Source organism: Tatumella sp. JGM94, from assembly GCF_018257595.1.
Classification (GTDB): Bacteria; Pseudomonadota; Gammaproteobacteria; order Enterobacterales; family Enterobacteriaceae; genus Tatumella; species Tatumella punctata.
Genome location: NZ_JAERJN010000003.1, coordinates 252 through 57,922, shown reverse-complemented (window position 1 = coordinate 57,922; position 57,671 = coordinate 252). Strand labels below are relative to the sequence as shown.

Sequence of the window (57,671 nt, the reverse complement as noted above, 5' to 3'; positions counted from 1 at the left end):
CCGGGGTTTGATGAATGGTATTGGGTGATGGCCTACCCGGGAATTAAAGTTTCCACCGCAGAAGCCAGGGCTATTCTGCCTGCCACCTACAGTAAAGCAGACTGTATAACCCATGGCCGAATGCTGTCAGGATTTATTCATGCCTGCCATACCCGTCAGCCATTGCTGGCGGCCAGTCTGATGAAAGATGTTATTGCTGAACCGTACCGTACCGGACTGCTGCCGGGGTTTGCCGAAGCGCGACAGGCTGTGACCGGACTCGGGGCTCTGGCCTGTGGTATTTCCGGTTCCGGACCGACACTGTTTGCCGTCTGTGACACGCCGGAAGTGGCTGAGCAGACCCGGGCATGGTTACAGCAGCACTATCTGCAGAACGATGAAGGCTTCGTACATATTTGCCGTCTTGATACGACGGGCGCACGTAAACTGGGGTAAGCGATGAAATTATATAATCTGAAAGACCATAACGAGCAGGTCAGTTTTACTCAGGCGGTGACGCAGGGACTGGGTTCGCGGCAGGGACTTTTCTTCCCTAATGAATTGCCGGCTTTTGAACTGACAGAAATTGATCACCTGCTGGAGATGGATTTTGTCAGCCGCAGCAGCAAAATACTGTCGGCCTTTATCGGTGATGAGATCTCTGAGCAGGAAATGACAGCGCGTGTAAAAACGGCATTTACCTTTCCGGCCCCGGTACAACCCGTCTCTGAAGATGTTGCCTGTCTGGAATTATTCCACGGACCAACCCTGGCATTTAAAGACTTTGGCGGCCGTTTTATGGCTCAGATGCTGGCTCTGAGCAGCGACGACGATGAAAAGATTACTATTCTGACTGCGACATCCGGTGACACAGGCGCCGCCGTTGCCCACGCGTTTTATGGCATGGAAAATATCCGTGTGGTGATCCTTTATCCGCAGGGAAAAATCAGTTCGTTACAGGAAAAACTGTTCTGCACGCTGGGCGGAAATATCCAGACCATTGCGGTGGACGGCGATTTCGATGCCTGTCAGGCACTGGTGAAGCATGCATTTGATGATCAGGCACTGAAACAGGCGATTGGTCTGAATTCCGCTAACTCGATCAATATCAGCCGGTTACTGGCCCAGGTATGTTATTACTTTGAAGCGGTGGCACAGCTGCCTCAGGAAAAACGTAATCAGTTAGTCATTTCTGTCCCCAGTGGTAATTTCGGTGACCTGACGGCAGGATTACTGGCGAAAAGCCTGGGACTGCCGGTTAAACGTTTTATCGCTGCAACTAATGCCAACGACACGGTGCCGCGGTTTTTGCACAGCGGCGAATGGACTCCCCATAAGACGGTTGCTACCCTGTCTAATGCGATGGATGTCAGCCAGCCGAATAACTGGCCACGGGTTGAAGAGTTATTCCGCCGTAAGACCTGGCAGCTGAATGAACTTGGTTGCGGTGCACTGAGCGACGAACAAACCCGTGCAGCGATGCGTGAACTGGCGGCGGAAGGATATATTTCCGAACCTCATGCCGCAATTGCCTGGCGTGTGCTGCGTGATCAGTTACGTGACGGTGAGTATGGTCTGTTCCTTGGTACTGCACATCCGGCGAAATTTAAAGACAGCGTCGATGACATCCTGCAGACAGATCTGCCGTTACCTGCTGAACTGGCAGAACGTGCAGACCTGCCATTACTGTCGGAGACTCTGCCGGCAGATTTTGCTGAACTGAAACAGTACCTGCTGACAAAAACGGTCTGACAAACCGCTAATCTTTGCCGCCCTGCAGGGGACAACCTTTGCAGGGCCATAACTGATGACCGCTGTTTCAGGCCTGTTGCTGGTGGCGTTTAAACACCAGTTCCTGATCAGTACTGCTTTGTTCATCAAAAAAATAGCCGTCACTGTTGAAACCAGTGAGTTGTTGCGGGGTCGTCAGGCGATGCCGGATAATATAACGGCACATCATACCGCGGGCTTTTTTAGCATAAAAACTGATCACCTTGAATTTGCCATTTTTCTCATCAAGGAACACCGGTTTAATGATTTTTCCCGCCAGTAGTTTGGGTTTTACCCCTTTAAAATATTCATCAGACGCCAGATTGATCAGAACATCATCGCCCTGTCTGGCCAGCGCTTCATTCAGTACTGTTGTTAACTGATCTCCCCAGAAGCTGTAAAGATCTTTACCCTGTGGATTGGAAAGCTTTATGCCCATTTCCAGACGATAAGGCTGCATGAGATCCAGCGGGCGGAGAACACCATAAAGTCCGGACAGCATCCGCAGGTGTTGCTGGGCGAAGTCAAAATCATCGTCAGTCAGCGTTTCTGCGGCCAGGCCGGTATAAACATCCCCTTTAAACGCCAGAATGGCCTGTCTGGCATTCTCCGGGGTGAAATCCGGCTGCCAGTCATTAAACCGTTCTGCGTTAAGGTGTGCCAGTTTATCACTGATGCTCATCAGGGTCGCAATCTGTGCCGGTGTCAGCCGGCGGGCAATATCAATTAATTCCTGAGACTGATTTAACAGTGCAGGCAGGCTGTACTTCCGGGTCGCCAGCGGGCTTTCATAATCCAGGGTTTTGGCCGGAGATATCACCATTAACATTATTTAATTCCTCATTACAGGCCCGCAGGCGATCACTGATAGGGCGCAGTGTAGCAAAAAAGTGATACGGAATGATCAATCGTTGCTATACCCGGCAACGATGGTTAATGGTGTATTACCACGGATTACGCGGGCCCGCGACGTGACCAGCAATGCGATTTCGCGATTGTTTACCCGGCGCGGCCTTGCACCTCGTCAAGTGCGTGATATTATCCGGAGAGGCTTTTTTCCCCTGACAGTTCAACAGAAGAGAAGCAAACATGACGGACAAACTTAGCTCACTGCGCAAGTTAACAACAGTCGTTGCCGATACCGGTGATATTGAAGCAATGAAACTGTATCAGCCACAGGATGCAACCACTAACCCTTCACTGATCCTCAACGCGGCACAAATCCCTGAATACCGTAAGCTGATTGATGAAGCCATCGAATGGGCGCGTAAGCAGAGTAATGATAAGCAGCAGCAAATTGCTTTCGCCTCTGACAAACTGGCGGTAAATATCGGGCTGGAAATTCTGAAATTAGTCCCGGGCCGTATCTCTACCGAAGTTGATGCCAGACTTTCCTACGATACAGAAGCCAGTATCGCCAAAGCCCACAGCCTGATCAAACTGTATAACGATGCAGGTATCAGCAATGATCGTATTCTGATCAAGCTGGCCTCTACCTGGCAGGGGATCCGTGCGGCTGAGCGTCTGGAAAAAGAAGGTATCAACTGTAACCTGACACTGCTTTTCTCTTTTGCCCAGGCCCGTGCCTGTGCAGAAGCCGGTGTTTACCTGATTTCTCCGTTTGTTGGCCGTATTCTGGACTGGTACAAAGCGAATACCGATAAAAAAGAATATGCACCCCATGAAGATCCGGGTGTGGTTTCTGTGGCCGAAATTTATAACTATTACAAGCAGCATGGTTATGAAACCGTTGTCATGGGCGCGAGCTTCCGTAATACCGGCGAAATTCTGGAGCTGGCGGGCTGCGATCGCCTGACCATCTCTCCGGGCCTGCTGAAAGAGCTGAAAGAAACGGAAGGCAGTGTCGAGCGTAAGCTGAACTTTACCGGTGAAGTAAAAGCCCGTTCGGAAAAAATGTCAGAAGCCGAATTCCTGTGGGAACATAACCAGGATCCGATGGCGATTGATAAACTGGCTCAGGGTATCCGTAACTTTGCCATTGACCAGGGTAAACTGGAAAAAATGATTGCAGATTTACTGTAATCATCCCCGCCCGCGGTAGCCTGGCTGCTGCGGGACGTCAATTCACTGTTTGTGGTTCCCCGTCCCGGCTGTATCTACAGCACTCATCTGAAGTGAAATATCATGACTACTTTACGTATCGGACTGGTCTCAGTATCTGACCGGGCCTCGCAGGGGGTTTATCAGGATAAAGGTATCCCTGCACTGACCGAATGGTTATCACTGGCCCTGACCAGTCCTTTTACCCTCGAAAGCCGGGTTATCCCCGACGAACAATTGTTAATTGAGCAGACACTGACTGAACTGGTCGATGAACATCATTGCCATCTGGTGCTTACCACCGGCGGTACTGGCCCGGCATTACGTGATGTTACTCCGGATGCCACACTGGCGGTGGCTGACCGTGTAATGCCTGGTTTCGGCGAGCAGATGCGACAAATCAGCCTTAATTTTGTGCCTACGGCTATTCTGTCCCGGCAGACCGCAGTGATCCGTAAGCAATCGCTGATCCTGAATTTGCCGGGACAGCCGAAATCGATTAAAGAGACACTGGAAGGATTGAAAGCGCCATCAGGGCAGGTAAACGTCGCGGGTATCTTTGCAAGTGTACCTTATTGTTTACAGTTGCTTGACGGGCCCTATGTGGAGACTGATCCGCAAGTGGTAGCAGCTTTTCGTCCAAAAAGTGCAAGGCGTGAGATAAACGACTAAAGATAATATTTTTTAAGGATAAACTTCAGAGGTTCTGGTGTATCGGCTTATTGCCGATATAGTAATGAAATATTTACAGCTAACGCTGTTAACTGACCTCTGGGATAAAGACTTAATTTATGGATAACCATGCCGCGGAGCGCCTGAGTGCGCAGGACTATAAAACCCTGATACTGGCAGCGCTCGGCGGGGCGCTGGAATTCTACGATTTTATTATCTTTGTCTTTTTTGCGGCCGTGATTGGCGAACTGTTTTTCCCTGCCGATATTCCCGAATGGCTGCGGCAACTTCAGACTTTCGGGATTTTTGCTGCGGGGTATCTTGCACGGCCATTAGGCGGGCTGGTGATGGCTCATTTTGGCGATATTCTCGGGCGTAAGAAAATGTTTAGTCTGAGTATTCTGCTGATGGCTATCCCCACTCTGGCGATGGGACTATTGCCCTCTTATCAGAGTCTGGGACTGGCCGCTCCGCTATTATTATTGCTGATGCGATTATTACAGGGGGCGGCAATCGGTGGTGAAGTGCCGGGTGCCTGGGTATTTGTCGCTGAACATGTGCCGGATAACCGTACCGGAATTGCCTGTGGTACGCTGACAGCCGGACTGACGGTCGGCATCCTGCTGGGTTCTCTGGTGGCCGGTGCTATTAACCGGCATATGACCCCTGATGAAGTCGCTGCGGTTGGCTGGCGGGTGGCGTTTCTGCTGGGCGGTGTCTTTGGTTTTATTGCGTTATATCTGCGCCGCTGGCTGCAGGAAACGCCGGTATTCCGGAAAATGCAGCAGCAAAAAACATTGTCTGAAGCACTGCCCCTGAAAAATGTGGTGAATTTTCATCGTAAAAGCCTGCTGATTTCGGTGCTCCTGACCTGGCTGCTTTCTGCCGCTATCGTGGTGATTATCCTGATGGCACCGGCGCTGATGCAAAAAATGTATCAGATCCCGGCAGCGCTCAGCCTGCAGGCCAACAGTATTGCGACAGTTATGCTGCTGGCAGGCTGTATGCTGGCCGGGTGGCTGGTTGACCGCTTTGGCGCCGGACGTTGTCTGTCGGTGGGATGCCTGTTGCTGGCGGCCAGCAGCTGGCTGTTTTTTCATATCTTAGCCAGCCATCCGCAATACCTGATTGCTGCTTATGCCCTGACCGGTCTCTGTGTCGGGACCGTGGGGATTGTGCCTTTTATTATGGTCAGGGCATTTCCTCCGGCAGTTCGCTTTAGTGGTATTTCCCTGTCCTATAACCTTTCTTACGCTATTTTCGGCGGTCTGACACCCGTCTTTGTGACCCTGGCGTTACGTCTGACGCCACTGGCACCTTGCTGGTATATCACCGCGCTGTGTGTCACCGGGGCAATGATCGGCGGATATCTGCATTTACAGGCCCGCCTCCCGGGCCAGGCGGCCGGCTGAGACTGTCAGGGATTTCTGTGTTTTTTTTACTTTTTTTTACGCCGGCCCTTGATGGCCGGTAAACTGACCCCATCTTGTTTGCATAGCGAGTTGTGAATCAAAAAAATTTGTAATCCGGCACTTGAAATAATCACAAGCGACCGCATTTATGGTTCATATCCGAACGACAACAGAATTTACGTGGGAGATGTGTAGAGATGGGTAAAATTATTGGTATTGACCTGGGTACAACCAATTCATGCGTAGCAATTATGGACGGTGGTAAAGCACGCGTTCTGGAAAACGCTGAGGGTGATCGTACCACTCCTTCCATCATCGCTTACACTCAGGATGGTGAGACTCTGGTAGGCCAGCCTGCTAAACGCCAGGCCGTGACTAACCCGCAAAACACTTTATTTGCTATTAAGCGTCTGATTGGTCGTCGTTTTCAGGACGAAGAAGTACAGCGTGACCTGAAAATCATGCCATACAAAATCATCGGTTCTGATAACGGTGATGCATGGCTGGACGTGAAAGGCCAGAAAATGGCACCTCCGCAGATTTCTGCAGAAGTGCTGAAGAAAATGAAGAAGACTGCCGAAGATTACCTGGGTGAGCCGGTAACCGAAGCTGTGATCACCGTTCCTGCTTACTTTAACGATGCACAGCGTCAGGCGACTAAAGATGCTGGCCGTATCGCAGGTCTGGAAGTAAAACGTATCATCAACGAACCAACTGCCGCAGCACTGGCTTACGGTATGGATAAAGGCCAGGGTAACCGTACTATCGCGGTATACGACTTGGGTGGTGGTACTTTCGATATCTCAATTATCGAAATCGATGAAGTTGATGGTGAAAAAACCTTCGAAGTTCTGGCAACCAATGGTGATACTCACCTCGGTGGTGAAGACTTCGATAGCCGCCTGATTAACTATCTGGTTGACGAATTCAAGAAAGAGCAGGGTATTGACCTGCGTAACGACCCGCTGGCAATGCAGCGTCTGAAAGAAGCGGCAGAGAAAGCGAAAATTGAACTGTCTTCTGCCCAGCAGACTGACGTTAACCTGCCGTACGTGACTGCAGATGCGACTGGTCCTAAGCACCTGAACATCAAAGTAACCCGTGCGAAACTGGAAGCACTGGTTGAAGATCTGGTTGCACGCTCTATCGAGCCACTGAAAGTTGCTCTGAAAGATGCCGGTCTGTCAGTGTCTGATATCAATGATGTTATCCTGGTGGGTGGTCAGACCCGTATGCCACTGGTTCAGAGCAAAGTTAAAGATTTCTTTGGTAAAGAACCACGTAAAGACGTTAACCCGGACGAAGCTGTAGCTGTCGGTGCGGCAGTTCAGGGGGGTGTACTGGCGGGTGATGTGAAAGACGTATTGCTGCTGGATGTGACTCCGCTGTCACTGGGTATCGAAACGATGGGTGGTGTAATGACCAGCCTGATCAGCAAAAATACTACTATCCCGACCAAACACAGCCAGGTGTTCTCTACAGCAGAAGACAACCAGTCTGCGGTAACTATCCATGTACTGCAGGGTGAGCGTAAACGTTCTTCTGATAACAAGTCACTGGGTCAGTTTAACCTGGACGGTATTCAGGCTGCGCCACGGGGTATGCCACAGATTGAAGTCACTTTCGACATCGATGCGGATGGTATCCTGCATGTGTCTGCAAAAGACAAAAACAGTGGTAAAGAGCAGAAGATCACCATTAAAGCTTCTTCCGGTCTGAACGAAGAAGAAGTCGAAAAAATGGTCCGTGATGCTGAGCAAAATGCAGAATCTGACCGTAAATTCGAAGAGCTGGTTCAGGCACGTAACCAGGGTGACCAGGTTGTTCACAGCACCCGTAAGCAGTTAGAAGAAGCCGGTGATAAGTTATCTGCTGAAGATAAAGCGCCAATCGAATCTGCACTGACAGCACTGGAAACTGCGCTGAAATCAGAAGATAAAGCAGATATTGACGCTAAAATTCAGGCCCTGGTTGAAGTCTCCGGGAAACTGATGGAACTGGCACAGCAGAGTGCTCAGGCAAACGGTGCAGCCGGTGCAGGTGCTGATGCTTCAGCTCAGAAAGATGACGATGTTGTCGATGCTGAATTCGAAGAAGTTAAAGACAAAAAGTAATTGCCCATGACCGGGCTAAGCGGCAGCTAAGCTGTCGTTGCTAACCAGCACGGGCGTAGGAGAATATCCACGCCCGTGCGATCATGTTAAAGGCAATAAAAAATGGCGAAGAGTGATTACTACGAGGTTTTAGGCGTATCCAAAACAGCGGATGAGCGTGAAATCAAAAAGGCCTATAAACGGCTGGCAATGAAATATCACCCTGACCGTAACCCAGGCGATACCAAGGCTGAAGAGCAGTTTAAAGAAGTCAAAGAAGCCTATGAAATTCTGACCGATGATCAAAAGCGTGCCGCTTACGATCAGTACGGTCATGCAGCTTTTGAACAAGGCGGTATGGGCGGTGGCGGATTCGGCGGCGGCTTTGGCGGCGGTGCGGATTTCGGTGATATCTTCGGTGATGTTTTCGGTGATATTTTCGGTGGCGGTCGTCGCCAGCGTGCAGCCCGTGGTTCCGACCTGCGTTACAACATGGAGCTGACGCTGGAAGAAGCGGTCCGTGGTGTAAGCAAAGAAATTCGTATTCCTACCCTGCAGGAATGTGATACCTGCCATGGCAGCGGCGCTAAAGCCGGCTCAAAACCACAAACCTGTTCGACCTGCCATGGTGCAGGCCAGGTACAGATGCGACAGGGCTTCTTTACGGTTCAGCAACCCTGTCCGACCTGTCAGGGACGTGGTTCCGTGATTAAAGATCCATGTAACGCCTGTCACGGTCACGGGCGTGTCGAAACCACTAAAACACTGTCAGTGAAAATTCCTGCCGGTGTGGATACCGGTGACCGAATTCGCCTGAGTGGTGAAGGTGAAGCGGGTGAGCAGGGTGCTCCGGCCGGTGATCTTTATGTACAGGTCTCGGTGAAAAAACACCCTATCTTCGAGCGTGAAGAGAATAACCTGTATTGTGAAGTTCCGATTAACTTCACTCTGGCGGCCCTGGGGGGGGAGATTGAAGTACCTACCCTTGACGGACGGGTAAAACTGAAAGTCCCTGCCGGTACGCAAACTGATAAATTGTTCCGTGTGCGTGGCAAGGGCGTGAAATCAGTCCGTGGTGGCGCTATTGGTGACCTGTTGTGTCGCGTGGTGGTAGAAACCCCGGTGAATCTGAGTGATAAACAAAAAGCGTTACTCAGTGAACTGGGCGACACACTGGGCGGGCCATCAGGCGAGGATAACAGTCCCCGTTCAAAAACGTTCTTTGATGGTGTGAAGAAGTTTTTTGACGATCTGACCCGTTAGTTGCCCTGCTGAAGAAAAAACCAGTGCCTTGCGGTGCTGGTTTTTTTTTGCTCTTTCGCCGGCAATATTTGTTAAAACCAGCAATTACTGAGATCATCAGTCGGTAACCCTGTGACAAATTAAAAGGATATCCTCTGATGTCATTAGCGATAAAGATCTTCAGGAGTGAAGCAGCCGGAGGCGTAGTATTAATTGTTGCTGCTGGCCTGGCACTGATTCTGGCTAATATGGGCTGGAGTGCTGAGGGCTATCAGCAGTTTTTACAGTTTACGCCGCTGACTGGCGTCAGTATCGACGGGCACTCTCCGAATACCCTGTTCTGGATAAATGATGCCCTGATGGCACTATTTTTCCTGCTGGTCGGGCTGGAAGTTAAACAGGAGCTGGTCAGCGGGGCGCTTGCCACGCGTCAGCAGGCCGTATTTCCGCTGCTGGCAGCGATTGGCGGAATGATTGCCCCTGCGGCTATCTTCCTGTTATTTAACGGTGGCTTAGCTGAAATTCGTCAGGGCTGGGCGATACCTACTGCAACTGATATTGCTTTTGCATTAGGGATTCTGGCGCTGCTCGGTAACCGGGTGCCACCGGTACTTAAAGTCTTTCTGATGGCGCTGGCGGTGATTGATGATCTCGGGGCAATTATTATTATTGCCCTGTTCTACAGCGGACAGGTGTCATGGTTTGCTTTAGGGGGAGCGGCTATTGTGATGGCAGTACTGGCGCTGATGAACAGGGTCGGGCTGCGTTACCGGAGTCTGTACCTGCTGGCTGGTGTGGCACTCTGGTATGCGGTGCTCTCTTCCGGTGTTCATGCAACCATTGCCGGTGTGATACTGGGCCTGATGATGCCGGTTAAAGGGCAGGGGAAGCACTCTGCAGCCCTGAAACTGGCACACAGCCTGCATCCCTGGGTTCGCTGGCTGATCCTGCCGTTATTTGCTTTTGCTAATGCCGGCGTGGTGATGAATAACCTCAGCATGCAGGATGTGATCTCCTCCCTGCCACTGGGTATTATCGCCGGTTTACTGTTGGGCAAACCGCTGGGAATTACGCTGATATGCTGGATAAGCTCACGGCTGGGCATGACCAGGCTACCGGAAAATACCGGAATTAAAGACATTGCTGCTATTGGCATCCTCTGTGGTATCGGCTTTACGATGTCGATATTTATTGCATCACTGGCTTTTGGTCAGGACGGTACGCGGCTGATTAATGAGGCGAAGCTGGGGATCCTGTGTGGTTCGGTACTGTCTGCGGTGGCGGGATATGTACTGTTACGCCGGCGTTTTACGTATCAAAGATAAGGCCGTCAGCACCGCTGCGGGGAATGTCAGCACTCTGTCATCGGGGGGCTGGCATTTTTTTCAGAAGATCAGCGGACATAAAAAAACCGGCCTGAGCCGGTTCTTTTCAAAGCGACAACGCGCTGACGATTAAGCCAGTTTGTTGATCTGTGCAGTCAGGTTAGCTTTATGACGTGCAGCTTTGTTTTTGTGGATCAGACCTTTAGCAGCCTGACGGTCCACGATTGGTTGCATTTCGTTAAATGCGTTCTGCGCAGCTGTTTTATCGCCAGTAGCGATTGCAGCGTATACTTTTTTGATGAAAGTACGCAGCATTGAGCGACGGCTTGCGTTGTGCTTGCGACGTTTCTCAGATGTTACAGCGCGTTTCTTAGCTGATTTGATATTAGCCAAGGTCCAACTCCCAAATATGTTCTATATGGACAAATCAAAGGCCGAGGACTATGCCTTTTGCGCCTTCTTTTGTCAATGGATTTGTGCAAATAAGCGTCGTTTAAAAAACAACACCCGGTTACGTAATTGATGGCGCAAGATTCTACCAGCTTCCTGATTATGAATACAGCTTTTCACAACAAAATTGCAGGGAATTTACCCGGCCCTGAATAAACACGATGAAAAGCAGTAAAGAAGCGACGAAAGGCTTCACTGACGGGTTAAATTTGTACGCCGTAAAGGGTATAATCCGGCGATTTCCAGCGAGTTGAGTCGGCCATGAAGTTTATCCGCGGTTTACATAATCTCACAAAGCAGCATGGTGGCTGCGTTTTGACTATTGGTAATTTTGACGGTGTGCATCGCGGGCATCAGGCGCTGCTGAAGCAACTTTGTGAGGAAGGACGGCAACGTAATCTGCCGGTGGTGGTCATGCTGTTCGAGCCACAGCCTCAGGAGTTTTTTTGCCGCGGGCAGGTGCCTGCCAGACTGACACGGCTGCGTGAAAAAATAAAATATCTGGAACAGGCCGGGGTCGATACGGTTGTTTGTGTACGTTTCGACGGCGCATTTTCGGCCCTGACAGCGGATGATTTCATCCGCGATATTCTGGCGGAAAAGCTGGATGTCAGGTTCCTGACGGTCGGTGATGATTTCTGTTTCGGCGCTGGCCGGGAAGGGAATTTCCTGTTATTACAGGAGGCGGCGCGCCGCTATCATTTCGATGTGGTGAATACCCGGACATTCTGTCACCAGGGAGAGCGGGTCAGCAGTACTAAAGTGCGTGAAGCTCTGGCGGCCGATGACTTTCTGACGGCTGAACATCTGCTGGGGCGGCCTTATGCGATTAGCGGACGGGTTATCCACGGTGATGCCCTGGGAAGGACTCTGGGCTTTCCTACCGCGAACATACCGCTGCGACGGACCGTATCACCGGTAACAGGGGTTTATGCTGTAGAAGTTCAGGGAATATCTGAACAGTCTTTCTACGGGGTAGCAAATATTGGTACCCGGCCGACGGTAAAAGGGATGCGTCAGCAGCTGGAAGTTAATTTACTGGATGTAAATATCAATTTATATGGCCGCCATATCTCTGTGGTATTGCGGCATAAAATACGTAATGAGCAACGATTTGCATCGCTTGATCAACTGAAAGCGCAAATTGCCAAAGATGTGGTGACGGCCCGCGAATTTTTTGGGCTAAAAACAACGGCATAATGGCCGAAATATGGAACCGAGAATCTGATGAGTGACTATAAAGCTACCCTGAACTTACCTGAAACCGGGTTCCCGATGCGTGGCGATTTAGCCAAACGGGAACCTGCAATGTTGCAGCGATGGACCGACGATAATCTGTACAGTGCGATCCGTGCAGCAAAAAAAGGTAAAAAAACATTTATTCTGCACGATGGCCCTCCTTACGCTAACGGCAGCATTCATATCGGTCACTCAGTTAACAAGATTCTGAAAGATATTATTATTAAATCTAAAGGTCTGTCTGGCTTCGATGCGCCTTATGTGCCTGGCTGGGACTGCCACGGATTACCTATCGAACATAAAGTTGAACAAATGATTGGTAAACCGGGTGAGAAAGTCACTCCGGCGGAGTTTCGTGCTGCCTGTCGCAAATATGCTGCAGAGCAAATCGAAGGACAGAAAAAAGACTTTATCCGGCTGGGCGTGCTCGGCGACTGGGACCGTCCTTACCTGACGATGGATTTCAATACCGAAGCAAATATTATCCGTGCACTGGGACGGATCATCGGTAACGGACATCTGCACAAAGGAGCAAAGCCGGTACACTGGTGTACAGAGTGTCGTTCGGCACTGGCCGAAGCAGAAGTCGAATATTACGACAAGACCTCTCCGTCTATCGATGTCATGTTTAATGCGGTGGATAGCGCAGCGGTTGCTGCCGCATTTTCTGTCAGTGTGCCTGAGGCACCGGTGTCACTGGTTATCTGGACCACCACCCCGTGGACGATGCCTTCTAACCGTGCCATCTCCGTCAACCCTGAGTTTGAATATCAACTGGTGCAGGCCGAAGGGCATGTCCTGATTCTGGCTAAAGATTTAACGGAAAGTGTTCTGCAGCGTGCCGGTATTTCCGAATGGACAGTACTGGGTGAATGCCGTGGTGATGCGTTGGAGTTATTGCGTTTCCGTCATCCGTTCCTTGGTTTTGATGTCCCGGTATTACTGGGTGATCACGTCACGCTGGATGCCGGTACCGGAGCGGTACATACGGCGCCGGGTCATGGTCCTGAGGACTATGTTATTGGCCAGAAATACGGTATTGAGGTAGCGAACCCGGTAGGACCGGACGGCTGCTACCTCCCGGGAACCTATCCGGGGCTGGACGGGGTCAACGTATTTAAAGCTAACGACCTGATTGTTGAGTTGCTGCGTGACAAAGGTGCACTGCTGCACGTTGAAAAGCTGCATCACAGCTACCCGCACTGCTGGCGTCATAAAACGCCGATCATCTTCCGCGCGACCCCGCAGTGGTTTATCAGCATGGATCAAAAAGGACTGCGCGCCCAGTCGCTGAAAGAAATCAAAGACGTCCAGTGGATCCCCGACTGGGGCCAGGCACGTATTGAGTCAATGGTGGCTAACCGCCCTGACTGGTGTATTTCACGTCAGCGTACCTGGGGAGTGCCAATGGCTCTGTTTGTCCATAATCAGACGGAAGAGCTGCACCCTGACACACTGCAACTGATGGAACAGGTCGCGCTGCGTGTTGAACAGGATGGGATTCAGGCATGGTGGGATCTGGATAGCAAAGAGTTACTGGGTGCGGATGCAGAACACTACAGTAAAGTTCCTGATACTCTGGATGTATGGTTCGATTCCGGTTCTACCAGTTGCTCAGTAGTGGATGTTCGTCCTGAGTTTGGCGGACACAGTGCCGATATTTATCTGGAAGGTTCTGACCAGCACCGTGGCTGGTTTATGTCATCACTGATGATTTCCACCGCAATTAAAAGCAAAGCACCTTACCGTCAGGTACTGACCCATGGTTTCACCGTTGATGGTCAGGGCCGTAAGATGTCTAAGTCGATTGGTAACACGGTCAGCCCGCAGGATGTGATGAACAAACTGGGTGCTGATATTTTACGTCTGTGGGTCGCGTCAACCGACTACTCTGGTGAAATGGCGGTTTCCGACGAAATTCTGAAACGTTCTGCAGATGCATACCGTCGTATCCGTAACACCGCTCGTTTCCTGCTGGCTAACCTGAACGGTTTTAACCCGCAAACTGACCTGGTTGCTGCTGATGATATGGTGGTACTGGATCGCTGGGCCGTCAGCCGTGCGCTGGCTGCACAACAGGATATCCTGGCGTCATATGAAGGTTATGATTTCCATGAAGTTGTACAGCGTCTGATGCAGTTCTGCTCGGTGGAAATGGGCTCGTTCTATCTGGATATCATTAAAGACCGTCAGTATACGGCTAAACCTGACAGCATCGCACGCCGTAGCTGCCAGACGGCACTCTGGCATATTGCTGAAGCGCTGGTTCGCTGGATGGCACCGATCATGTCCTTCACGGCTGACGAAATCTGGGGACACCTGGCAGGGCAACGTGAACAGTATGTATTTACCGGTGAGTGGTATCAGGGACTGTTTGATCTGCCAGAAAGTGAAACGCTGAATGATGCTTACTGGGAGCAATTACTGAAAGTACGCGGTGAGGTAAATAAAGTGATTGAACAGGCCCGTGCTGACAAAAAAATCGGCGGCGCGCTGGAAGCATCGGTTGTGCTGTATGCTGATCACTCGCTGGCAGAAAAGCTGAATGCACTGGGTGACGAACTGCGTTTTGTGTTACTGACCTCAGAGGTACAGGTTCAGGATTATCAGTCTGCACCGGCAGAAGCGGTGCACAGTGAACAGCTTAAAGGGCTGAAAATCACCCTGCAAAAAGCGGCTGGCGAAAAATGTCCGCGCTGCTGGCACTACACGCAAGACATTGGCAAGAACCCGCAGCATGCTGAAATCTGTGGCCGTTGTTACAGCAATGTCTCCGGTGCCGGCGAAGAGCGTAAGTTTGCCTGATGAGTAAATCTCTGTGTTCTACCGGCTTACGCTGGATATGGGTAACGGTACTGGTGATGGTTGTCGACTTCGTCAGTAAACAGTGGGTCATGGCTGATATGCAATTGCATGAAAGCCGTGCACTTATGCCTTCCCTGAATCTGTTTTACGCCCGTAACTACGGTGCTGCATTCAGCTTCCTCGCTGACAAAGGGGGATGGCAACGGTGGTTCTTTGCCGGTATTGCGGTGGCCATAGTGATAGCGCTGCTGGTGATGATGTTCCGAAACCGTGCCAGCCAGAAAATGACCAATATCGCCTATGCCATGATCATCGGCGGTGCTGCGGGGAACTTACTGGACCGTATGTGGCACGGCTTTGTTGTCGATTTTATTGACTTCTATGTCGGAGACTGGCATTTCGCAACCTTTAATCTTGCAGACTGCGCCATTTGTATCGGAGCTGCACTGGTGATTCTGGAAGGGTTTCTGCCTTCTGCAGCGAAACAGGCGGATAAAGGGTAAGGCATGAGTAACTCGGTACAGCATGATAGTTCGTTACTGGTCCATTTCACTCTGACCCTGGAAGATGGAACCCTGGCCGAATCAACACGCGCTAATGGTAAACCGGCATTGTTTCGGCTGGGTGATGACAGTCTTTCACCGGCCTTTGGGACAGCCTTACACGGCCTGACGGCCGGGGAAACCCGGCAGTTTACTCTCGCACCTGAAGACGGGTTCGGGGTATCCAGTCCGGATCTTATCCGGTATTTCTCCCGCAGGGATTTTACTGAGGCCGGTGAGCCTGAACAGGGGGCGATTATGTTGTTTAGCGCGCCGGATGGCAGTGAAATGCCCGGCGTGATCCGTGATGTTTCCGGTGATTCTGTCACGGTAGACTTTAATCACCCTCTGGCGGGGCAAATGATTACCTTTAATGTTGAAGTGCTGGAAGTTAATCCACGACAGGAGGCCGAAAATGCAAATTCTGCTCGCTAACCCTCGTGGTTTTTGTGCCGGTGTTGACCGTGCCATCAGTATTGTTGAGCGGGCGCTGGAGATGTATGGTGCCCCGATTTATGTCCGCCATGAGGTGGTACATAACCGCTATGTAGTGGCGGGGTTACGTGACCGCGGGGCAGTGTTTATTGAACAGATCAGCGAAGTCCCGGATGGTGCTATTCTGATTTTCTCTGCCCACGGTGTGTCTCAGGCAGTGAGGGCTGAAGCCAGGGCACGCTCACTGACGATGTTATTTGATGCGACCTGTCCGTTAGTCACCAAAGTCCATATGGAAGTCGCCCGTGCCAGCCGTAAAGGTGTTGAAGCTATATTGATTGGTCATGCCGGCCACCCTGAGGTCGAAGGCACGATGGGCCAGTACAGTAACCCTGCCGGGGGAATGTACCTTGTCGAATCTCCTGAAGATGTTTTCAGACTCAATGTTAAAGATGAATCGAATCTGAGTTTTATGACCCAGACGACATTGTCGGTTGACGATACTTCAGAGATTATTGATGCGCTGCGTCAGCGTTTCCCGGCAATCATCGGTCCGAGGAAAGATGATATTTGCTATGCAACCACCAATCGCCAGGAAGCCGTCCGCCATCTGTCAGAGCGTGCTGATGTTATCCTGGTGGTAGGGTCAAAAAACTCGTCAAACTCTAATCGCCTGGCAGAACTGGCCCGGAGAGCCGGTAAGCATGCTCAGTTGATTGACTCTGCGGAGGATATTCGTGAAAGCTGGCTGCAGGGTGTGAGTTGTGTTGGCGTGACTGCCGGAGCATCGGCCCCTGATATTCTGGTACAGCAGGTGATTACCCGCCTGAGGGAGTTTGGTGGCGAAGCGGCAGTCGAGTTAATCGGCCGCGAAGAAAATATTGTTTTCGAAGTGCCTAAAGAGTTACGGGTAGATGTAAAAGAAGTCCGGTAATTCTCCGAAGCCCGCAGCATGCAATATACTGCGGGCTTTTTATGGTACAGGCTATTGCTTCCCTTGCGGACTTTTCCCGCGGATAACAATTTTTACCCCCCATTGATTTTACTGATAATATCTCAGATCAAACCTGAAATTTTAATGATGCTTTTATTTTACTGGTGACTGTTCTGGTGGCTGGTTAATCTGAGCTGGCAGGATATACACACCCACAGGAATGAATAGTTATGAAAAATATCCGAATAGGTATTGTCGGAGCCTCCGGGAGAATGGGGCGCCAGTTAATTGAGGCTGTATCACTGGCCGGAGATATGACTCTGGGTGCCGTCGTGGTGCGTCGCGGGTCTTCGCTGACGGGGTGTGATGCCGGTGAACTGGCGGGGATCCATAAGACCGGTGTGCAGATTACCGATAACCTGCTGACGGTAAAGGATAACTTTGATGTGCTCATCGACTTCACCCGTCCTGAAGCCAGCCTCGAGTACCTTAAATTTTGTGAAACTCATCAAAAAGCGATAGTGATTGGTACCACCGGCTTTGATGAGGCCGGTAAGCAGGCTATCCGCAGGGCAGGTATCAGTATACCGGTTGTTTTTGCCGCAAACTTTAGTGTCGGTGTTAACCTGGTGCTTAAACTGCTGGAAAAGGCAGCAAAAGTCATGGGTGAATACAGTGATATAGAGATCACGGAAGCGCATCACCGGTATAAAGTGGATGCACCTTCCGGTACGGCATTAGCGATGGGGGAATCCATTGCTGAAGCGATGAACTGGGACTTATCAGAACATGCGGTGTATAGCCGTGAAGGCCATACGGGAGAGCGCAAGCCACACGCTATCGGCTTTGCTACGGTACGTGCCGGCGATATTGTCGGTGAACATACAGCCATGTTTGCTGATATAGGCGAGCGGGTTGAAATCACCCATAAAGCTTCCAGCCGGATGACTTTTGCAAAGGGAGCAGTTAAGGCGGCAGGCTGGGTTTTTGAGCGTGAAAATGGTGTTTATGATATGCGTGATGTGCTTTATTTGAATGATTTATAATGTGTTGTGATGTGAATTTCAGTCGATAACTATTTGATTGTAAAAGAGGTTGTTTGTTTTACTTCCTCTTTATTTTTTTTATAATTGTTTTTGTTTGTTTTTATTGCGTAGCCTTTATTTTTATTTGTTTTCTATTATTTTTATATTGTCTCCAACTGATTTTTCGGACCATTTGGTCTGAAATTACCAGTTTTCCCGCTTTCTGCTATGCTTCTTATCAGGCAATCGTTTTAAACGGCCAGCAATCCCCTGTTTTTAACCCTGTCAGTATATTTTTGCCATCAGTGGGTTAAAAAAACTAATAATATTACCTTTCAGACTGGACATAAGCAGGGCTGGTCATTAGAATGCGCCCAATTTGCCAAAATTAGACCTTTCAGGTGTTTTTTGGATTGATTCAGGTATCAATAATGAATTAATATGCAGGTATAGTGACTATTTATTCCCCGGAGGAAGTTTTGATTAAGTCAGCAATCCTGGTTCTGGAAGACGGAACCGAGTTCCACGGTCGGGCCATTGGGGCCAGCGGATCGGCAGTGGGAGAGGTCGTTTTCAATACGTCAATGACCGGTTATCAAGAAATTCTTACTGATCCTTCCTATTCCCGCCAGATCGTCACTCTTACTTATCCCCATATCGGTAATGTTGGTACTAATCCCGCTGACGAAGAGTCATCCCGGGTACATGCGCAGGGATTAGTTATTCGCGACCTGCCCCTGATTGCCAGCAACTACCGCAGCACCGAAGACCTTTCAGCCTATCTTTCCCGTCATAACATTGTCGCTATTGCTGATATTGATACCCGTAAACTGACCCGTTTACTGCGGGAAAAGGGCGCACAGAATGGCTGCATTATTGCCGGTGATAACCCGGATGTCGCTGCGGCACTACAGCAGGCGAAAAACTTCCCGGGCCTGAAAGGCATGGATTTAGCGAAAGAAGTAACCACCGATAAAGCATATCCGTGGACACAGGGCAGCTGGACACTGAACGATGGACTACCGGCCCCTAAGGCTGACAGTGAACTGCCTTACCATGTAGTCGCCTACGATTTTGGTGCTAAGCGTAATATTCTGCGTATGCTGGCTGACCGCGGGGTGCGTCTGACGGTTGTTCCGGCGCAGACCCCGGCAGATGAAGTGCTGAAAATGAATCCGGATGGTATTTTCTTATCTAATGGTCCCGGTGACCCGGAACCTTGTGACTATGCTATCAGCGCGATTAAACAATTCCTCGAAACCGATATCCCGCTGTTTGGTATTTGCCTCGGACACCAGTTATTAGCCCTGGCCAGTGGTGCCGCGACCGTAAAAATGAAACTGGGTCACCATGGCGGTAACCACCCGGTCAAAGACCTGGATCGTGATGTGGTGATGATTACCGCACAGAACCACGGTTTTGCCGTTGATGAGCAGAATCTTCCGTCATGTTTACGGGTGACCCATAAATCCCTGTTTGACCACACGGTACAAGGTATCCATCGCACGGATAAGCCAGCTTTCAGTTTCCAGGGACACCCTGAAGCGAGCCCCGGACCGCATGATGCGGCACCGCTGTTCGATCACTTCATTGAATTAATTAATACTTTCCGTTCCGGTAACAGGTAATCCAGGAGCTAATAAATGCCAAAACGTACAGATATAAAATCGATCCTGATCCTTGGTGCCGGTCCTATTGTTATCGGACAAGCCTGTGAGTTCGACTATTCCGGAGCGCAGGCCTGTAAAGCCCTGCGTGAAGAAGGTTACCGTGTGGTGCTGGTGAACTCGAATCCGGCAACCATAATGACTGACCCGGAAATGGCGGATGCGACCTATATTGAGCCAATCCACTGGGAAGTGGTACGTAAAATCATAGAAAAAGAACGTCCTGATGCTGTGCTGCCGACCATGGGTGGCCAGACCGCACTGAATTGTGCGCTGGAGCTGGAAAGACAGGGGGTTCTGGAAGAATTTGGCGTTACCATGATTGGTGCAACCGCCGATGCGATTGATAAAGCAGAAGATCGCCGCCGTTTTGATAAAGCGATGAAAAGCATCGGACTGGATACTGCCCGTTCCGGGATTGCCCATACCATGGACGAAGCCTTAAAAGTGGCTGCTGAGGTTGGCTTTCCGTGCATTATTCGTCCTTCCTTTACGATGGGGGGCACCGGTGGCGGTATCGCGTATAACCGCGAAGAGTTTGAAGAAATCTGTGAACGCGGACTGGATCTGTCTCCGACCAATGAGCTGCTGATTGATGAGTCGCTGATTGGCTGGAAAGAGTATGAAATGGAAGTTGTTCGTGACAAAAATGATAACTGTATCATTGTCTGCTCGATTGAAAACTTCGATGCCATGGGGATCCATACGGGTGACTCAATCACCGTTGCGCCGGCTCAGACCCTGACCGATAAAGAGTATCAGATCATGCGTAATGCCTCGATGGCCGTACTGCGTGAGATTGGTGTGGAAACCGGTGGTTCTAACGTCCAGTTCTCGGTAAACCCGGAAAATGGTCGTTTGATTGTTATCGAAATGAACCCAAGGGTGTCACGTTCTTCGGCGCTGGCGTCAAAAGCCACCGGCTTCCCGATTGCTAAAATTGCCGCTAAGCTGGCGGTTGGCTATACCCTCGATGAACTGATGAATGATATTACCGGGGGGCTGACACCGGCGTCATTCGAACCTTCTATCGACTATGTCGTGACCAAAATCCCTCGCTTTAACTTCGAAAAATTTGCCGGCAGTAATGACCGTCTGACCACGCAAATGAAGTCAGTGGGTGAAGTCATGGCGATTGGCCGTACCTTCCAGGAATCCATGCAAAAGGCATTACGTGGCCTGGAAGTCGGTGCCTGTGGATTTGACCCGAAAGTGGATCCGGAAGAGGCTGATGCACTGACCCGCATTCGCCGTGAACTGAAAGATGCCGGCAGTGACCGTATCTGGTATATCGCTGATGCGTTCCGTCTGGGGATGTCAGTTGATGGTGTGTTTAATCTGACCAATATCGACCGCTGGTTCCTGGTGCAGATTGAAGAACTGGTTCGTCTGGAAGAGCAGGTTGCCCGTCAGGGACTGAATGGCCTGAACTACGACTTCCTGCGTCAGCTGAAGCGTAAAGGTTTTGCTGACCTCCGGCTGGCACAACTGGCGGGAGTAGCGGAACATGAAGTCCGTAAACTTCGTCAGCAATATAATCTGTATCCGGTCTATAAGCGGGTGGATACCTGTGCGGCAGAGTTCGCGACGGACACGGCTTACATGTACTCAACTTATGAAGAAGAGTGCGAAGCCAGCCCGAATACTGATCGTGAAAAAATCATGATCCTTGGCGGTGGCCCGAACCGTATTGGTCAGGGTATTGAATTCGACTATTGCTGCGTCCACGCTTCACTGGCATTACGTGAAGATGGTTACGAAACCATTATGGTTAACTGTAACCCTGAAACGGTCTCTACCGATTACGATACCTCTGACCGTCTGTACTTTGAGCCTGTGACCCTGGAAGATGTGCTGGAGATTGTTCGTATTGAACAGCCCAAAGGGGTGATTGTTCAGTACGGCGGCCAGACACCACTTAAACTGGCCCGTGCTCTGGAAGCCGCCGGTGTCCCGGTCATTGGCACCAGCCCTGATGCTATCGACCGTGCCGAAGACCGTGAACGTTTCCAGCATGCCGTTGAGCGTCTGGCATTAAAACAACCGGCAAATGCAACCGTCACAGCCCTGGAACAGGCCGTTGAGAAAGCCGTTTCGATTGGTTATCCGTTAGTGGTTCGCCCTTCTTATGTACTGGGCGGCCGGGCAATGGAAATTGTGTATGACGAAATCGACCTGAAACGCTATTTTATGACCGCCGTGTCTGTGTCAAATGATGCGCCTGTGTTACTGGATCGCTTCCTGGATGATGCTGTCGAAGTCGATGTCGATGCTATCTGCGATGGTGAACAGGTACTGATTGGCGGAATTATGGAACACATTGAGCAGGCCGGTGTTCACTCCGGTGACTCAGCCTGTTCACTGCCGGCGTATACCTTAAGCCAGCAGATTCAGGACGTAATGCGTGAGCAGGTAAAAAATCTGGCATTTGAACTGAATGTTCGCGGTCTGATGAATGTGCAGTTTGCCGTTAAAGATAACGAAGTCTATCTGATTGAAGTTAACCCGCGAGCAGCCCGTACAGTACCTTTTGTTTCTAAAGCCACCGGTGTGCCATTAGCCAAAGTTGCAGCACGTGTTATGGCCGGTAAAACACTGGCGGCGCAGGGTGTCACCAAAGAGATAATCCCTCCTTATTATTCGGTAAAAGAAGTGGTATTACCGTTTAACAAATTCCCGGGAGTTGACCCGATCCTCGGTCCGGAAATGCGTTCTACCGGTGAGGTTATGGGCGTCGGTCGTACCTTTGCAGAAGCTTTCTCTAAGGCTATGCTGGGTTCACAGTCGATGATGAAAAAGTCAGGACGTGCACTGTTATCCGTGCGTGAAGGCGACAAAAAGCGGGTTGTCGATCTGGCAGCCAAATTAATGAAATATGGTTATGAACTGGATGCGACACACGGTACGGCAGTGGTCCTGGGTGAAGCAGGGATTAACCCGCGGCTGGTGAATAAAGTACATGAAGGGCGACCGCATATTCAGGACCGTCTGAAAAATGGTGAATACAGCTATATTGTTAATACCACGGCCGGACGCCAGGCGATAGAAGATTCACGCCTGATCAGACGCAGTGCACTGCAGTATAAAGTGCATTACGACACGACCCTGAATGGTGGTTTTGCCACAGCAATGGCACTGAATGCCGATCCGACCGAACGGGTGATTTCTGTTCAGGAAATGCACGCCGAAATTAATGCCTGACCTGCCTTAAATAAGCGGCCCTGATTGCAGGGTCGCTTATCATTTCAGTAAAAATCATCAAAACGCACGTTATACCATTTAAAAAAATTTAACTTTCTGACAGGATCATCTGTCATTTTCTGCTTTCCTATTTTTTATATTCAATAAATAGCATTGAGTTATCTGGTATTTATCTTTACCCCGATAATCTCCGTGAGAACAATTCGTTTAAATTATTATTTATATTTATGGATAATCCAGATGAGAAAAAACTGGCTGAGTCAGTCTGTTCGCGGCGGCCTGGTACTTATTTCAATGATACCGGTTGCCGGTCAGGCAGATATTCATGTAATTCCACCGCTACCGGCAGATAATCCTTTGAGCCGGCTCGATTTAACCGTGGGCGGCAGTATCCGGCCACAGTTTAATCACTCGACAGGGGTGGATGATAAGTCATATAAGCGCAATGGTTTTGATGGCGGCAGCCGGTTCCGTTTCGGGGCCCGTTACCGTATTAACCCGGATCTGAGCTGGATTAACTATTACGAACCGGGCGTTAATATTCCGGCAGTATTAAAATGGGACCACCATTATCAGCCCGGCGCGCATAATACCACCCGCCGACAGATGTATACGGGGCTGGAAAGTAAAACATGGGGCCGTCTGACTTTCGGGCAGCAAAACAGCATTTACTACGATGTGGTCGGAGCAAAAACGGATATCTGGGATGACGATATGCTGGCCCAGGGACCGGGGGTTGGGATCAATGGTGACTATGATGGTACCCATCGGGCCCGTAAGCTGTTGAAATATGAAAAATCGGTTGGCCCTGTGGATGTTTATGCAGGTTATCTGTTTACCGACAATAATTATTATCCGGGCAACGGGCTGGCTTATAAGCGCCAGGGCGGCGGATCTTTAGGGGCTGACTATCATATTACCCCGCAGCTGAGCTGGGGGGTTGCCTGGAGTTATACCAAAGCGGCGATGCGCAATCCTGCCACCGGCCAAAGTCGCGACTACAATCAGAACCTGCTGGGCACCGCCTTAAGCTGGAAGCCTGATAACTGGATATTTGCGATGGGCGGAGGCTGGTATCAGAACTTTGCACCGACCAAAAAAGTGACTATCGAGAATTACTTTGCCGGTAGTAGCTGGGGCACTGAATATTTTGCCGGCTATAAATTCCATATCAAACAGTATGGGATAAAAACGATCCAGCCTTATGTGATGGGGGATCGTCTGCAATTTGTCAGCGGACGTCATTATCAGCGGATTGATAATGGCCTGGGAATTTCTTTCCAGATGGCTTATGGTTTCCGTATTGATGCAGAGCATATCTTTACTTCAAGTACTGATAATATCGGTGATCTGAACCTGGTGCGGCTGCGTTACGATTTCTGAGTATTATGGCCAGTCCGTAAAACAGATTTACTGTTGTCCTGCGGACAGGCCTTTCCCTCCGTCCCCTCCGAAACGTTACCCGCTATCACTTTTTTATCCTGCGGTCTGTGACAGATTTACTGTTTTTTATCCGGCGATTACCTTATTTAACGATGAAATATGCGTTTTATCTGCCTGATTACTCAAAATTTAACCATGCTAAATTCTGCCCGATAACTTATTAAAAACCGTCATTTTTATAATTAGAATATTTTATATTATCGGGATTAATTATGAATAACAGTTGGTATTTTATACTGCCGGGCACGCTGCTGGTACTGGCCTCTGCATTGCCTGTGACCAGTTATGCCGAAATCACGCTGTTAAAAGCGGATCCGCAGAAAGATGATTTACTCAGCCGGTTAAACTTTCAGGTCGGGGGGAGTATCCGTCCGCAATTAAACCATATGACCAGTGGTAAAGGAAAAAACTATAAACGTAATGTGTTTGATGGCGGTACCCGTTTTCGTTTTACCGCAGATTACCGGCTGACAAATGATCTGACCTGGACTAACTACTATGAGCTGGGAGTGAATATTCCGGCATTGCTTGACTGGAGTGGTCACTATGCCGAAAACGATAAAAACACTACCCGCAGAATGATGTACACAGGGATCCGCAGTAAAGAGTGGGGCGAACTGACTTTCGGCCAGCGCAACAGTATCTACTACGATGTTATTGGGTCAAAAACAGATATCTGGGATTACGATATGCTGGGTCAGGCGCCGGGTAATGGTATCAACGGTGACTATGATGGATCTTACCGGCCAAGGAAACAGCTACGCTATCAAAACCGTATCGGTAACGTTGAATTGTATGCAGCGTATCTTTTTGCAGACAGCAGTTACCTGCCCGGTAACGGACTGCGTTATAAACGGCGTGGCGGTGGGTCACTCGGATTTAACTATCAGTTAACCCCGGACCTGAGCTGGGCGATGGCCTGGAACTATACCAAAGCACAAATGCGTAATCCGCAGCCACATCAGAGTAAGAACTATAATCAGAATTTGCTGGGTACAGCGTTCAGCTGGCATCCCGGCCACTGGGTGCTGGCAGCGGGAGGTGGCTGGTATCAGAATTTTGAACCAAGCCAGAATATTGATGTTAAAAGGTATTTTGCCGGTGATGCCTGGGGCGTTGAATATTATGCCGGTTACAATATTCCGGTGCAGCGCTATGCCTTACAGTCGGTTCAGCCTTACTTTATGGGCGACCGGATGCAATTCGTCACCGGCCGCAACTATCAGCGCACAGATAATGGTTTAGGGGTCGCCTTTAACCTCGACTATGGATTCCGTGTCGATTATGAGTATGTATTAACCTCCAGTACCGATCATCTGGGTAATATGAACGTCGTCCGTATCTATTATAATTTCTGATCTGCTGCTGCCGCACAGTACAATGCGGCAGAGTATTTTCTCTTAATCTGCTGTTTAATCATTCTTTTTCGAAAAGTGACTCCGCGATTAATGGATAAGCTATCACGACTCCGCACCGCGCAGAGTGAAATAGTCTCAGATGCCTATCGACGAAGTGAATACCTTTCCGTATGATGGCGCCAATTTTTCCAGCGGGTTAACGTAATGATTAGTCTGATTGCTGCCATGGCGGCGGATCGTATTATCGGGATGGACAATACCATGCCATGGAGCCTGCCGGCAGATCTGGCCTGGTTCAAAAAACAGACCCTGAACAAGCCGGTAATTATGGGGCGGCGGACGTTTGAGTCAATCGGCCGCCCATTACCCGGACGACTGAATATTGTGATCAGCCGCTCAGCAGATGAGATACAGGGGGTCACCCTGGCAGCGTCTCCTGATGAAGCGCTACAACTGGCGGGGGATGTGCCAGAGATCATGATCATTGGTGGCGGAAATATTTATGCCCAGATGCTGGAAAAAGCCGACCGGTTGTATCTGACCCATATTGATGCAGAAGTTGAGGGAGATACCCAGTTTCCCGACTATGCCCCGGACGACTGGCAATCTGTGTTCAGTGAATTTCATGATGCTGACAGCAGTAATAGCCACAGTTTCTGTTTCGAAATCCTCGAGCGCCGTCGTTAGTCTGTGCACATCAGGCCGCCCGTGATAATCAGCGTCGCAGGCGGCCGGTTCAGTCCTGTGTTATCCCGTCGTTATTGTTTGCTGTTGTCTCCTCTGTAGCCTTTATATCTTGATCATCTTCACAAAAATTATTGCTGTTGAAAATAATAGTGGAATAAGTTTTAACCAGTGTTATTTTTCATTCCACAGAATATCATGCAATGATTAAGATTATTTCATTAAAAAAACTGAATTGTTTACTTCCCCTGCGGTTAAATTAGTCTTGTCATAAAAATTATGCAAGGTGTTCTTATTTTTCCTGCTGGTATTATTATTTATTATTTATTTTAATTTTTATGATTAACCTCCGGTTATTAATTCACTGGAAGCTCATAGTTAAAAAACAAAACTCAGGAGGGAAACATCGCCGGATACCCGATATGCAGTGATAAGAATATTACAGATTAAGGTGCTTTATAAGGGAATAACGGAGTAAATAAGGGAGAGCAGGATGGCGGTATATGTGAAATTAGCGGAACAGATAATTGAAGCTGTTGGCGGTGTGGGAAATATAAATACAGTGGTCCATTGTGCAACCCGGCTTCGGTTTAAACTGTATACTCCGCCTCAGGGGGCAGCGGAAAAAATTAAATCCCTTGAGCAGGTGATTGCCGTGGTGGAGAGCGGTGGTCAGTTTCAGGTAGTAATTGGCCAGCAGGTCGGTGATGTATTCCGGTGCATTGAAGAGTATCTCAGAGCAGAGCCCGTATTACAGGCACCATTAGCCACGGAAAAAACACCGCCTGCGGGTAATCTGCTGGCACGATTTATTGATCTGGTCTCGGGCATTTTTACTCCGGTATTAAGTGTTATGGCGGCTTCCGGCATTCTTAAAGGATTTCTGGCGCTGGCCGTGGCGACGGAAATATTATCACCTGCCAGCGGAACCTATCAGATATGGTTTGCTGCCAGTGATGCATTGTTTTATTTCTTCCCACTGGTATTAGGTTATACGGCAGGTAAAAAGTTTGGTGGTTCACCGTTTCTGACAATGGCAGCAGGCGGAACGCTGGTACATCCGTTGATCCTGAGTCTGAATGAGGCGGGTGCATCAACGGAAGCTGCCACCTTTTTTGGTATCCCGCTGACCTTTATTAATTACAGCTCTTCGGTGATCCCGATAATTTTTGCAGCCTGGATTTGCTGCTGGCTGGAAAAACACCTGCACCGGCGTTTACCCATCGCCATCCGTAATTTTGCCACGCCTTTTTTTTGTTTGCTGGCGATAGTTCCGCTGACATTTCTGGTGATTGGCCCATTATCCACATGGCTCAGTCAGTTGCTGGCAGGCGGATATCAGTGGATCTATGACATTGCGCCCTGGATTGCAGGAATGTTTCTTGGTGCAGTCTGGCAGGTATGCGTTATTTTCGGTTTGCACTGGGGGCTGGTGCCAGTGGCGATTAATAACCTGAGTGTTCTGGGCTTCGATACGATTATCCCTTTATTACTGCCGGCAGTACTGGGACAGGCGGGGGCTGCGCTGGGGGTTTTCTTTGCCTGCCGTGACAAGCAGCTGAAAATGCTGGCTGGCACCTCAGTGACTGCGGGGATTTTCGGTATCACCGAACCTGCTATTTATGGTGTCACTTTACCTCTGAAACGTCCTTTTTTGTTTGGCTGTATTGCCGGAGGTATCGGCGGGGGCATTGTCGGCCTGTTTCAGGTGAAGGTCTGGTCATTTGGTTTAGTCAGTGTATTTTCTTTTGCACAGATGATCCCGGCGCAAGGGGTTGATCTTACAGTATGGGGAGCGATTGCCGGATCCCTGATCGCGTTGATCCTTTCCTGTCTGTTGACATTTTTGTTTGGTATCCCACGTTCAGCGACCCGTGCTGCGGAATAATATACCAGACAGATTTCGCAGTGTCCGGGACGGAAAAGCCGGTGACAGAATAGCCCCCGCAGCGGCGATAACTCTGACCTGACAGTAAACGCGCCCGAAAAAGATTACCGACTATCTAAGGAGAGATAAATGAAACTGTTTCCGGAAACATTTTTATGGGGAGGGGCCATTGCGGCAAACCAGGTGGAGGGCGCATGGCAGGAAGACGGCAAAGGGCTTTCAACGTCGGATGTCCACCCTCAGGGGATTTTTGGCGGTATTGATCAGCGCCAGCCGGCCAGCGGTCAGCTGAAAGATATTGCGATCGATTTCTATCATCGTTATCCGCAGGATATTGCTCTGTTTGCCGAAATGGGGTTTAGCTGTCTGCGCCTGTCGATTGCCTGGACGCGTATATTTCCGCGTGGCGATGAAACCACACCCAATGAAGCCGGACTGGCCTATTACGATAAGATTTTTGCCGAGTTAGAGCAGCACGGTATCCAGCCGATGGTTACTTTATCCCATTACGAGATGCCCTGGGCACTGGTCTCTGAATACGGGGGATGGGGTAACCGCCAGCTTATTGGTTTCTTTATGAATTATGCCAGAGTAGTTTTTACACGCTACCGTGAGCAGGTGAAGTTATGGCTGACATTTAACGAAATCAATATGTCACTTCATGCACCGGTGACGGGTATTGGTATTGCTTCAGACAGCTCCCTGAGCAATATTTACCAGGCAATTCATCATCAGCTGGTGGCCAGTGGTCTGGCGGTACAAGCCTGTCATGAAATTATCCCGGCAGCGAAAATCGGTAATATGCTGCTGGGGGGGCTGGTCTATCCGTTAACCAGCCGCCCTGCAGACGTGTGGGTAGCAATGCAGGAAAATCGTCACTGGCTGTTTTTTGGTGATATTCAGGTCAGGGGAGAGTACCCGGGCTATATGCTGCGCTATTTCAGGGAGAATAATATCCGGCTGTATATTACTGAAGAAGATGATGCAGCCCTGAAACACAGTGTGGATTTTGTCTCATTCAGCTATTACATGTCCGGGTGTGCCAGCGCAGATGCTGCCCGGCATCAGTCCTGTCCGGCAAATATTCTGAATATGATCCCGAACCCGCATTTGACTGCATCGGAATGGGGCTGGCAGATCGATCCCCTCGGGCTGCGTGTATTACTGAATCTACTCTGGGATCGTTATCACAAACCGTTGTTTATTGTTGAAAACGGGTTGGGGGCCAGAGATCAGCTGACAGAAGATCATCAGGTTATCGATGATTACCGGATAAGCTACCTGAATGATCATTTACAGCAGGTCAGGGAAGCCCTGGAGGACGGTGTGAATATACTCGGTTATACCAGCTGGGGGCCGATTGATTTAGTCAGTGCCTCGAAAGGTGAACTGTCAAAACGCTATGGCTTTATTTATGTGGATCGCCATGATGATGGCAGTGGCAGCTTACAGCGTTACCGCAAAAAGAGCTTTGGGTGGTATCAGTCAGTTATTGCCAGCCGCGGAGCGATATTGAAATAAATCCGGTGCTGATTGCCCCTTTACGGGAAAGGGGCAATAGCACAAAACATCAGTCCTTTTTACGCTGGAATGATGGCTGGTGGAAATAGTGATTATCTTCCCAGCGCAGCATTGTCAGGCTGCCGCCCCAGCAGCAGCCGGTATCCAGTGCAATAACCCCTTGCGGGGTCCCTTTCCCTTCCAGCGATGCCCAGTGGCCGAAAACAATCGTGTAATTCTCACGTACCGGACTGCTCAGCTGAAACCAGGGCCTGAGCGGCGGTATCGCTTTTTCCGGCGTATCTTTACAGATCATATCCAGCTGCCCGTTAGGGAAGCAATAGCGCATACGGGTCAGGGCATTGGCGCTGAACCTGAGCTTAGACAAACCGCTCAGTTCTTCAGACCAGTTATTTGGCATATCGCCGTACATGGCATCCAGAAATAGCGGATAAGTATCGCTGGCTAAAACGGCTTCCAGTTCTCTGGCACAGTTGCTGGCGGTCTCGATATCCCATTGAGGGGTAATACCGGCATGAGCCATCACCAGTTTTTTGTCTTCATCAACCTGCAATACTGGCTGACGACGCAGCCAGTTAATCAGCTCATCACAGTCAGCCGCCGCCAGTAGCGGGGCAAGATTATCTTTGGGTTTATTACGGCTGATTCCGGCGTAAACCGCCAGAATATGCAAATCATGGTTACCGAGCACCAGACGAACAGAATCACCCAGCGATTTTACTTTGCGTAACACCGCCAGTGAATCCGGCCCGCGGGCCACCAGATCCCCGGTCAGCCAAAGTTCATCGGCAGACGGGTCAAAACTGACCTGGTCGAGTAACGCGCAGAATTCTGCGTAACAACCGTGAATATCGCCTATCAGATACGTACTCATGAAAATCCTGTCAGCATATAACATTTGACCTGTAGCACAGGCCGGCAGAAATGTTTAATGGAGGAGGGTGGCAACCGCCAGTCGGAACACAGGCACAGGCGTATGGAACTCCTCACCCTGTTCGTCCTGCATGACATAGTGCCCTTGCATGGTGCCAATCGGGGTTTCCAGAACTGCACCACTGGTGTACTGGTACTCTTCGCCCGGCGCAATAACCGGTTGTTCACCGACCACGCCCTCACCCCGTACCTCTGTTTCGTTACCATCTCCATTGGTGATCAGCCAGTAGCGCTCACGCAGACAGACCGTATTGTGGCCTAAATTACGGATGGTAATCGTATAGGCAAAAACATAGCGGCCGGCTTCCGGTTGTGACTGTGAAGCCACATAAAATGTCTGCACATTAACGTAAACGCGTCTGGATGCACTCATGGTTCAGCTCTCCCGGGGATGTTCCGGATGTTCTGTCAGCCAGTGTGCCAGCTGGCAGTATTGCGCAATACTGATGTTTTCTGCACGCAGATTATTATCAATGCCCAGCTCAGTCAGTACGCTTTCAGGGAATAAATGGCCGAGGCTGTTACGCAGTGTTTTACGGCGCTTGCCAAAGGCTTCGGTAGTAATACGGCTTAAGACTTTCACATCGACGGCCGGATAAGGCGAATCCGTATGCGGGATCAAACGCACCACCGCGGAGTCGACTTTGGGTGGCGGGGTAAAGGAATGAGGGGGCACTTCCAGTACCGGGATCACCTGACAATAGTATTGCGCCATCACGGTAAGACGTCCGTAAGCTTTGCTGCCCGGTCCGGCAACCAGTCGGTTAACCACTTCTTTCTGCAGCATAAAGTGCATATCTTTAATAGCACCCGGGTAGCTGAACAGATGGAACATCAGTGGGGTTGAAATATTATAGGGCAGGTTACCAAACACCCGCAGTGGCTGCCCGCGTTCAGCTGCCAGTTCTGCGAAGTTGAATGTCATGGCATCCTGCTGGAACAGGGTCAGCTTCGGACCGAGGAACGGATGAGTCTGCAAACGGGCTGCCAGATCACGATCGAGTTCGATCACGGTCAGGGCATCCAGTTTTTCACCGACAGGTTCAGTCAGTGCCCCGAGACCCGGGCCGATTTCTACCAGCGCATCACTTTTTTGCGGATGGATAGCAGAAACAATACTATCGATAATGTACTGGTCGTTAAGGAAGTTTTGCCCGAAACGTTTACGGGCGTAGTGCCCCTGGTGGACGCGATTATTCATTACTGCTCTTAATCATAGTAGTGGCGAGTTTGATCGCCGTGATAAAGCTTCCCGGATCTGCCTGCCCGGTACCGGCTAATTCAAGCGCGGTGCCATGGTCAACAGAGGTCCGGATAAATGGCAGGCCAAGGGTAATATTTACCGCACGGCCAAAACCCTGGTATTTTAACACCGGTAATCCCTGATCGTGATACATTGCCAGCACTGCATCCGCATTTTGCAGATATTTAGGCTGGAACAGAGTATCGGCAGGTAGCGGACCGGTCAGCATAATTCCCTGCTGACGGAGCTCATTGAGGGCTGGTTCAATCACATCGATCTCTTCATGCCCCATATGGCCTCCCTCTCCGGCATGGGGATTCAGTCCGCACACCAGGATCCGCGGCTGCGGAATATGGAATTTATGTTGCAGGTCATGATGGAGGATCGTAATAACCTGATGCAGGTTATCGCGGGTAATCGCCGCCGACACCTCTTTCAGTGGCAGGTGGGTGGTTGCCAGAGCAACACGTAACCCGGTGGTTGCCAGCATCATCACTACTTTCTGGCAACCTGCGCGGTCGGCGAAAAATTCCGTATGCCCGGTAAAAGGAATACCGGCATCGTTGATAACCCCTTTATGAACCGGCCCGGTGACCAGGGCAGAAAAATTTCCCTTCAGGCAGCCATCGCTGGCGGCTGATAAACTGCGTAACACATAGTCGCTGTTAGCCACCGACAGATGTCCTGCCGTTACCGGAGCATTAAGGGGCACCTGCAGCAGCGTTAAGCTGCCGGCTTTCTGCGGGCGGGCTGGTTCATCCGGCCGGTACTCAGACAGGGTCAGAGGCAGACCAGGTTGTGCGGCCCGATCCAGTAGCAGTTGTCTGTCGGCACAGACCACCAGCTCGGCCGGCCAGTCATATGCGGCCAGCTGTACGGTTAAATCAGGACCAATCCCGGCAGGTTCACCGGGTGTGATCACTATCCGCGGGATATCAGCCATTGTTATCCAGAACTTTCACATACGCTTCAGCACGTTGTTCCTGCATCCAGGTCTGTGCTTCTTCGGCGAATTTACGGTTAAACAGCATCCGGTAGGCGCGGTCTTTGTCCGCATCCTGAGTACGGTCTACCTTGCGGGTATCCAGCAACTGAATCAGATGCCAGCCAAAAGAAGAACGGACCGGTGCACTGAGCTGACCTTTTTTCAGGTTCATTACCGCATCGCGGAAGGCAGGATCGTAAATATTAGGTGATGCCCAGCCGAGGTCACCGCCCTGGTTCGCTGAACCGGGATCGTCAGAAAAGCGTTTCGCGGCATCGGCAAAACTGATTTTTCCGCTGTTGATCTCATCAGAAAGCTGCTGGATTTTTGCACGTGCCTGCTGATCACTCATGATCGGTGATACTTTGATCAGAATATGGCGGGCATGCACTTCGGTGACAGAAACATTTTGTGTTTCGCCACGCATGTCGTTCACTTTCAGAATATGGAAGCCGACACCGGAACGGATAGGACCGACGATATCGCCTTTGCGGGCGGTACTCAGCGCCTGGCTGAACAGATTTGGCAATTCTTCAATTTTACCCCAGCCCATATTTCCGCCTTTCAGCGCCTGAGGATCGGCAGAGTAGGTGACCGCCATCTTACCGAAGTCAGCCCCTTTCTTCAGTTCACCGACCAGTTTTTTCGCCAGTGCTTCTTCATCGTCGACCTGTTGCTGAGTCGGATTTTCCGGCAGAGGCAGCAGGATCATGCTCAGATTAAGTTCAGTCCCCGGCACGTTCTGGTCAGCAATCTGTTTTGCCAGATTATCAACTTCCTGAGGAAGAATAGTGATACGGCTTCTGACCTCATTGTTGCGTACCGTAGAAATCAGCATTTCTTTACGGATCTGGCTGCGGTAGGTATTGTAATCAACACCGTCGTAGCTCAGTCGGCTGCGCAGCTGATCGAGGGTCATATGGTTCTGTGCCGCAATATTGCCGATAGCCTGGTCAAGCTCCTGATCGCTGATTTGAATACCGGCACGCTGTCCCATCTGGGAAATTATGCTGTCCATAATTTCCCGTTCAAGGATCTGATGATGCAGTGTCTGATCATCGGGTAATTGCTGGCCGGCTTCTTTTGCCTGAGTTTTCACGGTACTCATCATATTGTCGATGTCGCTTTCTAAAACAACACCGTTATTTACTACAGCTGCGACTTTATCAATCATCTGTGGTGCCGCAATCGCAGTCGCAGTTGTTGCAGTCATTGCTGCACCCAGAATCAGCATTCTCCAGTTCTTCATACTTTATCCATCGTTGTTACCGCGTTGCGGAGTTTACCGGCCATACATTACAACATCAAAACGCGGGCTGATAAGGGATAATTCCCTGATGCAGCATCTGGTCGGTTCCCAGGCCGTAGTTTGAACTCAGGCCACGGAATTCAATGTTGAATGAAATCTGGTTGTCATATTTACTTGTGTTATTTTCCCAGCCATTGATTTTACGCTCATATCCGACACGGATCGCGTAGCAACAAGAACTGTACTGAAGACCTAACAGCTGTTCTGCCGGCTTTCTATTACGGGTATCGTAATAGTATGCACTCACCACTGACCATGCATCGGCGATCGGCCAGCTTGCGGTGACTCCTGCCTGTGATATCCCGTTTTTATAAATCGGGTTAGTCAGCAGTGATGCATTATCCAGCGCCTGTGCGACGTATTCCGGGCTGCTGTAGCGATAGTTCAGCTGTACCATACGGTCTGTATCACGGCGGTATTCCAGAACCGCATTTCCCTGGGAAATATTATCCAGTTTGGTGTCATATTGCAGACCCCCGCGGACACCCCAGCGGTCACTGATTTTCCAGTATGTATCTCCGGCCCACGTCAGACTGCCACGGCTGTCGTTGTCATCAATTTGCGCAATTCCTGTACGTGCAGGGGTAAACGAATATATCTGACCCACAGAAACGTTAAAACGTTCAACCAGATTGTTATCATAAATCCGTGAAGTCACCCCGGTCGCCACCTGGTTAGCAGATGAAATACGATCCAGACCACTGTAGGTGCGGTCACGGAACAGCCCGGTATAATCCGTCTGCAGTAATGTGGAGTCGTAAGGATAAATATTGCTCTGATCACGATAAGGGGTGTACAGGTACTGTACCCGTGGTTCCAGTGTCTGGGTGTAACCCGGCGACCAGTCCATATCACGGTCAAACACCATCTTCCCGTCCACTTTAAACTGTGGCAGGGTCCGGTTGACTGAATGTTTCAGATGGTACAGGTTACTGTCATTATCATTGTAGTCATCGATATTGTCCTGCTGATAATGGGTTGCCAGTAATTTTGCTTCAGTGTTCAGGCTGGCCCAGCCATTGGACAGAGGCAGGTCGATGGTCGGTTCAATATGCAGCCGTGTCGCCCGTGGATAATTCGGGTTGGTATTGACGAAGCGGGCAAACTGACCATAGACATGAGTATCGAACGGACCGATATCATTCTGGTAAAGGTTTACATCCAGCTGCGGCAGGGTCCGATAAATATTGCTGCTGCTGTGGGAAAAGGTCTGGAAATCTTTGGTCGACAGGGTGGCATCCCAGTTAGTATCCGCGTAACCGATACTGAATTTCTGGTCGGCATAGCCATCGGTCGAGCTGTAATATTTAGAATCCAGATCGTTAAAATAATAGCTGTCGCTGACTTTGGTATAATCAACATTAAAACGCCAGTGCTGATCATAAACACCGTCATGACGCCAGTAGAACAGCCAGCGTTTAGAGCTGGTACCGTCCGCTATACCGCGTGCCGATTTTTCATTATTGTACTGACGGTCCGAGGGCAGGTAGTCCAGTTCCATTAAACCGCTGCCTAACACCGACAGATAACGGAATTCATTTTCCAGCTGCATCCCGCGTTTGCTCATATAGTGCGGGGTGATGGTGGCATCCATCTGCGGAGCAATATTCCAGTAATAAGGCAGCATAAATTCGAAGCCATTATTATTACCGTATTTTGCATTCGGGATCAGAAAGCCTGAACGACGCCGATCACCGATCGGCAGTTGTAAATAGGGGCTGTAAAAAATCGGCACCGGGCCGACTTTAAACCGGGCATTCCAGATTTCAGCAACCTGTTCCTGACGGTCTTCGATAATTTCAGATCCTGCCACACTCCAGCTGTTGTCGCCGGGCAGACAGGAGGTAAAGTTACCATTTTCCAGAATCGTATAACGGTTATTACCGCGCAGTTTCATCTGCTCAGCACTGCCGCGCCCCTGGCGGCCGACCATCTGATAATCACCGTCCCAGACGTTGGTATCTTTGGTATTCAGATCAGACCAGGCTTTAGGCCCCTTAAGAATTACCTGATTATCATCATAATGCACATTTCCCAATGCATCGACGGTGCGTGTCGGTATACTCTGCCCGGGCTGCTGACGCTGGTGAAGTTGTATTTCATCAGCCTGAAGTTGTCCGTTACCTTGATTTACGCTGACCTTCCCGGAAAAAACAGAATCGTTCGGGTAGGTCCCTTTGGCGGAATCAGAATGAATAGTAACAGGCTGCTGATTTGGCGTACCGGTAGTTAATGGACGATTATAAGAAGGTACGCCCAGCATACACTGTGACATCAGGTCATCTGCAAAGGTATGCTGGCTGTAGAGCGCTGCACCAATCATCGTGGCCAGCAGGGTTGGTAATCTTTTGTTCATACGTAGTATCAAGGATTCCGTTAAAACTGGCATCATGCCGACAATCAGACGGGGACTAACTTACCGCATAATAGCACTGGTGTTAATCCTGATCTCTTCTGTTTGCCGATAGGCGGTTAACCAAATGACAGGTATGATAATGGAAATTTCGGCCTTAAGCATGGCGAATTGAGGAGTTTATGCGCTATTGGGGTAAAGTAATTGGATTAATTATCGGGATTTTTTCCGGTGCAGGTTTCTGGGGAATTATCCTCGGGGTGATGATCGGCCATGCATTCGATAAAGTCCGGATGAGTAAAGGCCGTGGCTATTTTTCTGATAACCAGTCACGACAGAACCTGTTTTTTCGCACAACCTTTCAGGTCATGGGGCATCTGACTAAGTCGAAAGGCAGGGTGACCGAGGCCGATATTCAGGTGGCATCGGCATTTATGGACCGTCTGCAACTGCATGGCGATTCAAGACGTTCGGCACAGCAAGCCTTCCGCGAAGGTAAAGACAGCCAGTATCCGTTGCGGGAGAAATTACGCGAATTCCGCAGTGCCTGTTTTGGCCGGTTTGATTTAATCAGGATGTTTCTGGAAATCCAGGTGCAGGCAGCGTTTGCCGACGGAGTATTGCATCCCAGTGAACGGCAGGTCCTGTATGTGATAGCTGAAGAACTGGGCATTTCCCGGCCGCAGTTTGATCAGTTTTTACGGATGATGACCGGCGGCGAACAGTTTAGCGGTGGTGGATACTCTTATCAGGGCGGATATCAGCAGGCTCAGCGCGGGCCGACCCTGGACGATGCCTGTAGTGTGCTGGGCGTTAATCCCGATGACGACAGCACCACCATAAAACGTGCCTATCGTAAACTGATGTCTGAACATCACCCCGATAAGCTGGTAGCGAAAGGTCTGCCGCCGGAAATGATGGAAATGGCAAAACAGAAAACGCAAAAAATCCAGTCAGCCTATGACCTTATCCGCAAAGAGAAAGGCTTTAAATAACCACAATGACGGGCATTACCGGATCACCGGACATGCCCGTTTTGCCGGTTATTCGTTTCAGAAATCCGCCGGCTGACGAAATGTCATCGGGGTTCCGTAAGCCGGATGTGTGATGGTCAGAGACTCCGCATGCAGTAACAAACGGCTGGCCAGCGCTTTTGCCTGCGGATGGGCATAAAAGCCATCCCCCAGTATCGGATGTCCCAGTGCCAGCATATGCACCCGAAGCTGATGCGAGCGCCCGGTTATTGGTTTTAACTCGACCCGGCAACTGACGGCATCACAATACTCCATTACCCGCCATTCTGTCCGGGCCGCTTTACCCGTTTCAAAGCAGACTTTTTGCCTGGGCCGGTTAGGCCAGTCACAGATCAATGGCAGGTCGACCAGCCCCTTTTCTGTCGCCGGATGTCCCCAGATACGGGCAATATAGGTTTTCTGTGGTTCCCGTTCCCGAAACTGTCGTTTCAGCTCTCGCTCTGCTGCTTTGGTTAAGGCCACGACGATAACGCCGCTGGTGGCCATATCCAGCCGGTGAACTGACTGTGCGTCCGGATAATCACGCTGTATTCTCAGCATGACACTGTCATGATGCTCAGGTAAGCGGCCGGGCACTGACAACAGGCCGCTGGGTTTATTGACCACGATAATATGGCTGTCCTGGTACAGAATATGCAGCCAGGGCTCAAGAGGGGGATTATAAGGTTCCATAAGCTATCCATCGGGAGACCCGCAGGCCTCCCGTTACCGGTGACAGATTACTGATGTGTGACCACGATCAGTCGTAATGCATCCAGCCGCCAGTTTGCTTCAGCAAGGTTGTCCATCACCTCCTGACGATTTGTTTCCACAGCCTCGACTTCGTCATCGCGAATGTTCGGGTTAACCGCCTGCAGTGCCCGCAGTCGCGCCAGTTCGGCGCTCAGCGTCTCATCTGCCTGGCGGCGAGCCTGTTCAATGATCTCTCTGGCATCGCTGGCAACCATTTCTTCACCGCGGGTCAGAATCTGATACACATCCTGCTGAACCGCGTTCACCAGTTTGCTGCCCGTATGACGGTTAACCGCAGTTAACTGACGGTTAAAGCTTTCAAATTCTACTTTAGCCGCCAGGTTATTACCGGCTTTATCCAACAGTAAACGGACAGGTGTCGGTGGCAGGAAGCGGGTCAGTTGCAGGTGTTTCGGTGCCTGGGCTTCAACCACATACATCAGCTCTACCAGCAGGGTACCGACCGGTAATGCTTTATTCTTCAGTAAAGAAATAGCACTACTGCCCGTATCCCCTGACAGGATCAGGTCCAGTCCGTTGCGGATCAGCGGATGTTCCCAGGTAATAAACTGGGTATCTTCGCGGGACAACGCCTGTTCGCGGTTAAAAGTGATGGTACAACCTTCTTCCGGCAGTCCCGGGAAATCCGGCACCAGCATATGATCCGACGGGGTAAGGACAATCAGGTTATCGCTGCGGTCGTCCTGGTTGATCCCGACAATATCAAACAGGTTCAGGGCAAAATTCACCAGCCCGGTATCATTGTCCTGTGCGGCAATCGCATCGGCCAGCTCTGTCGCTTGTTCACCGCCATTAGAGTTCAGTTCCAGCAGGCGATCACGGCCTTGTTCCAGCTGTGATTTCAGGGCATCGTGCTGCTGGCGGCTGTCGGCAATAAATTCGTCCAGTCCGGCAGTATCTTCCGGAGAAGCCAGATACTTGAGTAATTGCGGATGAACGCGGTCATACACGGTACGGCCGGTAGGGCAGGTGTGTTCAAATGCATCCAGACCTTCGTGGAACCAGCGTAATAATACGGCCTGGGCAGTATTTTCCAGCCATGGCACCAGAATCTGAATATCATGCTGCTGACCAATGCGATCAAGGCGACCAATACGTTGTTCCAGCAGGTCGGGGTTGAAAGGTAAATCAAACATCACCAGACGGCTGGCGAACTGGAAGTTACGGCCTTCGGATCCAATCTCTGAACACAGCAGTACCTGAGCCCCTTCTTCCTGAGAAGCGAAAAATGCCGAGGCTTTGTCCCGCTCAATAATCGACAGACCTTCATGGAAGACCGCTGCACGGATACCTTCACGCTCACGCAGGAACTGTTCCAGCTGTAAGGCGGTCGCCGCTTTGGCGCAGATCACCAGGACTTTTTCTTTACGATTTTCCAGCAGGTAGTTGGTCAGCCATTCGACACGCGGGTCAAAGGCCCACCAGGTACCACTGTCTCCTTCAAATTCCTGATAAATCTGCTCAGGGTAGAGCATATCCCGGGCCCGATCTTCTGCACTCTTACGGGCTCCCATAATGCCGGAAACCTTGATGGCCGTCTGGTACTGGGAAGGCAGTGGCAGACGGAATTGCTGTAACTGGCGGGACGGAAAGCCTTTGACGCCCTGACGGGTATTACGAAACAGAACGCGGCTGGTACCATGACGATCCATCAGGAGGGAGACCAGTTTGTTACGCGCATCCAGACGTTGTTCATCCTGACCGTTAGCCTGTTCTATCAGCGGGCCGATATCCTGATCGCTGATCAGGTCGTTAATCATGGTCATTTCTGCGGGGCTGATCGGGTTGTCGGCCAGCAAAGAGGTAACGGCATCGGCCACCGGCTGATACTTCTGCTGCTCTTCAACAAACAGATCGTAGTCATGGAAGCGGTCCGGGTCGAGCAGACGCAGGCGGGCAAAATGGCTTTCCATACCCAGCTGTTCAGGAGTCGCCGTCAGCAGTAATACTCCGGGGATATTCTCTGCCAGCTTTTCGACCACCAGATATTCCCGGCCGGCTTTGCCGTTATTCCAGGATAAGTGATGAGCTTCATCCACCACCATCAGGTCCCATTCGGCCTCGGCCATGGCTTCCAGGCGCTGTTTATTCTTGCAGGCAAACTCCAGTGAACAGATCACCAGCTGCTCTGTATAGAACGGGTTACTGGTATCAAACTGGGCTTCGTTATAACGTTCATCGTCAAACAGGGCGAAACGCAGGTTAAAGCGGCGTAGCATCTCGACCAGCCACTGGTGCTGTAAGGTTTCCGGGACAATGATTAATACCCGTTCTGCGCGGCCGGCCAGCAGCTGCTGCTGAATAATCATCCCGGCTTCGATGGTCTTACCGAGCCCGACTTCATCGGCCAGCAATACGCGGGGGGCGTGGCGGCGGCCAACATCATGGGCAATATGTAACTGATGGGGGATCAGGTTGGTCCGCATCCCGCGCAGGCCACTGACCGGCAGGCGGTACTGAGCACTCTGATATTTACGGGCGCGGAAACGCAGAGCAAAACGATCCATACGATCAAGCTGCCCGGCAAATAATCTGTCCTGAGGTTTACTGAATACCAGTTTACTGTCGAGCATCACTTCCCGCAGGCTGACATCGGTTTCCTGAGTGTCGGTCCGGACACCGGTATAGGTCATTATTCCGTCGTTATCCCGGACATTTTCTACGGTAAGCTGCCAGCCTTCATGGCTGGTGATCGTATCACCCGGGTTAAAAATAACGCGGGTAATGGGAGAATCATTGCGGGCATAAAGTCTGTTTTCGCCAGTTGCCGGAAAAAGTAAAGTGACCATACGTGCATCGATAGCGACGACCGTCCCCAGTCCAAGTTCACTTTCTGTATCACTAATCCAGCGCTGACCAAGTGTAAAAGGCATAAATAATTAGCTCGATTCTCTTAACATGTAAAAAGATATTCATGCTCTGCAGGCAATAGCATGGAGACCAGACAAGAGGTCTGGTAAATAAATGCAGAGCAATGAAATTCAGGGAGGGCGCTATGGTACTGGAAGGTGAGCCATTCGTCACCTATCAAAACAGCCCCAGTTGCCCGGTAATCAGTGTGGCGAAATTTCCACCGACGAAACCGAGTATCCCGTCAGCAACAGGTTCCAGCTGACGGCTCAGGTAATGATCATAGTCCGGAGGAGCGGTGAGTGCATTTAAAGGCTGCGGGCCACGGGTGGTCATCACATAGCGGATGGTGCCGCCTTGTTGATAGCGTAATGTCTGTCCTGCGAGACGGTGCTGCTGGTCAGCCAGCATAGCAGCCCGCGCATGAGGCGGAATATTTTTCTGGTACTCACTGAGCGGACGCCGCAGTCGTTTTGTATAAATTAACTGTTCATCCAGTTCACCGGCCATCAGCTGCTCCACCGTATCCCGGACATATTGCTGCCATGCCTGGCGGCGAAAAATAAGATCATACAGTTTTTGCTGGAACTCTCTGGCCAGCGGGGTCCAGTCTGTGCGGACGTTCTCCAGTCCTTTAAAAATAATCTGGTCTTTACCGTGGTTATTCACCCGGCCGGCATAGCGTTTTTTGCTGCCCTGTTCGGCACCACGGATGGTAGGCATTAAAAAACGGCAGTAATGATTTTCATATTCCAGTTCCAGGGCGCTGGTCAGCATAAACCGGTCCGCCAGCTGTTTTCGCCACCAGTGGTTGACATTGTCTGCCAGTTGTCTGCCTGTCTCTTCGGCCTGTTGCTCACTGTGGGCCGTTTTCAGCCAGACAAAGATCGAGTCCGTATCACCATAGATTACCTCGTATCCCTGACGTTCAATAAAGTCGCGGGTCTGTTGCATAATTTCATGTCCGCGCAGGGTAATGGAAGACGCCAGTCGCGGATCAAAAAACCGGCAGGCGGGGGTACCAAGCACACCATAGAATGCGTTCATAATTATCTTTAATGCCTGAGACAAGGGCTGGTTAGCTTGCTGTTTAGCGTTATCCCTGTTTCGCCAAATCTGGTCAATGATTTCCGGCAGGCAGTGGACTGTTCTGGAAAAACGCGCACCGAGAAAACCGGCGACCGAGCTCTCTTCTGCCGGATGGGCCAGCCCCTCAGCCAGCCCGATGGGGTCAATCAGGAAAGTTTTGATTATTGACGGGTACAGACTTTTATAATCCAGCACCAGTACCGAATCATATAAACCCGGCCGCGAGTCCATGACGTAACCACCGGGGCTGGCGGACGGAGCGATTTCGCCGGTATTTGGCGCGACAAACCCGGCACGGTGCATACGCGGGATATACAAATGACTGAAAGAGGCCACCGAACCGCCGTGACGATCGGCCTGTAATCCATTGACACTGCTTCTTTCCAGCAGGAATGGCATCAGCTGTGTCTGTTCAAAAATCCGTGTTACCAGTTGACAATCCCGCAGGTTATAACGGGCCAGTGCCGGTTTGTCGGTGGCAAAATTATGCGTGATTTCGGCCATCCGGTTGTCCGGGTCCCCGATCAGCTTGCTTTCACCCAGCAGTTCACGGGCGACATTTTCCAGACTGAAGGAGGAAAAATTACGAAAGGTTGAACGCAGCGCCTCAATGCCGTCAATAATCAGCCGGCCTGCCGCCATTGCCTGAAATGTACCCGGTTTGAATCCGTTCTCACGCCACTCCAGCAGGCTGTTACCGCGACCAAAGCGCAGCGGGATACGGTACCGTTCGGCATGTTTTTGCAGGATCTGCAGATCAAACTGTACCAGGTTCCAGCCGATGATAACATCCGGGTCATAGCGGGTAATCCACTGGTTAAGCATCTCCAGCAATTCCTGATGGCTGGCGGCATAGTCGAGACGGAAATCTGTCGGCGGATCGCCATCCGTTGCAGGGCCCAGCATCATCACCTGTTGCTGGCCACAGCCTTCAATACCGATACAGTAAAGTTCGCCCTGTGCGCTGGTTTCTATATCCAGTGACATCCATTTCAGGGCGGGCCGGTAATCCGGATGTGGCTTCAGGCGGGCATCAGTGATAACGGCCCCTTGCTGCTGGCCACTGAACCAGACCGGTGCGTTGATAAAACGTTCCATCAGGAAACGTTCCGCAGGCCGGATATCGGCTTCATACACGCGGATCCCATGTTCGCGAAACCGTTTTTCCAGCCGCTGAAGCTGACGGTATTGGTGGCAATACAGACCGGACAGGGGCTGGTGGCTGAAATCACGAAGCTGCAGAGGCGTCAGACGGACATTGTTTTCTCCGCGTAACAGGTTAGCTGCCTGTGCGGCTGCCGACTGCGGGATAAAGGCAACCGCCTGTTGAGGGGGGACCCGCAACTGTACCGGCCCGTTATCCGTAGCCAGCCAGAAGGTAAGTTCAATCCCGTGCGGGGTATCCCGCCAGTGACGGGTCAGTAAAAAACCGGGTTGCGGACTATTCACAGGATCTCCGGGGAACTGGGGGATAAGAGTATAACACAGCCGCGGCGCAGCCCCTGCAGGTATCAGGGGCGGCCCCGGCCTTTGTGTTGTATTTAAGGACACAGACTGCTTGACGTCTGTGTCCTCGCTCTGGACAATCCAGGCTCAGTTAACTTGAGGAATTTTTATGGAAGCCTGGATCCAACACCTCATTACTCAGTCACCGGATTGGGCGTTGTTTGCGGTAGCGGTAGTGACGTTCTTTGAATCGCTGGCATTAGTCGGGCTGGTCCTGCCGGGTACCGTATTAATGGCCAGCCTTGGTGCGCTGATTGGCAGCGGAAATCTCGGGCTGTATCCGGCATGGGGGGCCGGTCTGGCGGGGTGCCTGCTGGGAGACTGGCTGTCATTTTATATTGGCTGGCGTTTTCAGGGGCCATTACATCGCTGGAAATATTTACAGAAGCATCGCAGTCTGCTGGATAAAACCGAGCATGCCCTGAATGAACACAGTGTCGCGACTATTCTGATTGGTCGTTTTGTCGGGCCGACACGGCCGCTGATCCCGTTACTTGCCGGAATGCTGGAGTTACCGGTGAAAAAGTTTCTGCCGCCGAATATTATCGGATGTCTGCTCTGGCCGCCAGTGTATCTGCTGCCAGGAATACTGGCCGGCGTGGTGATTGATGCGCCGCATAATGCGCAAAACAGTCTGTTTAAATGGTTACTGCTGGCGGAAGTGATAGCCCTGTGGCTGGCGGCCTGGACCGGCTGGCGCTGGCTGAAAGGCAGCAGAAAACAGGACTGGGCAAGTCGTCTGCTGCCCGCCCGCCGTTTGCGCTGGGTTGCTCCGCTGCTGATTATTCTGGCGCTAGCCGGACTGGCCGGGCTGCAATTCGACCCGATGATGCCTCATTTCCGTCAGTTACTGTGGCGGGTGTTTATTGACTGACGGGCGCTGCGGGGATCCCCAGTAGCGTCGCGGCTTCGGCTTCTCCGTTCAGCAGTTGCCGGCTTGCCCCCTGCCAGACGATACTGCCGTTATCGACCAGTACACTGCGTCCGGCAATTTGCCGGACATCGTCCAGATTATGTGACACCATCAGTAACGTAATATTGTGCGTGTGGCAGAGTGTATCCGTCAGCGTCAGCATTTCCTGGCGCAGGGCCGGATCCAGGGCGGAAAAAGGCTCATCCAGTAACAATAGCGGTTGCTGCCGTAACAGACAACGGGCCAGTGCGACCCGTTGTCGTTGTCCTCCTGACAACTGACCGGGTAATCTGTCCAGTAATCCCTGCAAACCGACACTGGCGGCAATCTTCGTGACCTGCTGTTTTTGTGAATTCGTCAGACGCAGTCCGGGATGCAACCCGAGCCCGAGGTTTTGTCCTGCTGTCAGATGTGCGAACAGATTATTTTCCTGAAACAACATTGAGACTGGGCGTTGTGCCGGAGGCTGCCGGGTGCAGTTTTTTCCGTCGATCCATAACTCCCCGCTGCTGAGAGGCAAAAAACCGGCAATCATACTGAGCAGGGTGCTTTTCCCCGCACCGCTGGGCCCGAGGATAGCAACCCGCTCACCGGCTTCTGCGTGCAGTGAAAAACACATGGTTTGTGACTGATAGTGGTAAGTCAGATTATTCAGCGTCAGCATGGTGTCCTGCTATTTTTTCGATCAGGGTAAACAGTAAAAAGCATACCAGCAGCAGTAATAGTGCGCTGACAGCCGCTTGCTGTCCGCGATAGGCGCCGATTTGCTGATACAGGTAAAACGGCAGAGTCCGGAAGTCATCACTGCCAAACAACGAAATCACCCCAAAATCTCCCACTGACAGTACACAGGCAAAGGCCAGAGCCTGAGCAAGGGGGCGCTTTAACGCCGGTCCTTCAACCAGCCGTAACCGCTGCCAGCCATTAATGTCCAGAGACAGGCAGAGCTGATTATAATGGCTGGCGATATCACGCATGGGGGTATCCAGAACTTTCAGCGCATAGGGCATGGCGATTAATGCATTCACCAGTACCACAATGTTTTCCGGTGAATCCGGTATGCCGCTGGTACTGTTAAAAAACATAAAAATACCGCTTGCCAATACAATGCCCGGCATTGCCAGAATTAACATTCCGCTGCTTTCCATCAGTTGTGCGGGCAGAATTTTCTGGCGTAAACGTAATTCGCGGCTGCTCCATAACAACATCATTGTCAGAATAACGGACAACAGACCCGCCCGCAGCGCAATACTGAGCGATGTCCGGGTCGCGAGCCACAGGTCTGTCTGTTGCAGGGAAGACAAAAGATGACTGTTAACACCATTGATCACGACCGCAAGGATGGGAGGCACCAGTAACAGCAGGGTCAGCAAAATGATCAGACTGTCTGTCAGTCGTGCTGACCAGCGGTTGTCGACTGACCGCCAGTGGCGCAGTAATGCGCTGTTACCGGTTAGAGGGGTATTCAGCCGCAGGCTCAGCGCGACCAGTAACAGGCAGAAGGCCAGCTGTAACAGTGCCAGTATGGCTGCTTTAGCCGGGTCGAAGTCGTAGCTCAGCGCCTGGAAAATAGCCAGTTCCAGCGTCGTTGCCCGTGGCCCGCCCCCTAAAGCTAATACAATGGCAAAGCTGGAAAAGCAGAGCATAAAGATCAGTGCGGCAACCGGCAGCAGCTGCCGTTTCAGCCACGGCCATTCCAGCCAGCGAAATAAATAAAACCCCTGCATATTCAGCTGGGCTGCCAGCTGACGTTGTTCGGCCGGAATCTGCTCTAAAGATTGTAATAACAGCCGGCTGGCCAGCGGCAGATTGAAAAAGATATGGGCCAGTAAGATACCGGGTAACCCGTACAGAGAAAAGCGGAAGGGGATACCGGCCCTTGCGGCCAGTTGTGCCAGCCAGCCATCGTGGCCATAGACACTCAGTAAGCCAAAAACCGCCACCAGCACCGGCAGCACCAGGGTCATCGCGCATAAACGCAATAGCAGGTTTCTGCCCGGAAACCGCCGCCGGTACAGGGCGCGGGCGACCAGAATTGCCGGCAGCACTGATAGCAGTGTCGATAATGCGGCCTGGGTAAATGAAAAGCCGATAACATGCCACAGGTAGGGATCGCGTAACCAGTATAGTGCGTGGCCCAGCGGGGCATTCCACAGCAGGCTGATAAAAGCCAGCAGTGCAATACCGGTGGTTATCAGGGCAGCCAGCAGCCCGGGAATCAACCAGCGCGGCATCAGTGGCTGACTGCGTTTTGCCAGGCGTCAATCCAGGCTGCACGATGCTCTGCCACTTCCGCAGGCGAGTATTGCAGGGCGGTTTTAGGTACCATCAGTTGCTGAAAACCGGCAGGCAGCGGGGTCTTAATGACCGGATACATCCAGTTGCCGGTCGGCAATGTTTCCTGAAACTGCGGGCTGGTTACAAACTGCATAAACTGTTTTGCCAGTGCCGGATTGGGGCTGTTTTTCAGTCGTGCCGCCACTTCTACCTGCAAGTAATTTCCTTCTGCAAAGTCAGCGGCCGCATAATCGGGATTATGCTCTTCGATAATATGATAGGCCGGTGACGTGGTATAGCTGAGTACCAGATCACTCTCACCTTTCAGAAACAGATTATAGGCTTCGCTCCAGCCTCGGGTGACAGTGACGGTTTTGGCGGCCAGTTTTTGCCATGCTGCCGGGGCCTGATCGCCGTAGACTTTTTGCATCCACAGCAGCAGCCCGAGCCCCGGGGTACTGGTGCGGGGATCTTCGTAAATAACCCGCCATTTATCCGGACTTTCGACCAGCTGTTTCAGACTGGATGGCGGATTTTTCAGGCGTTTTTTATTATAGACGAATGCAAAATAGCCATAATCATAAGGTACAAACGTTGTATTGCTCCAGCCACCGGGGATGGTCAGCTGGCGGTAGTCAACCGGGGTTGGTGTAAACAGCCCGGTTTTTTGTGCCGCATCCAGCAGATTATTATCCAGCCCGACTACCACATCCGCTTTACTGTGTTTGCCTTCCATTCTCAGGCGGTTAAGCAGAGAAACGCCATCCCCGAGGGAAACGTATTTGAGCTCGCAGCCGCAATCGGCTTCAAAGGCTTTTTTAATTGCCGGTCCGGGGCCCCAGTCGGAAGAAAAGGAGTCGTAGGTATAAACGGTTAATACGGGTTTTGCGGCAAGTACCGGTGCGGAAATAATCAATAATACAGGCAGAAATTTTTTTAACACTTTGCGCTCCTTGAGGGATGGGCCAGTTTATGCGCAAAAGATCTGAGGAATAAGTCTCAAATCCCTACGCCGGTGTTAACCGGATCAGGTTCTGCGGGTATATCTCAGCACCAGAGTGCACCCCGTTGAGAACACGCTATTCTATGCAATTCATTAGCCCGGCGAAAGCCTCAAAAATCCGGTGTAACAAATCAGCGCGGTGAATGGCAACGGGCCGTGCGGGCAGACTGTTACTGTGGTCATTTTCTCCGTGTCCGGAACCGTAGTCCGGCAGACAAGATCTGCTGTTTTGGGTAATTTGTTATATGCTGTCGGTTACTTTCCTCCCGCATCCGGATGTTGTGCTTTATGGAAAAAACTGAACTTCAGCCCGTCAAAAGTAATTCAGTATTTGTGTTTTTTATGCTGGTTACATTTTCTGTGAGTATTGCCGGTGCATTACAGGCACCGACCCTCAGCCTGTTCCTGAGCAGAGAGCTGCACGCCGCCCCGTTTGAAGTCGGACTGTTTTTTACCGTCAATGCCATTACCGGGATTATCGTCAGTTTTTTGCTGGCCAGACGTTCGGATAAACGAGGTGACCGCCGCAATCTGTTGATGTTTTGTTGTCTGATGGCGATCGGCAATGCCCTGGTGTTTGCGTTTACCCGTAGTTACTGGCTGTTGATTGGCCCGGGATTGCTGCTGGCTGCATTTACTACGGTCGTGGTACCGCAGATCTTTGCACTTGCCAGGGAATATGCTGACTCTACCCGTCGTGAAGTGGTCATGTTCAGTTCGTTAATGCGGGCACAGATGTCACTGGCCTGGGTAATCGGCCCCCCGCTGTCATTTGCCGTGGCATTAACCCGCGGGTTTATGACCCTGTATCTGTTTGCTGCCGTATTATTTTTTATTTCACTGATACTTATCCGTTTTACTCTGCCATCGGTCCCGAAAATTTTCCCGGCGGATAATCTGGCGCGCAGTACGGTGTCGGGCTGGAAAAATACCAGCACCCGCGGGCTGTTTATCGCCTCGGTACTGATGTGGACCTGTAATATGATGTATATCATCGATATGCCGCTTTATATCAGCAGTACTCTGGGCATGCCGGAAAAAGTTGCGGGGGTATTGATGGGCACAGCAGCAGGGCTGGAAATTCCGGTAATGATCCTGGCCGGTATGCTGGCTAAGCGTATAGGTAAACGGCCATTGGTCTTACTGGCGGTGACTGCGGGGGTATTGTTTTACCCCGGCATGTTGTTGTTCCACACCTATACCAGTCTGCTGGCGCTGCAAGTATTTAACGCCATCTTTATCGGTATCGTTGCCGGGCTGGTTATGCTGTGGTTTCAGGATCTGATGCCGGGCCAGGCCGGGGTGGCGACGACAATGTTTACTAACTCTGTATCCACGGGAATGATTTTTGCCGGGGTGTTACAGGGGAGCATCAGCAGCTGGTGGGGACATGAGGCGATTTACTGGCTGGCTTCCGGGCTGACAGTGATTGCGTTACTACTGACCTGGCGGGTAAAAGAATCCGCAGAGTGCGGCCGGTGATCCCCCGCCAGCAGGGCGGGGGAGCGGCTAAAAACCGTGACCTGATGCCGGATTAACGTAAAAACGCAGGCTGGCGGGTTTCGTAATCGGCAATAGCAGATTCATGTTGCAGAGTCAGACCGATACTGTCTAAACCGTTCAGCATGCAATGACGACGGAAGCTGTCGAGGGTGAACGGATAATGTTTCCCGCCGGCAATCACTTCCAGGTTTTCCAAATCCACCACAAATTCGATGCCCGGCTGTTCTGCCACCAGACGGAACAGTTCATCCACTTGCTCTTCTGTCAGGATCACCGGCAACAGCTGGTTATTAAAGCTGTTGCCATAAAAAATATCGGCAAAAGCAGGCGCGATAACGGTACGGAAACCAAAATCGGTCAGGGCCCAGGGGGCATGCTCACGGGACGATCCACAACCAAAGTTCTCGCGGGCCAGCAAAATACTGGCACCTTTGAATTGCGGTTTATTCAGCACAAACTCCGGATTCGGGACTTGTCCTGCGTCATCCAGAAAACGCCAGTCATTAAACAAATGCTGACCAAACCCGGTGCGGGTCACTTTCTGTAAAAACTGTTTGGGAATAATGGCATCTGTATCGACGTTGGCTGCATCCAGCGGCGCAACAATACCAGTATGTCGGATAAATTTAGTGGCCATCAACAGCTCCTTAGTTCAGTTCACGGATGTCAGCAAAACGGCCGGTCACCGCAGCTGCGGCAGCCATTGCCGGGCTGACCAGGTGAGTGCGCCCGCCACGGCCCTGACGGCCTTCAAAGTTACGGTTACTGGTGGATGCACAACGTTCCCCCGCGTTCAGCCGGTCGTTATTCATCGCCAGACACATTGAGCAGCCGGGCAGACGCCATTCAAAACCGGCATCGGTAAATATTTTATCCAGCCCCTCGGCTTCGGCCTGTGCTTTGACCGGACCGGAACCCGGCACCACCATCGCGACGATGCCCGGTGCCACTTTACGTCCTTTGGCGACAGCGGCAGCGGCACGCAAGTCTTCGATACGTGAATTGGTACAGGAACCGATAAACACTTTATCAATACTGACTTCTGTCAGCGGGATACCGGCATCCAGTCCCATATAGGCCAGTGCTTTCGCCGCGGAGGCGCGCTCAACCGGGTCACTGAAAGACTCAGGTGCCGGAATTGGCTGGTTAATGGCAATGACCTGGCCCGGGTTGGTCCCCCAGGTGACCTGAGGGGCAATATCTGCCGCATCCAGGGTCACGATACTATCAAATACCGCATCTTTATCTGACTTCAGGCTCTGCCAGTAATTTACGGCCTGTGCCCATTGTTCACCGGTCGGGGAAAACTGGCGGCCTTTCAGGTAATTAAAGGTCGTTTCGTCAGGGGCAACCAGGCCTGCTTTTGCGCCCATCTCGATGGCCATATTACACAGGGTCATACGACCTTCCATGCTCAGGGCTTCGATTGCCGGGCCGCAGAACTCGACAACATGACCGGTACCCCCGGCACTGCCGGTTTTACCGATCACGGCCAGCACGATATCTTTAGCCGTGATACCGGCAGCCGCCTGACCTGTCACTTCAATTTTCATGGTTTTAGCCCGGCCCTGTTTCAGGGTCTGGGTGGCCATCACATGTTCAACTTCAGAAGTACCGATCCCGAATGCCAGCGATCCGAACGCACCATGAGTCGCGGTGTGGGAATCTCCGCAGACGATAGTCATGCCCGGCAACGTCATGCCCTGCTCGGGCCCAATCACATGGACTATCCCCTGATAAGGGTGGTTCAGGTCATACAGCTGAACACCGAATTCCTCACAGTTTTTGATCAGTTCCTGCATCTGGATGCGGGCCATCTCACCGGATGCATTAATATCACGGGTCTGAGTGGACACGTTGTGGTCCATTGTCGCGAAGGTTTTTGATGGCTGGCGCAAAGGGCGGCCCTGAGCGCGCAGGCCATCGAATGCCTGCGGAGAGGTGACTTCATGGACTAAATGGCGATCGATATACAGTAAAGGTGTTTCGTTTTCGGCTTCGTAGACGACATGTGCATCAAATAACTTCTGGTATAATGTTTTGCTCATTTTTTATTTTTCTCCGGTAATAAACCGGGCAATGATATCGCCCATCTCATCAGTACTGACAGCCGGTCCCTGACCTGCCAGATCACGGGTACGGAAACCTTCTTCCAGCGCACGGTTGACTGCCTGCTCGATACTGTCAGCGGCATCACCGGCATTCAGGCTGTAACGTAACAACAGGGACAGGGACAGGATCTGAGCAATCGGATTGGCAATGTTCTGACCGGCAATATCCGGTGCTGAACCCCCGGCTGGCTCATATAAACCAAAGCCCTGCTCATTCAGACTGGCTGATGGCAGCATGCCCATCGACCCGGTGATCATCGCACATTCATCCGACAGGATGTCGCCAAACAAATTGGAACACAGCAGCACATCAAACTGGGAAGGATCTTTGATTAACTGCATGGTCGCGTTATCAATGTAGATATGTTCCAGTTCGATCGCCGGGTATTCTTTGGCGATTTCGCTGACCGTTTCACGCCACAGGATGGAAGACTGCAATACGTTAGCTTTATCGACCGAGGTGACTTTCCCGCGGCGTTTTGCTGCGGATTCAAACGCCAGCCGGGCAATACGCTCGATTTCATAGCGGTGGTAAACTTCTGTATCGAATGCACGCAGCTGATCACCGCGCCCGTCACGTCCTTTCGGCTGGCCGAAATAGATCCCGCCAGTTAATTCACGGACGCATAAAATATCGAAACCGCGGGCCGCAATATCGCTGCGCAGCGGGCAGAAAGCTTCCAGCCCGTGATACAAGGCCGCCGGGCGCAGGTTACTGAATAATTTGAAGTGTTTACGTAATGGTAACAGTGCGCCACGCTCTGGCTGCCCGTCGGGCGGCAGATGCTGCCATTTCGGGCCACCGACGGAACCAAATAATACGGCATCGGCCTGTTCACATCCTGCCAGTGTTTCCGGGGGCAGTGGCTGACCGTGGTTATCAATAGCGATACCACCAACATCATACTGCGCGGTTGTGATGTTAATGGAAAAACGTTCACGGATGGCAGCCAGAACTTTCAGAGCCTGGGTCATCACTTCCGGACCAATACCATCACCCGGTAATACTGCAATATGGAAGGACGTAGACATAATTACACGGTTTCCTTAGCTTCATTCTTTGATTTACGCTGCAATTCTTTTTCTACCTGCTTTGCCTGCCAGATATTATTCAGGGCGTTGACCATCGCTGTGGCTGAGGACTCAACAATATCCGTCGCCAGGCCGACACCATGGAATTTACGGTGGTTATAGCTAATCACAATATCGACCTGCCCCAGAGCATTCTCACCATGACCTTTGGCGGATAACTGGTATTTCACCAGTTCTGCCTGATAACCGGTAATACGGTTAATTGCCTGATATACCGCATCAACCGGACCATTACCTGTGGCTGCTTCTTCTTTAATATCGTTGCCACAGGCCAGTTTTACTGAGGCCGTAGCCGTAATATTGGACCCTGACTGCACATTAAAATCCTGTAAGCTGAAATGGTCGTGTTCTTCATTCTGCTTATTGATGAACGCCAGTGCTTCCAGGTCGTAGTCGAAGATTTGGCCTTTTTTGTCGGCCAGTTTCAGGAAGGCATCATATAAAGCGGCTGCATCATAATCAGCTTCTGTGTATCCCATCTCTTCCATACGATGCTTCACTGCGGCGCGGCCGGAACGGGAGGTCAGGTTTAACTGTATCTGGTTCAGACCAATCGATTCGGGGGTCATGATTTCGTAGTTTTCACGGTTTTTCAGCACACCGTCCTGGTGAATACCGGAGGAGTGTGCGAAAGCATTGCTCCCGACCACAGCTTTATTGGCTGGAATTGGCATATTACAAATCTGACTGACAATCTGGCTGGTACGGTAAATTTCCTGATGATTGATGCGGGTGCTAACGTTCAGTATTTGCTGGCGGGTTTTGATCGCCATAATGACTTCTTCCAGCGCACAGTTACCGGCACGTTCACCCAGGCCATTCAGGGTTCCTTCCACCTGACGGGCTCCCGCCTGAACGGCAGCGACGGCGTTACCGACTGCCATCCCTAAATCATCATGAGTATGCACGGACAAAATAGCTTTATGAATATTAGGAACACGCTGAGTTAACGCTGAGATAATATTGGCATATTCATGGGGCAGGGTATAACCGACAGTGTCAGGGATATTGATGGTACGGGCTCCGGCATTAATTGCGGCCTCCACAACCCGGCACAAATCATCTATCGGAGTCCGGCCGCCATCTTCGCAGGAAAACTCCACATCATCTGTATAGTTACGGGCATGTTTAATCATATGCACCGCACGTTCGATCACTTCCGGCAGGGTACTGCGCAGCTTGGTGGCAATGTGCATCGGAGAGGTTGCAATAAAGGTGTGGATACGGAAAGCGTCGGCCACCCGCAGGGCTTCAGCGGCCGCGTCAATATCTTTTTCCACACAACGCGCCAGTCCGCAGACGCGGCTGTTTTTAATAGTCCGGGCAATGGTCTGAACCGATTCAAAGTCACCCGGAGAGGAGACGGGAAAGCCGACTTCCATAACATCGACTTTCATCCTTTCCAGTGCCAGAGCAATTTGTAATTTTTCTTTGACACTCAGGCTGGCCTGTAACGCCTGTTCACCGTCACGTAATGTTGTATCAAAAATAATGACTTGCTCGCTCATCAGTAGATTCCTTTAGTATTTTACTGCACCTGGCTGCGGGCATAAAAAAACCCGCGCTGCGGCGCGGGTTTTTCTGTTATCAGGCCCGAATCATTTTTTGATTCCGCCCACAGAACTACCGCGCATATTTAATGCGAGAAGGAGTAGTCCTGGAAGGAGGTTAAAATGAATCATCTGTTCAGACCCCGGAAATTAAGTATGTATATATTGGTACTGGAATCTGTTCTTCATGTCAACCTAAAGTAAAGGGCTATTTAATTCCCCATAACAGAGTAATGTTCTGGATTAACCGGCCCAAAAAGAGGAGTGTCAGGGGACAACAATTTATCTGCCGTCATGGTCCTGTGCTTCGAGACAGTATAAGTCAGGGTTTCTGGTATAATTTATTGATATTTATTGTTTTTTATTGGCGATTTTGTCGAGGTAAATGACGGCTACTAAGCTTTGTACTAGTGAAATATATTGAATTACTATGGTTTATCAGAGAATAAATTTATTACCGTGTAAATATGCGGAGCAGGGCACTGTCATATTTCCGGGGGTAGTATCGGTAAATTTCATTATTATCTGTATCAGGTTATAAAGGCAGAATATTTAACTACTAATAATTATGTCAGTAGCTTTATTCTTTGGCTGTCCGCTGAAATGGCAGTAATTTTTATAAAATAATTACCGCTGTTAATCAGCAGCCGGTTTGCCTGACACCATTTCTGCGGTTATGTTAGCCGGATGAAATGCAGATAATAAATGCTGTCTTCCCCTGAATGAACACTATGCAGCGATAAACTGACAGGCTGACTCCGCTGTAAGTTTCCGATCTTTATTCCGCAGCAAAAGGGTGGAAGGTTACCGTTTGTCAGTTATGCATGTGCGTAATTTGAGTTATCGCCTGGAGGCAAAAATGGAGATGTTGTCAGGAGCCGAAATGGTCGTTCAGTCATTGATTGACCAGGGTATAAAGCAGGTCTTTGGTTATCCCGGAGGCGCGGTGCTGGATATTTACGATGCGTTGCAGACCGTCGGAGGTATTGACCATATTCTGGTGCGCCATGAGCAGGCTGCGGTACATATGGCCGATGGACTGGCGCGGGCCACCGGTGATACGGGCGTGGTTCTGGTCACCTCTGGCCCCGGGGCGACCAATGCCATTACCGGCATAGCTACGGCGTATATGGACTCGATTCCGATGGTGATACTTTCCGGGCAGGTTGCGTCTTCGCTGATCGGCAGCGATGCTTTTCAGGAATGCGATATGGTGGGGATCTCCCGGCCGATAGTGAAGCACAGCTTTCTGGTAAAGCGTACCGAAGATATTCCTGAAGTGATCAAAAAAGCGTTCTGGCTGGCCGCTTCCGGACGCCCGGGACCGGTGGTTATTGATTTACCCAAAGATGTGTTAAACCCCGCAGTAAAACTGCCTTATCACTGGCCGGAACAGGTCTCCATGCGTTCTTATAATCCGACCACACAGGGCCATCGCGGGCAGATTAAGCGCGCATTACAGACCTTGCTGGCTGCCCGGCAGCCGGTTATTTACGCCGGGGGCGGGGTCATTACTTCCGGCTGCGAAACAGCATTACTGACTCTGGCCGAAACACTGAAGATTCCGGTGACCACCACCCTGATGGGGCTGGGGGCATTTCCCGGAACACATCCGCAAAGTGTTGGTATGCTTGGCATGCACGGTACTTATGAAGCCAATATGACGATGCATCATGCGGATGTCATTTTTGCTATTGGCGTTCGTTTCGATGACCGGACGACCAATAATCTGGCGAAATACTGCCCTGATGCGACCATTATCCATATCGATATTGACCCGGCCTCGATTTCTAAAACGGTTGCTGCAGATATTCCGGTGGTCGGTGATGCCGGGCAGGTATTACAGCAGATGCTGGAACTGTTGAATTCAGCGGACGCTGCCGGACCGGAAACTGACGGCTGGTGGCAACAGATTGAAGGCTGGCGTGCACGTGATTGTCTGGCGTTTGATCCTTCAGGCGATACCATCAAACCACAGGCGGCAATTGATGCACTCTGGCGGCTTACGGGCGGAGACGCGTATGTGACCTCTGATGTCGGTCAGCATCAGATGTTTGCTGCGTTGCATTATCGTTTTAACCAGCCACGTCGCTGGATCAACTCCGGCGGGCTGGGCACCATGGGCTTTGGTTTACCTGCGGCGCTGGGTGTTAAAATGGCCGTACCGGAAGCGACTGTGGTATGTGTCACCGGGGATGGCAGTATCCAGATGAATATTCAGGAATTATCTACGGCATTACAGTATAACCTGCCGGTACTGATCCTGAATCTGAATAACGGCTATCTGGGCATGGTTAAGCAATGGCAGGATATGATCTACTCCGGGCGTCATTCTCAGTCATATATGCAGTCTTTACCGGATTTTGTCCGTCTGGCTGAAGCCTACGGACACGTCGGGATGACGATCAGTGATCCGGCGATGCTGGATGAAAAACTGAGCGAAGCGCTGAAAATTGTTGCCAGCGGCCGGTTAGTGTTTGCTGATGTACATGTTGATGGCAGCGAGCACGTATATCCGATGCTGGTGCGTGGCGGTGGAATGAATGAGATGTGGTTAAGTAAAACCGGGAGGACTGAATAATGCGCCGTATTTTATCGGTATTACTTGAGAATGAATCTGGCGCATTATCGCGTGTTATCGGACTGTTTTCACAGCGTGGTTACAACATTGAAAGTCTGACTGTTGCTCCGACGGATGATCCGACCTTATCGCGAATGACTATCCAGACGGTAGGCGATGAGAAGGTACTGGAGCAAATTGAAAAACAGCTGCATAAACTGGTCGATGTTTTACGTGTCAGTGAGCTGGGGCAGACGGCCAGTGTTGAACGTGAAATTATGCTGGTTAAGATCCAGGCCGGAGGAGGGCAGCGAGAGGAAGTAAAACGTTGTGCCGATATTTTCCGCGGACAGATTGTTGATGTCAGTACCTCTTTGTACACGGTACAACTGGCCGGAAGCAGCGATAAACTGGATGCATTTCTGAATGTATTACGCGGAGTGACAGAAATTGTTGAAGTTGTCCGTTCCGGGGTTATCGGGCTGTCGCGTGGTGAGCGTACCATTGGCTAACAGGGGAATGTTTTGTTTGTTGATTGGTTAAGGCCCGAGGGCGCGGGCCTTAACAATCCGTGCCCGGGGCATTACCTTTTACCTCTGAATAGCGGTTCCCCGTGTAAATGTCTGGCTCTGTGCATCTTCCTTCCGCCATCAGTGGCGGAGTTTCAGCAGCTGCGCTGCGGCGGACGGGTTAAGGCCCGGTGGCGCGGGCCTTTACAATCCGTGCCCGGGGCATTACCTTTTACCTCTGAATAGCGGTTCCCCGTGTAAACGTCTGGCTCTGTGCATCTTCCTTCCGCCATCAGTGGCGGAGTTTCAGCAGCCGCGCTGCGGCGGACGGGTTAAGGCCCGGGGGCGCGGG

42 protein-coding genes, 2 pseudogenes and 1 riboswitch (1 of these 45 only partly in view) are annotated in these 57,671 nt (G+C 50.9%); of the genes and pseudogenes, 26 read left to right on the top strand and 18 right to left on the bottom strand.

What is annotated here, in order from left to right:
* Together thrB and thrC are read left to right on the top strand one after the other, a co-directional pair.
* Positions 1–435, top strand: partial view of a homoserine kinase gene (gene thrB, locus JK216_RS03125; protein WP_212707023.1) — the final stretch only. 495 nt of this gene lie to the left of the window's left edge; 435 of the gene's 930 nt are visible here — the last part of the coding sequence; the start codon falls outside the window, past its left edge; its stop codon occupies positions 433–435.
* Positions 436–438: 3 nt separating this feature from the next.
* The gene (gene thrC, locus JK216_RS03120; RefSeq protein WP_212711907.1) at positions 439–1,731 is read left to right on the top strand and encodes a threonine synthase; all 1,293 of its coding nucleotides are present in this window, start codon (positions 439–441) and stop codon (positions 1,729–1,731) included.
* Between the two features lie 67 nt (positions 1,732–1,798).
* On the opposite strand, the gene yaaA is transcribed toward thrC, so the two are convergent.
* Positions 1,799–2,578, bottom strand: coding sequence for a peroxide stress protein YaaA (gene yaaA / locus JK216_RS03115; protein ID WP_212710208.1), 780 nt, complete (start codon positions 2,576–2,578; stop codon positions 1,799–1,801).
* Positions 2,579–2,838: 260 nt separating this feature from the next.
* Here yaaA and tal point away from each other — a divergent pair, with 260 nt between their 5' ends.
* The 6 genes from tal (at position 2,839) to nhaA (ending at position 10,554) form a co-directional block, all read left to right on the top strand.
* On the top strand, positions 2,839–3,792 hold the full coding sequence (tal, locus tag JK216_RS03110; RefSeq protein ID WP_212711908.1) for a transaldolase: 954 nt from the start codon (positions 2,839–2,841) through the stop codon (positions 3,790–3,792).
* Between the two features lie 102 nt (positions 3,793–3,894).
* Positions 3,895–4,482 carry a molybdopterin adenylyltransferase gene (gene mog, locus JK216_RS03105; RefSeq protein ID WP_212707019.1) on the top strand — a complete coding sequence of 196 codons (588 nt, stop codon included), beginning with the start codon at positions 3,895–3,897 and terminating at the stop codon, positions 4,480–4,482.
* A gap of 119 nt (positions 4,483–4,601) precedes the next feature.
* Positions 4,602–5,894, top strand: coding sequence for an MFS transporter (locus tag JK216_RS03100; protein ID WP_212711909.1), 1,293 nt, complete (start codon positions 4,602–4,604; stop codon positions 5,892–5,894).
* A 197-nt stretch (positions 5,895–6,091) separates the two neighbouring features.
* Entirely contained in the window at positions 6,092–8,008 is a 1,917-nt protein-coding gene (gene dnaK / locus JK216_RS03095; protein WP_212707017.1) for a molecular chaperone DnaK, read from the top strand.
* 102 nt (positions 8,009–8,110) lie between these two features.
* Positions 8,111–9,250, top strand: a complete 1,140-nt coding sequence (gene dnaJ, locus JK216_RS03090) for a molecular chaperone DnaJ (protein ID WP_212711910.1) — start codon at positions 8,111–8,113, stop codon at positions 9,248–9,250.
* Between the two features lie 137 nt (positions 9,251–9,387).
* The gene (gene nhaA / locus JK216_RS03085) at positions 9,388–10,554 is read left to right on the top strand and encodes a Na+/H+ antiporter NhaA (RefSeq protein ID WP_212711911.1); all 1,167 of its coding nucleotides are present in this window, start codon (positions 9,388–9,390) and stop codon (positions 10,552–10,554) included.
* A 129-nt stretch (positions 10,555–10,683) separates the two neighbouring features.
* On the opposite strand, the gene rpsT is transcribed toward nhaA, so the two are convergent.
* Positions 10,684–10,947, bottom strand: coding sequence for a 30S ribosomal protein S20 (gene rpsT / locus JK216_RS03080; protein WP_212707014.1), 264 nt, complete (start codon positions 10,945–10,947; stop codon positions 10,684–10,686).
* Positions 10,948–11,265: 318 nt separating this feature from the next.
* On the opposite strand from rpsT, the gene ribF reads away from it, so the two are divergent.
* The 13 genes and pseudogenes from ribF (at position 11,266) to JK216_RS03015 (ending at position 29,746) form a co-directional block, all read left to right on the top strand.
* Complete coding sequence (gene ribF, locus JK216_RS03075) at positions 11,266–12,204, top strand: bifunctional riboflavin kinase/FAD synthetase (RefSeq protein ID WP_212707013.1); 939 nt, start codon at positions 11,266–11,268, stop codon at positions 12,202–12,204.
* Positions 12,205–12,231: 27 nt separating this feature from the next.
* Positions 12,232–15,048: an isoleucine--tRNA ligase gene (gene ileS, locus JK216_RS03070; RefSeq protein WP_212711912.1), complete on the top strand. Its 2,817-nt coding sequence runs from the start codon at positions 12,232–12,234 to the stop codon at positions 15,046–15,048.
* Complete coding sequence (lspA, locus tag JK216_RS03065; RefSeq protein WP_212711913.1) at positions 15,048–15,551, top strand: signal peptidase II; 504 nt, start codon at positions 15,048–15,050, stop codon at positions 15,549–15,551. The genes ileS and lspA overlap by 1 nt, the downstream gene beginning before the upstream one ends.
* Before the next feature lie 3 nt (positions 15,552–15,554).
* A complete protein-coding gene (gene fkpB, locus JK216_RS03060) occupies positions 15,555–16,025 on the top strand; it encodes an FKBP-type peptidyl-prolyl cis-trans isomerase (protein WP_212707010.1) in 471 nt (156 codons plus the stop codon).
* A complete protein-coding gene (gene ispH, locus JK216_RS03055) occupies positions 16,006–16,959 on the top strand; it encodes a 4-hydroxy-3-methylbut-2-enyl diphosphate reductase (RefSeq protein ID WP_212707009.1) in 954 nt (317 codons plus the stop codon). The genes fkpB and ispH overlap by 20 nt, the downstream gene beginning before the upstream one ends.
* A 230-nt stretch (positions 16,960–17,189) precedes the next feature.
* Positions 17,190–18,005 (top strand): 4-hydroxy-tetrahydrodipicolinate reductase, encoded by an 816-nt coding sequence (gene dapB / locus JK216_RS03050; protein ID WP_212710212.1) that lies wholly within the window; start codon positions 17,190–17,192, stop codon positions 18,003–18,005.
* A 458-nt stretch (positions 18,006–18,463) separates the two neighbouring features.
* Positions 18,464–19,612 carry a glutamine-hydrolyzing carbamoyl-phosphate synthase small subunit gene (gene carA, locus JK216_RS03045; protein ID WP_212707007.1) on the top strand — a complete coding sequence of 383 codons (1,149 nt, stop codon included), beginning with the start codon at positions 18,464–18,466 and terminating at the stop codon, positions 19,610–19,612.
* 15 nt (positions 19,613–19,627) lie between these two features.
* On the top strand, positions 19,628–22,852 hold the full coding sequence (gene carB, locus JK216_RS03040) for a carbamoyl-phosphate synthase large subunit (protein WP_212707006.1): 3,225 nt from the start codon (positions 19,628–19,630) through the stop codon (positions 22,850–22,852).
* Between the two features lie 294 nt (positions 22,853–23,146).
* Entirely contained in the window at positions 23,147–24,235 is a 1,089-nt protein-coding gene (locus JK216_RS03035; protein ID WP_249213023.1) for a porin, read from the top strand.
* A 341-nt stretch (positions 24,236–24,576) separates the two neighbouring features.
* Positions 24,577–25,653: pseudogene (locus JK216_RS03030) on the top strand (porin); the annotation flags it as partial.
* A gap of 204 nt (positions 25,654–25,857) precedes the next feature.
* Entirely contained in the window at positions 25,858–26,340 is a 483-nt protein-coding gene (gene folA / locus JK216_RS03025; protein ID WP_212707003.1) for a type 3 dihydrofolate reductase, read from the top strand.
* 490 nt (positions 26,341–26,830) lie between these two features.
* Positions 26,831–28,207 (top strand): annotated as a pseudogene (locus tag JK216_RS03020) (PTS transporter subunit EIIC); the annotation flags it as partial.
* Positions 28,208–28,354: 147 nt separating this feature from the next.
* A complete protein-coding gene (locus JK216_RS03015) occupies positions 28,355–29,746 on the top strand; it encodes a family 1 glycosylhydrolase (RefSeq protein WP_212711916.1) in 1,392 nt (463 codons plus the stop codon).
* Positions 29,747–29,795: 49 nt separating this feature from the next.
* Here the strand turns inward: JK216_RS03015 and apaH are convergent, their stop codons facing one another.
* The 6 genes from apaH to lptD are packed head-to-tail and all read right to left on the bottom strand — an operon-like array spanning position 29,796 to position 36,572.
* Positions 29,796–30,620 carry a bis(5'-nucleosyl)-tetraphosphatase (symmetrical) ApaH gene (gene apaH / locus JK216_RS03010; RefSeq protein WP_212707000.1) on the bottom strand — a complete coding sequence of 275 codons (825 nt, stop codon included), beginning with the start codon at positions 30,618–30,620 and terminating at the stop codon, positions 29,796–29,798.
* Between the two features lie 54 nt (positions 30,621–30,674).
* The gene (gene apaG / locus JK216_RS03005; protein ID WP_212706999.1) at positions 30,675–31,052 is read right to left on the bottom strand and encodes a Co2+/Mg2+ efflux protein ApaG; all 378 of its coding nucleotides are present in this window, start codon (positions 31,050–31,052) and stop codon (positions 30,675–30,677) included.
* A 3-nt stretch (positions 31,053–31,055) separates the two neighbouring features.
* Positions 31,056–31,880, bottom strand: coding sequence for a 16S rRNA (adenine(1518)-N(6)/adenine(1519)-N(6))-dimethyltransferase RsmA (gene rsmA, locus JK216_RS03000; protein WP_212706998.1), 825 nt, complete (start codon positions 31,878–31,880; stop codon positions 31,056–31,058).
* Complete coding sequence (gene pdxA, locus JK216_RS02995; protein WP_212706997.1) at positions 31,873–32,865, bottom strand: 4-hydroxythreonine-4-phosphate dehydrogenase PdxA; 993 nt, start codon at positions 32,863–32,865, stop codon at positions 31,873–31,875. The genes rsmA and pdxA overlap by 8 nt, the downstream gene beginning before the upstream one ends.
* Positions 32,858–34,156 (bottom strand): peptidylprolyl isomerase SurA, encoded by a 1,299-nt coding sequence (gene surA / locus JK216_RS02990; RefSeq protein WP_212706996.1) that lies wholly within the window; start codon positions 34,154–34,156, stop codon positions 32,858–32,860. The genes pdxA and surA overlap by 8 nt, the downstream gene beginning before the upstream one ends.
* Before the next feature lie 55 nt (positions 34,157–34,211).
* On the bottom strand, positions 34,212–36,572 hold the full coding sequence (gene lptD, locus JK216_RS02985; protein WP_212711917.1) for an LPS assembly protein LptD: 2,361 nt from the start codon (positions 36,570–36,572) through the stop codon (positions 34,212–34,214).
* A 179-nt stretch (positions 36,573–36,751) separates the two neighbouring features.
* On the opposite strand from lptD, the gene djlA reads away from it, so the two are divergent.
* Positions 36,752–37,564 carry a co-chaperone DjlA gene (djlA, locus tag JK216_RS02980; protein WP_212706994.1) on the top strand — a complete coding sequence of 271 codons (813 nt, stop codon included), beginning with the start codon at positions 36,752–36,754 and terminating at the stop codon, positions 37,562–37,564.
* A 57-nt stretch (positions 37,565–37,621) separates the two neighbouring features.
* Here djlA and rluA read toward each other — a convergent pair whose 3' ends face one another.
* The 3 genes from rluA to JK216_RS02965 form a co-directional block, all read right to left on the bottom strand.
* The gene (gene rluA / locus JK216_RS02975; protein WP_212706993.1) at positions 37,622–38,275 is read right to left on the bottom strand and encodes a bifunctional tRNA pseudouridine(32) synthase/23S rRNA pseudouridine(746) synthase RluA; all 654 of its coding nucleotides are present in this window, start codon (positions 38,273–38,275) and stop codon (positions 37,622–37,624) included.
* A gap of 47 nt (positions 38,276–38,322) precedes the next feature.
* Positions 38,323–41,229: an RNA polymerase-associated protein RapA gene (gene rapA, locus JK216_RS02970; protein ID WP_212706992.1), complete on the bottom strand. Its 2,907-nt coding sequence runs from the start codon at positions 41,227–41,229 to the stop codon at positions 38,323–38,325.
* Between the two features lie 154 nt (positions 41,230–41,383).
* Positions 41,384–43,744, bottom strand: coding sequence for a DNA polymerase II (locus JK216_RS02965; protein ID WP_212706991.1), 2,361 nt, complete (start codon positions 43,742–43,744; stop codon positions 41,384–41,386).
* 166 nt (positions 43,745–43,910) lie between these two features.
* Here JK216_RS02965 and JK216_RS02960 point away from each other — a divergent pair, with 166 nt between their 5' ends.
* Positions 43,911–44,675, top strand: a complete 765-nt coding sequence (locus JK216_RS02960) for a DedA family protein (protein ID WP_212706990.1) — start codon at positions 43,911–43,913, stop codon at positions 44,673–44,675.
* Here JK216_RS02960 and thiQ read toward each other — a convergent pair.
* From thiQ to thiB, 3 genes are read right to left on the bottom strand one after another with little or no spacing between them, the layout of a single operon-like run.
* Positions 44,665–45,378, bottom strand: coding sequence for a thiamine ABC transporter ATP-binding protein ThiQ (gene thiQ / locus JK216_RS02955; protein WP_212706989.1), 714 nt, complete (start codon positions 45,376–45,378; stop codon positions 44,665–44,667). The genes JK216_RS02960 and thiQ overlap by 11 nt on opposite strands.
* The gene (thiP, locus tag JK216_RS02950) at positions 45,362–46,972 is read right to left on the bottom strand and encodes a thiamine/thiamine pyrophosphate ABC transporter permease ThiP (protein ID WP_212711920.1); all 1,611 of its coding nucleotides are present in this window, start codon (positions 46,970–46,972) and stop codon (positions 45,362–45,364) included. The genes thiQ and thiP overlap by 17 nt, the downstream gene beginning before the upstream one ends.
* Complete coding sequence (gene thiB / locus JK216_RS02945; protein WP_212706988.1) at positions 46,948–47,934, bottom strand: thiamine ABC transporter substrate binding subunit; 987 nt, start codon at positions 47,932–47,934, stop codon at positions 46,948–46,950. The genes thiP and thiB overlap by 25 nt, the downstream gene beginning before the upstream one ends.
* A 43-nt stretch (positions 47,935–47,977) precedes the next feature.
* Positions 47,978–48,069: riboswitch (TPP riboswitch) on the bottom strand.
* 213 nt (positions 48,070–48,282) lie between these two features.
* Between thiB and JK216_RS02940 the strand changes: the two genes are divergently transcribed.
* Complete coding sequence (locus JK216_RS02940; protein WP_212711918.1) at positions 48,283–49,476, top strand: MFS transporter; 1,194 nt, start codon at positions 48,283–48,285, stop codon at positions 49,474–49,476.
* Between the two features lie 52 nt (positions 49,477–49,528).
* Here the strand turns inward: JK216_RS02940 and leuD are convergent, their stop codons facing one another.
* Genes leuD through leuA form a run of 4 tightly spaced genes read right to left on the bottom strand, consistent with a single transcriptional unit; the run spans position 49,529 to position 54,208 of the window.
* The gene (leuD, locus tag JK216_RS02935; RefSeq protein ID WP_212706986.1) at positions 49,529–50,134 is read right to left on the bottom strand and encodes a 3-isopropylmalate dehydratase small subunit; all 606 of its coding nucleotides are present in this window, start codon (positions 50,132–50,134) and stop codon (positions 49,529–49,531) included.
* A gap of 10 nt (positions 50,135–50,144) precedes the next feature.
* Entirely contained in the window at positions 50,145–51,545 is a 1,401-nt protein-coding gene (leuC, locus tag JK216_RS02930) for a 3-isopropylmalate dehydratase large subunit (RefSeq protein WP_212706985.1), read from the bottom strand.
* A gap of 3 nt (positions 51,546–51,548) precedes the next feature.
* Entirely contained in the window at positions 51,549–52,640 is a 1,092-nt protein-coding gene (gene leuB / locus JK216_RS02925; protein WP_212706984.1) for a 3-isopropylmalate dehydrogenase, read from the bottom strand.
* A 2-nt stretch (positions 52,641–52,642) separates the two neighbouring features.
* Positions 52,643–54,208, bottom strand: coding sequence for a 2-isopropylmalate synthase (gene leuA / locus JK216_RS02920; RefSeq protein WP_212706983.1), 1,566 nt, complete (start codon positions 54,206–54,208; stop codon positions 52,643–52,645).
* A 901-nt stretch (positions 54,209–55,109) separates the two neighbouring features.
* On the opposite strand from leuA, the gene ilvI reads away from it, so the two are divergent.
* On the top strand, positions 55,110–56,831 hold the full coding sequence (gene ilvI / locus JK216_RS02915; RefSeq protein ID WP_212706982.1) for an acetolactate synthase 3 large subunit: 1,722 nt from the start codon (positions 55,110–55,112) through the stop codon (positions 56,829–56,831).
* Positions 56,831–57,322, top strand: coding sequence for an acetolactate synthase small subunit (gene ilvN / locus JK216_RS02910; protein ID WP_212706981.1), 492 nt, complete (start codon positions 56,831–56,833; stop codon positions 57,320–57,322). Before ilvI ends, ilvN begins: the two co-directional genes overlap by 1 nt.
* Positions 57,323–57,671: the final 349 nt, after the last annotated feature.

Bases quoted from the DNA above. Each gene is read 5' to 3' on its own strand.
- surA (WP_212706996.1), bottom strand. From the start codon at position 34,156: ATGAAGAACTGGAGAATGCTGATTCTGGGTGCAGCAATGACTGCAACA.
- mog (WP_212707019.1), top strand. From the start codon at position 3,895: ATGACTACTTTACGTATCGGACTGGTCTCAGTATCTGACCGGGCCTCG.
- dnaJ (WP_212711910.1), top strand. From the start codon at position 8,111: ATGGCGAAGAGTGATTACTACGAGGTTTTAGGCGTATCCAAAACAGCG.
- ilvI (WP_212706982.1), top strand. From the start codon at position 55,110: ATGGAGATGTTGTCAGGAGCCGAAATGGTCGTTCAGTCATTGATTGAC.
- leuB (WP_212706984.1), bottom strand. From the start codon at position 52,640: ATGTCTACGTCCTTCCATATTGCAGTATTACCGGGTGATGGTATTGGT.
- tal (WP_212711908.1), top strand. From the start codon at position 2,839: ATGACGGACAAACTTAGCTCACTGCGCAAGTTAACAACAGTCGTTGCC.
- pdxA (WP_212706997.1), bottom strand. From the start codon at position 32,865: ATGGCTGATATCCCGCGGATAGTGATCACACCCGGTGAACCTGCCGGG.
- thiQ (WP_212706989.1), bottom strand. From the start codon at position 45,378: ATGCTGACGCTGAATAATCTGACTTACCACTATCAGTCACAAACCATG.
- nhaA (WP_212711911.1), top strand. From the start codon at position 9,388: ATGTCATTAGCGATAAAGATCTTCAGGAGTGAAGCAGCCGGAGGCGTA.
- dnaK (WP_212707017.1), top strand. From the start codon at position 6,092: ATGGGTAAAATTATTGGTATTGACCTGGGTACAACCAATTCATGCGTA.
- apaH (WP_212707000.1), bottom strand. From the start codon at position 30,620: ATGAGTACGTATCTGATAGGCGATATTCACGGTTGTTACGCAGAATTC.
- leuA (WP_212706983.1), bottom strand. From the start codon at position 54,208: ATGAGCGAGCAAGTCATTATTTTTGATACAACATTACGTGACGGTGAA.
- leuC (WP_212706985.1), bottom strand. From the start codon at position 51,545: ATGAGCAAAACATTATACCAGAAGTTATTTGATGCACATGTCGTCTAC.
- JK216_RS02940 (WP_212711918.1), top strand. From the start codon at position 48,283: ATGGAAAAAACTGAACTTCAGCCCGTCAAAAGTAATTCAGTATTTGTG.
- ispH (WP_212707009.1), top strand. From the start codon at position 16,006: ATGCAAATTCTGCTCGCTAACCCTCGTGGTTTTTGTGCCGGTGTTGAC.
- yaaA (WP_212710208.1), bottom strand. From the start codon at position 2,578: ATGTTAATGGTGATATCTCCGGCCAAAACCCTGGATTATGAAAGCCCG.
- JK216_RS03035 (WP_249213023.1), top strand. From the start codon at position 23,147: ATGATACCGGTTGCCGGTCAGGCAGATATTCATGTAATTCCACCGCTA.
- JK216_RS02960 (WP_212706990.1), top strand. From the start codon at position 43,911: ATGGAAGCCTGGATCCAACACCTCATTACTCAGTCACCGGATTGGGCG.
- folA (WP_212707003.1), top strand. From the start codon at position 25,858: ATGATTAGTCTGATTGCTGCCATGGCGGCGGATCGTATTATCGGGATG.
- fkpB (WP_212707010.1), top strand. From the start codon at position 15,555: ATGAGTAACTCGGTACAGCATGATAGTTCGTTACTGGTCCATTTCACT.
- dapB (WP_212710212.1), top strand. From the start codon at position 17,190: ATGAAAAATATCCGAATAGGTATTGTCGGAGCCTCCGGGAGAATGGGG.
- rluA (WP_212706993.1), bottom strand. From the start codon at position 38,275: ATGGAACCTTATAATCCCCCTCTTGAGCCCTGGCTGCATATTCTGTAC.
- apaG (WP_212706999.1), bottom strand. From the start codon at position 31,052: ATGAGTGCATCCAGACGCGTTTACGTTAATGTGCAGACATTTTATGTG.
- rapA (WP_212706992.1), bottom strand. From the start codon at position 41,229: ATGCCTTTTACACTTGGTCAGCGCTGGATTAGTGATACAGAAAGTGAA.
- ribF (WP_212707013.1), top strand. From the start codon at position 11,266: ATGAAGTTTATCCGCGGTTTACATAATCTCACAAAGCAGCATGGTGGC.
- thrC (WP_212711907.1), top strand. From the start codon at position 439: ATGAAATTATATAATCTGAAAGACCATAACGAGCAGGTCAGTTTTACT.
- JK216_RS03100 (WP_212711909.1), top strand. From the start codon at position 4,602: ATGGATAACCATGCCGCGGAGCGCCTGAGTGCGCAGGACTATAAAACC.
- leuD (WP_212706986.1), bottom strand. From the start codon at position 50,134: ATGGCCACTAAATTTATCCGACATACTGGTATTGTTGCGCCGCTGGAT.
- rsmA (WP_212706998.1), bottom strand. From the start codon at position 31,880: ATGAATAATCGCGTCCACCAGGGGCACTACGCCCGTAAACGTTTCGGG.
- carB (WP_212707006.1), top strand. From the start codon at position 19,628: ATGCCAAAACGTACAGATATAAAATCGATCCTGATCCTTGGTGCCGGT.
- JK216_RS03015 (WP_212711916.1), top strand. From the start codon at position 28,355: ATGAAACTGTTTCCGGAAACATTTTTATGGGGAGGGGCCATTGCGGCA.
- djlA (WP_212706994.1), top strand. From the start codon at position 36,752: ATGCGCTATTGGGGTAAAGTAATTGGATTAATTATCGGGATTTTTTCC.
- ileS (WP_212711912.1), top strand. From the start codon at position 12,232: ATGAGTGACTATAAAGCTACCCTGAACTTACCTGAAACCGGGTTCCCG.
- lspA (WP_212711913.1), top strand. From the start codon at position 15,048: ATGAGTAAATCTCTGTGTTCTACCGGCTTACGCTGGATATGGGTAACG.
- ilvN (WP_212706981.1), top strand. From the start codon at position 56,831: ATGCGCCGTATTTTATCGGTATTACTTGAGAATGAATCTGGCGCATTA.
- lptD (WP_212711917.1), bottom strand. From the start codon at position 36,572: ATGAACAAAAGATTACCAACCCTGCTGGCCACGATGATTGGTGCAGCG.